Raw genomic sequence first — 56,807 nt, 5'->3', positions numbered from 1 at the left:
CTTGTTCGCCCCCAAAGAGCAACCCCCTCCATCGCGGGTCACCTCGCGCTTTCGGGTCACGCCCTTCGACGTGGGCATCCGCGTGCTCAAGAGCGATCGCTACCTGCAGCTGGCCGAAGCGGCACAGCTCGACTTCCTGGTGCGCACAGGTTGCATCGGGCCCGTGCTTCGCGCCGGCCTGGGCTTCGTCAACGCCTCGCAGCTGATCCGGTTCGCCCGACCCATCGGCCTGTTCCAGCGTGTCGAGGTGGAAACATCCATCGTGTTCGCGGACGACAAGTGCGCGTATTTTTCGCACACCTTGCTCGTGCGAGGCACGCCCCACGCCGAGGTTCTCGTCAAGATGAAGTTCAAGAAGGGCCGACTGACCATCCCACCCCGGGACGTGTTCGGCCCATGCCCGGGCGACAAAGCCGCCCACCTGGTGGCGTGGGACCTGGCGCTGGAGCGCCCCTAGTTCAGAGCACGTCGCGCCAGCGGTGCCACAGCATGCCCAGCGCCAGGCTGGGCGTGCGCAGCAGCGGCCCGCCGGGGAACCGGTGGTGCCGCAGCCGCGCGAACACATCGAAGCGCCCGGCCTGCCCGGCCACCGCGTCGGCCACCAGCTGACCCGCCAGCCCGGTGAGCGCCACGCCGTGGCCGCTGAAGCCCTGCAGGTAGTAGACGTTGTCGCCCAGCCGCCCGAAGTCGGGTGCGCGGTTCATGCTGATGTCGACAAAGCCGCCCCACACAAAGTCGATCGGCGTCTGCGCCAGCGCCGGAAACACCTCGCCCATGCGCCTGGCCATCAAGGCGGAGAGCCTGGCCGGCGTGCGCGTGGTGTAGCTCACGCGCCCGCCAAACAGCATGCGGTGATCGGCGCTGAAGCGGAAGTAGTCGAGCACGAAGTTGTTGTCGCACACCGCGGCGTTGCGCGGGATCAGGCGCGCGCAGAGCCCGGGGTCCAGCGGGGCGGTGCCCACGATGTAGGTGCCCACCGGCATGATGCGCGGCGCGATCTCGGGCGCCACTCTGGGGCCGTGTTCGGGCAGCATGCAGTTGCCGGCGAGCACCGCAAACCGCGCCGTCACCTGGCCCTGTGCGGTGCTCGCCACCAGCGTGGCACCGCGCTGCAGACCGGTCACGGGTGAGTGTTCAAAGATGCGCACGCCCGCGGCCTGCGCAGCGCGCGCCAGGCCCAGCGCGTACTTCAGCGGATGCAGGTGACCAGAGCGCTGTTCGCGCGCGGCGGCCACATAGCGCGGGCTGTTGATCAGGCGCGGCACATCAGCGCCCTCGGCCCAGTCCACCTCGATGCCGCGTTGCCGCAGGTCTTCCATCTCCTCGCGCAAGGCACGCTGCTTGCGTGCCGAGTCGGCCACGTACACATAGCCATGCACCCGGTCGCATTCGATGCTGTGTTGCGCGATGCGCGCATCGATCAGGTCGATGGCCTCCAGCGACATGTCCCACGCGCGTTGCGCATCGGCGGCGCCCAGCTGTTCTTCAAACGGCCCCTGACCGCTGGCAAAACCCACGATGGCCTGGCCACCGTTGCGCCCGCTCGCGCCACTGCCGATGCGGTCGGCCTCCAGCACCACCACACCCAAGCCGCGTTGCGCCAACTCCAGCGCCGCGCTCAGCCCGCTGAAGCCCGCACCCACCACCACCACGTCGGCCTGCAACGCCTCCTGCAGCGGCGGCAACGCCTCGGGCCGCTGCACGCTGGCTTCGTAGTAGCTCGTCTGGTTGAGCTGGGTGTCGGAGCCAACGAGCGAGGCCACGTCAGAGGCCTTTGCGCTTGGCCACTTGTCCGCTCAGGTAGGTCCACACGAAGGTGGCCGCCGCGTTGCTGGTGAGTTCGGCGTGGTCGTAGGCCGGGGCCACCTCCACACAGTCCATGCCCACCCAGTTCAGGTCGGCCAGATCTTCGAGCAGCGTCAGCACCTGCGAACTCGTCATGCCGCCGGGCTCGGGCGTGCCGGTGCCGGGGGCGAAGGCCGGGTCCAGGCAGTCGATGTCCAGCGTGAGGTAGACCGGCCGCTGGCCGATGCGCGCACGGATCGCGTCGATGGTGGGCTGCAGCCCCGCGCCGTCCAGCCCGCGCAGGGCGCGCGCGGTGAAGATCTGCCCGCCCTGATCGGCCACATACTCGCGCGCTGCGCGTTCGCCGCTGGAGCGGATGCCGATCTGCACCGTGTGGGCCGCGCTCACCAGACCTTCCTGCAGGGCTTCATAGGTCCAGGTGCCGTGGCCCGAGGGCTCGCCAAAGTGGTCGCTCCAGGTGTCGCAGTGCGCGTCGAAATGCACCAGCGCCAGCGGCTCACCGCCGTGCCGTGCTTTCGCGGCCCGCAAGAGCGACAGCGTCACCGAGTGGTCGCCACCGAGGAACACGCAGTGGTGTTTCGCCATCAGCGCCGTGGCCTGCGCCTCGATGTGCTGTCGCACCTCGGGCAGCGGCGAGGCGTTGGGCAAGCGCATGTCGAGCGCGTCGCCCAGCTGCGCCAGCGGCGACACATTGAACACGGGGTGGATGCCGTCGCACAGCATCAGGCTGGCGGCGCGGATCGCCTGTGGGCCGAAGCGCGCGCCCGGGCGGTTGGTCACCACGCCGTCAAACGGCACGCCGGCCACGGCAAACGGCTGGTCGGCCAGCGGCGCGCAGCCCAGGAAACGGTTGCTGTTGCTGGCGTAAGCGAACTGACCCATGGCCATGGTTGGTCCTCGGTGGGGTGGGCGAAGTGGAGCCAGAAGATACCCCCGAGGGGCTGGGGGCGTGGGTCCAATTCAACCCGGTGACCCGCGTCCAGTCACTTGCCGAACAGGTCCTTGAGGCCTTCGCCCACGCGGTCCCCCAGATTGGCGCCCGCGCCCGTGCCCACGCCGGGCATGAGCGCGGTGCCGATGGCCGCGCCCAGCAGGGCCGAGCGGCTCAAGCTCACCGAGGGGTCGTCCACCGTGCCACCCACCACCAGCGGCACGCCCACCACGTCGCCGCCCGCGCCGCGCGTCACGTCCACCCGCACACGGCCCGACAAGGCCTTGCTGGGTGCCACCGTCACCTCGCCCGTGGCCGCCAGCACACCCGAGCTGGCCACCAGGTTGGTGAGCTCCACCAGCTGCCCGCGTGTGCGCACCTGGCCGGCCAGTGTGTCCAGCTCGGTGCTGCCGCCGCGCGACAAACCCACCGTGGCCACCGCCTTGGCCAGGTCCACGCCGTGCAACACCGCGTTGTTCACCGTGAAGCGCGTCTGCGTGCGCATCGCGTCCGCCAACGACGCGCCGCCCGTCTTCGGGTTGATGCGCGCCGCGAGCGTGGTGCTGGCGTCCAGCCGCCCGGTGAGCGTGCGGCTGGGCGCCGTGAGGGCCGACACCTCCACACCCTGCGTTTCCAGCGTGCCTTCAAACACCAGGTCGCGCGCCTTGGCCGAGGCCTCGGGCCGTGTCACTTTCAGCGGACCCTGCACCGTGCCGCCGCCCACGTCCACCTTCAGGGTCCAGGCCGTCTGCCGTTCGTCTTCGCGCCGCAGCACCGCCTGGGTGCCCTGCAGCGCGCCAAGCGTCACCGCCACGGTGGCGTCAGCCGGCCAACCGTCGTCGTCCAGCGCCAGCTCGGCCTGCACGGTGCTGCTGCGGCCCTGCGCGCCGATCCAGGTCACATCGTCCAGCACCACGCGGCGCGGCAGCCAGCTCAGGTCTGCGGCTTCGCCATCGGGCGCGGGTGCGGCGGGCTTCCCGGCAGGGTCCTGCACACGCGCGGCCAACAACACGATGGTGGTCTGCGGCAACACCGCCTGGCGAACGATGAGCGTGGCCACCGCCAGTCGGCCTTGCAGCAGCGTCCACCACACCGGCCGCGCTTCCACGCGCTGCAGCGTGAGGGCGGGCCTGGCTTGAATGTTCAGGCCTTCCAGCGCCAAGGCGGGCAGGGGAAACACATCCACCGTCACGCGCGACAGCGTCACAGGCACCCCGAGCGCGGCCGTGGCTTCGCGCTCCACGCGCTGGCGAAAGCCGTCGCTGCCGGTCCACTGGCCCAGCGCGAACGCGGCCAGCAGCAACAGCACCATGGCCAGCGCAAGGCCACAGCCCACCCAGAAGAAACATCGACGCATGGCGGGCATTGTGCCGAGCGCGCGGCGGATCAGAGTGAGCGCTGGCGCAAGGCCAGGGCGGCACCGATCCACAGCGCCACGGCAGAAAACACCAGTCCCTCGCGCAGCCCCTGCGCACCGCTCGATCCGTCGGCAATGAGGCCCACCACCGTGGGGCCCACGATCTGCCCGGCCGCGAACACGATGGTGAACGCGCTGATGCCGGCAGCCCACTGGGCCGGTGGCAGGTTGTGCCGCACCAGCGCCGTGGTGGAGGCCACCACCGAGAGGAACACCCCGCCAAACAGCAGGCCCGAAGCGATCACCAGCGGCGGGTAGCTGGTGAGCGCCGGCACGATGGCCGCCAGCCCCAGCAAGGCGTTCAAGCGCGCCAGCGCCTGGCCGTTGCGGTGGCGGTCCAGCAACCCGGCCCAGATGCGCGACGAGGCGATCACCGCCAGGCCGAGCAGGGCGTAGAAGGTGGTGATGGCGGCGGACGAGCTGCCCTGCTCGCGCAGCAGTGCGATCACAAACGTCATGTAGCCGATGTAGCCCACGCCGAAGCCGGCGTACCCGGCAAGCGCAAACGCAAAGTCGCGCACCCGAAACACGCGGGCAGACCCAGCCGTCGCGCTGGCCGCCGGGGCAGGCTGGTTGCCCAGCACACGCGCGGGCCAGGCCATCAGCGCGGTGGCCAGGAGGCACACCGCCGCGAGTGCCCACCAGGCCCAGGCCCAGCCGTGCGGCTGCTGCGCAGCGGCGGCCAAAACCGGCGGCACCCCCAGCGCCGAGATCACGATGCCCAGGCCCGTGCCGCCGTAGTAGATGCCGAGCAGAAAGCCGCTGCGCTGCGGCTGGCGCGCACCCAGGCGTGCTGCCAGCAAGCCCCCCGCGATGAACACCAGCGCGCTGGCCACCCCGGCCAGCAGGCGCTGCGCCAGCAAGGGCGCGGCCGCCGTGAAGAAGCCGCTCAGGCCCATGAACAGCGAGGCGCCCAGTGAGCCGGCGATCAACAGACCGGTGGGCGAAAACCGCCGCATGAGCCAGGGCGTGGCCAGCGCGCCGACGAGGTAGCCCAACGCGTTGAAGGTGTTCATGGCGCCGGCCAGCGTGTAGCTCCAGCCCAGGTCTTCGCGCATGGGCGGCAGCAACAGGCCGTAGGCGAAACGCGTGATGCCCAGCGACACGGCCGCACCAAGCGACAAGGCGAGCGCCAGGCGGATGTACGGCGTGTGGTCGGGCACAGGGGCGGGTGGGTTCATGGCCGCGCCATTGTCGGTGCCAATTCGGGGAGAACCGAGCCCACCACTGCGCTGTGCGCGACAACGAACACCGCGCCCAGCTTAAGCTGATCGCCATGAACGACCTGGCCCCCGACACCCTGCGCACCCTCCAGCACACCGAGCGCGAACGCTTCATCCAGAGCCACCCGCAATCCATGGCGCTGGCGCGCTACGCGCAGCAGCACTACCTGTTTGGCGTGCCGCTGCACTGGATGCGCGACTGGCCCAGCCCCGCCACGCTGTTCGTGGCGCAGGCGCAAGGTGCCACCCTTACCTGCGCCGACGGCGTGCGCTACGCCGACTTCTGCCTGGGCGACACCGGCGCCATGTTCGGCCACAGCCCGGCGCCTCTGGCCCAGGCCATCGCCGGGCAGGCCGCCCGCGGCCTCACCTGCATGCTGCCCGCCACCAACGCGGTGGCCGTGGGTGAAGCGCTTTCGGCCACCTTCGGCCTGCCCATGTGGCAGATGGCCTTGTCGGCCAGCGACGCCAACCGCTTCGTGCTGCGCTGGGCACGCGCCATCACCGGCCGCGCCCGGTTGCTGGTGTTCGACGGTTGTTACCACGGCGCGGTGGACGACACGCTGGTGGACATGGACCCGGCCAGCGGCGCCACGCTGCCACGCGCTTCGATGCTGGGCCAGGTGCACAACCACGCAGCGTTCACCCGCGTGGTGCCGTTCAACGATCTGCACGCGCTGGAGGCTGCGCTGAAACAAGGCGACGTGGCCTGCCTGCTGGCCGAACCCGCGCTCACCAACTTCGGCCTCGTGCCACCCGCGCCCGGCTACTGGGAACAGGCCCGCGCGCTCTGCCGCACCCACGGCGCGCTCTTCGTGTGCGACGAGACCCACACCATCTCCACCGCGCTCGGTGGCTACGCGCGAGCCCACGGGCTGGAGCCGGACTTCATGGTGGTCGGCAAGGCGGTGGCCGGCGGATTGCCGTGCGCGGTGTACGGCTTCACGCAGGCTGTGGCCGATCGCATGGTGGTGGCCAAGAACGCCGCACCCGAAGGCCACAGCGGCATCGGCACCACGCTGGCCGGCAACGCGCTCACGCTGGCCGCGCTGCAGGCGTCGCTGGAACACCTGCACACCGCCACCAACTACGTCCACATGCTGGACCTGGCCTCAGTGCTGGAGCGCGGTTTGCGCGAGCGCATCAGCACCGCCGGCCGGCCCTGGACCGTGACCCGCCTGGGTGCTCGCATGGAGCTGCAGTTCATGCCGCACACCCCGCGCAACGCGCAAGACGTGCGCGACCACGCGCAAAGCGATCTGGAGGCGCTCACCCACCTCTTCATGCTCAACCGGGGGGTGCTGCTCACACCCTTTCACAGCATGATGCTGGTGTCACCGGCCACCACGCAAGACGACGTGGCGCGGCTGCTCGCGGTGTTTGACGAATTGCTGGACGCGCTCAGGGTTCACCCAGACCCACAGGGGCCGGCGCCCGCATCACGATCCGCGTGAACAGGCGGTCGAACTGCGGATCGCGCGCGCCCTTGTCGTTGAGTGGATCGCGGTGGGTGGCAAAGGCCACGTTGAGCGCGTGCCAGTCGGCGTCTTTCAGGCTCTTTTCGGCCTCGGGCAAGAGCACGGTTTCTTCCAGCCGCATGTGGTCCAGATAAAACTGCACATAGCGCGTGGCCTCGGCCTCGAAGGCGGCGCGCCGCGTCTCGCCCAGGTACTCCCAGGCCATCAGCAAGTGAACCAGTTCACGCACCCGAACCTCGCCGGTCATGTGGTCGCTCTCCAGCCGCTCGATGGTCGCCATCACGTGCGGTGCCACGCGCGCAATGCGCGGAAACAGCAGATCCGACTCCTTGGGATGGTGCAGCTTTTCGGGAAACTCGTCGATGTAGAACAGCATGGCGCGCAACACGTCGAAGTACTGCTCGGGCGCGTGTTTTCCGTCGACGTCAGGCCCACGTTTGATCATCTGCAGCATCGACTGCAGCATGGCGGCCAGGCTGGCGTGTTCGTCGCGGATCACGCGCAGGGCAGAGTGGTGCATGGGGTGTCTCCTCGGGCCTCGTTCGGGTGCTGCAAGCTTCGCTCAGGAGCGCCGGATTTGCATTGACCTGCATCAACAAGCGGCATGACGCTTTCAGCGCTGCGGTGGCTTCCAGCGCTTGAGCAACAAGGCGTTGCTCACCACGCTCACCGAGCTCAACGCCATGGCCGCACCCGCCACCACCGGGCTCAGGAAACCCAGCGCGGCCAGCGGAATGCCCGCCACGTTGTACGCGAACGCCCAGAACAGGTTCTGCCGGATCTTGCTCACCGTGCGGCGCGAGATGTCGAGTGCGGCGGCCACCATCAAGGGGTCGCCCCGCATCAGCGTGATGCCGGCGGCGTGCATGGCCACGTCCGAGCTGGCGCCCTGGCTGTGGCTCATGGCCATGCCGACGTCGGCTGCTGCCAGCGCAGGCGCGTCGTTCACACCGTCGCCCACCATCGCAACGACATGGCCTCCCTCTCGCAATCGCCGAACCACGGCTGCCTTGTCACCCGGCAGTACCTCCGCAATGACCTCGTCCTCGGTCGTGCGCAGGTCCAGCCGCGCGGCCATGGCTGTCGCAGCACCCAGGTTGTCGCCCGACACCATGAACAGCCGCATGCCGGCCGCGCGCAACTCGGCAATCGCCGCAGCCGCGCCCGCCTTGGGTTCGTCGCCGAACGCCAGCAGGGCCAGGGGCGACCACACATCGCTGCCAGCGGCCTGGCTGGCGAGCGCCGAGACGGTTGATCCCTGTTGTTGCAAGGCCTGCGCACGGTCGGCCAGCGGCCCCAGATCAACACCCAGTTCATCCATCCAGCGCAGGCTGCCCAGCGACAACACAGCACCCTGCACCGTGCCCTGGCTGCCCCGCCCCGACACCGCCTGCACATCGTGGGCCGCGTCCAGCGCCACCGTGAGAGAACGCGCCGTGGCTGCCTCCACCACCGCACGCGCCAGCGGATGCGCGCTCTGCGCCTGCAGTGCCGCAGCAGCCTGCAACACCGACAACTCGTCCACACCGGGCGCCGCTTCAATCACCAGCAGGCGCGGGTGGCCCTCGGTCAGCGTGCCTGTCTTGTCAAACGCCACGGTGTCCACCCGGTGGGCGATCTCCAGCGCCTGCGCGTCCTTGATCAAAATGCCGTGCTGAGCGGCCACGCCCGTGCCGGCCATGATGGCCGCCGGCGTCGCCAGGCCCAGGGCACACGGGCAGGCAATCACCAGCACCGCCACCGCATGGATCAGGGCCACTTCCATCGACGCTCCGGTCCACAGCCAGCCCAGCATGGTGCCCAGCGCAATGACCAGCACCACCGGCACGAACACGGCGGCCACCTGGTCCACCATGCGCTGCACGGGCGCCTTGCCGGCCTGGGCGTCCTGCACCAGGGCAATGATCTGCGCCAGCACGCTCTGTGCCCCGATGGCCCGCACCGCCACCTCGACCGCGCCTTCACCGTTGAGCGATCCACCAGTCACGCCATCACCCACCGCTTTCGCCACCGGCATGGCCTCACCGGTCAGCATGGATTCGTCGGCCTGCGTGCTGCCTTGCACCACCGTGCCGTCGGCTGCAAAACGCTCACCCGGCAACACCCGGATCACGTCACCCGGCAGGAGTTCATCCACCGCCACGTCGGTGATCTCGGTGCGACGAATGCCGTCGGGCAACAGGTGGGCACGGTCGGGCCGCAACGCGTGCAGCGCGCGAATGGCCGTGGTGGTCTGGCGCTTGGCGCGTGCTTCCAGCCATTTGCCCAGCAACACCAGCGTGATCACCACGGCCGAGGCTTCAAAGTACAGGTGCAGCATCTCGTCCGGCCCGGATCGCCACCACAACCATGTGGACAGCGCCCACGCCGCCGTGGTGCCGATGGACACCAGCAGTTCCATGTTGCCGGTGCGCGCCTTGAGCGCATGCCAGCCAGCGCGGTAGAAGCGAGCACCCAGCACGAACTGCACTGGCGTGGCCAGCGCGAATTGAATCCAGGCCGAGAGCATCCAGTGTTTGCCAAACAGGTCACCCACCATCGGTAACACCAACGGTGCCGACAACACGATGCCGATCAGCACCGGCCAGGCGTCAACCGGCACACCCATCCAGCGCGCATCGGCGGCTTCGTCCATGGCTTCCATCGTGCGGGGCTCGTAGCCCGCATCGCGCACCGCGCGCTTGATGCGCGCCAGCGCCTCGGGCGTGTCACCTCCTGCGATCAGCACCCGCGCCGATTCGGTGGCCAGGTTCACTGTGGCTTCGGCCACGCCGGGTTGCTTCTTCAAGGCTTTCTCGACCCGCAGCACGCAAGAGGCACAGGTCATGCCGCCAATGCCCAGGTCGATCTGGGCCGGCGGAAGGGGCATGGTGGCAGTGGTGTTCGTGTTCATGGGGTCAGCATAAGCTTTGCCCCAATGGGAAGGTCAAGCGAAAAAGTTCGTTGACCTTCACACCGTGTCAAGGATGACAATGGATTTTTCCAACCCCTTCAAGGAATCTCCATGAACGAAGTTTTCACCGTGCAGGGCATGACCTGCGGCCACTGCGAAAAAGCCGTGACCACCGCCATCAAGCTGGTCGACCCGCAGGCGCAAGTCAGCATCGACCGGGCGCACAACCGCGTCGAAGTGGACAGCACACAGCCCCGCGACACCCTGGCCGCGGCCATCCGTGAAGAGGGTTACCAGGTAGCGGCCTGACGCCATGTCCCACAACGACACCCCCGGCGACACCGACCTTGACCAGCTCACCCGCTGGCCGGTCAACATCGGCCGGGCCGCCAAACTCAGCGGCATCTCGCCCAAGATGCTGCGCCACTACGAAACCCTCGGTCTGCTGGGCGATGTGGTGCGCACCGACAGCAACTACCGCCAGTACAGCCTGGCCGATGTGCATTCGCTGCGCTTCATCCGCCGCGCGCGCGACATGGGCTTTGGGCTGGACGCCATCGCCGAACTGGTGAGCCTGTGGCACAACCGCAAGCGCAGCAGCGCCAGCGTCAAACGCATCACCCAGAAGCACCTGGACGAGCTGGCCCAGCGCATAGAAGCCCTGCAGTCCATGCAGCGCACGCTGGGTGGACTGATGCACCTGTGCCCGGGCGATGGCCGACCGGACTGCCCGATCCTGGACGACCTGGCCCACCCGGCTGGTCCATGCGCGAAGGCGCCAAAAAGCGGCACAAAACTTTACAAGCCCGCCACATCCGCAGCACCGCTCAGAAACACCCCCTGACCACACTGGAGGCATTCCACAGCCCACCGACCCAAGCTGTGGTGAATCTTCCTCAACGGTCACAAGGAGTGAATATGACATCGATTCCCAAACGCGCCCTGATGGCCGCCGCCCTGGCGGCCGCATTCGCCGGTCTCTCGGTCACCGCCATCGCCCAGGGCACCACGGCCGCTCCGGTGGCACCGCCCACCACGCAGCAGGCCCAGGAAGGTGCCCAGGACGGCCAGCGCGACGCCAAACGCGCCGAGCGCCTGGCCCGCATGCAGAAGCACACGGCAGAACGCCAGGCGGCCCTGAAAGCCGATCTGAAGATCACCGCCCAGCAGGAACCGGCCTGGAACGCCTTCGTGGCGCGCACCCAGCCTGATGCCCGCCCGAACCGCCAGGGTCCCCGCGAAGACTGGTCCAAGCTGACCACGCCCCAGCGTCTGGACAAGATGGCAGCCCTGAAAGCCGAACGCGACGCCCGCATGGCGCAGCGCCACGACGCGATCAAGAGCTTCTATGCCGTGCTCAACGCCGAACAGCAGAAGGTTTTCGACGCGAAACAGATGCAAGGTTTTCAGCGCGCCGGCATGAACGGCCACGGCAAACACCGGCACCACGGTGGTGACCACCACCGCATGGGCGGCACGATCTGATCGGCTCCCAAGCCGATGGACTTCTCTGCGTCTTGTTCTTATAGATTCTTTAAATACAAGATAGCAGTAGTAGTAGAGGGCGCTGTCCGCTGTGGACAAGCGCCCTTTTTCCTTCTGTATCAACAAGTTGTGGGATTCTCAAGCCTGTGTGAAGCACCCGGGTCAAGAAGGCCTCGAAAAAGGACAACTCCAGAAATTGCCCACCGTCTGTGGATAACCCATGGTTTGTTCAAAAGATATGCACAGTGTTGTGCATGATTGCCGAGTTGCCTGGCCGGCCTGGCTTCGAAACATGCCCTGACACCTGGGCACAAGCGCTTGCCAGGTGCGCGTGGCCCGGCTGTTAAACTGCGCCGCTTCACGACCGACCTCGATGCCCTGCGTCGCTGGCTTCGGCTGCTTTTTTTGTGAGCCTGTTTCGCCCATGTCTGTTGCCCTCGCAGGAAACGCGCCCACCACCTTCGAAATCAAGAGCGCGCACCTGCCCCTGGTGGCGCTCATGCTCAAGTCGTCCGATCTCGACCGTCTGGCCCGGGAACTGACCCAGCGTTTCGGCGACATACCCGATTTCTTCGACAACGACCCCCTGGTCATCGATCTGCACCCGCTCAATGTGGCCGAGGCCAACGCCTTGCCCGATTTCGGCGCCCTGCAGACTTTGCTGCGCCAGTACCGCCTGGTTCCGCTGGCGGTGCGCGGCGGCACCATCGAACAGACCCGGCTGGCCCTGGCCGCTGGCCTGACGAACGCAGCCGACGCGTCGGTGCAACGCGCGGCGCCTGCCGTCGCACCCACCGAGATGTCCGCTCCCTCGGAATCGGTGGCACCTTCGGCACCAGCGCCCGCACCCGGTGCTCTGGTCATCGACAAACCCCTGCGCTCGGGCCAGCAGGTGTATGCGCGCGGTCGCGACCTGGTTGTCATGGCCATGGTCAACCCCGGCGCCGAGGTCATTGCCGACGGGCACATCCATGTGTACGCACCGCTGCGCGGCAAGGCCATTGCCGGCGCCCGTGGCAACGCCGACGCCCGCATCTTCGCGCTGGGCATGGCGCCCGAGCTGATTTCGATTGCCGGCATTTACCGCACCAGCGAAGTCGCCCTGCCCGAATCGATTCTGGGCAAGCCGGCGCAGGTGCGCCTGGTGCCCGGCTCGGACGGCGACAAGCTGCTGATCGAGGCCATCGGCGCCTGATCAACCCCTATTTTTCGAACAGAAGGACCTTCACCATGACCAAAATTGTTGTCGTCACTTCCGGCAAGGGCGGTGTGGGCAAGACCACCACCAGCGCCAGCTTTGCCTCCGGCCTCGCCTTGCGCGGCCACAAGACCGCCGTGATCGACTTCGACGTCGGCCTGCGCAACCTCGACCTCATCATGGGTTGCGAACGCCGCGTGGTGTACGACCTGATCAACGTGATCCAGGGCGAAGCCAACCTGAACCAGGCGCTGATCAAGGACAAGCAGTGCGACAACCTGTTCGTGCTGGCCGCCAGCCAGACACGCGACAAGGATGCATTGAGCCAGGAAGGCGTGCACAAGGTGCTGACCGACCTCGCCGCCATGGGTTTCGAGTACATCGTGTGCGACTCGCCCGCAGGCATCGAAACCGGCGCGCTCATGGCCATGCACTACGCCGACGAAGCGCTGATCGTGACCAACCCCGAAGTCTCCAGCGTGCGCGACTCCGACCGCATCCTGGGCATGCTGGGCAGCAAAACCCAGCGTGCGATCGAAGGCAAGGACCCCATCAAGGAACACCTGCTGATCACGCGCTACAACCCCACGCGCGTGGCCGACGGCCAGATGCTCTCGCTCGAAGACATCCAGGACATCCTGCGCATCAAGCTCATCGGCGTGATTCCCGAGAGCGAAAACGTGCTGACCGCCTCCAACCAGGGCACGCCGGCGATCCACCTCAAGGGTACCGACGTGGCCGAGGCTTACAGCGATGTGATCGACCGTTTCCTGGGCGCCGACAAACCGTTGCGATTCATCGAGGCTGAAAAGGCCGGCTTCTTCAAACGCCTGTTCGGGGGGAAATGACGCATGTCGATCTTTTCCTTTCTGCTCGGCGAGAAGAAAAAAACCGCCAGCGTGGCCAAGGAGCGGCTGCAGATCATCCTGGCACACGAGCGCAGTGGCCGCAGCGCGTCCGAACCCGATTACTTGCCAGCCTTGCAGCGTGAGCTCGTGGCCGTGATCAGCAAGTACATCAAGATCAACCCGGACGACATCAAGGTCCAGCTCGACCGCCAGGACAACCTGGATGTGCTCGAAGTCAAGATCGAGCTGCCCGATCGCAAGTAGCCCGGCCTGCGCCGGAGCATGACGCGCACAGCGCGGCGGGGGGTCCTATCATCCCCTCATGCTGATCGAAACCTTGGGCGCTGCCCGCGACATGGGCCGACTCAACACCATCCTGGGTGTTCTGATCCGCCATGGGTTTGGTGACAGCGTTCGCCGCCTGGGACTGACCGACTCGCTGGAACGGGCCGGGCACGCGCTCAAGTGGAATCACGCAGCCGATCTCGCCCGCCTGGCGCCACCGGTGCAGGTGCGTCTGGCGCTCGAAGAGCTGGGCCCTGCGTTTGTGAAACTGGGCCAGATCTTCGCGGGCCGGGCCGACCTGTTCGGCCCCGAATGGATCGCGGAATTCGAAAAACTGCACAGCCGGGTCCCTGCGGTGCCACTGGCGCTGCTGCGCCCCCAGTTGCTCGAAGACCTCGGCGGTGAGCCCGACGTGGTGTTTGCCCGCTTCGACACCGAACCACTGGCGGCGGCGTCGATCGCGCAGGTGCACCGCGCCCAGCTGCACGACGGTACCGACGTCGTCGTCAAGATCCGCCGACCTGGCATCACCGAAACCATCGACGCCGACCTGCGCCTGCTGGCGCGCCTGGCGGCACTGGCCGAAGAGGAACTGCCTGCGCTCAAACCCTACCGGCCTCAGCAACTGGTGCGCGAGCTTGCACGCTCGCTCAAGCGCGAGCTCGACCTGGCCACCGAATGCCGCAGCGCCGAGCGCATCAGCGTCCACATGGCGGCCTTGCCGTGGATCGTGGTGCCGCGCGTGCACTGGGCCTACACCACTGCGCGCGTCAACGTGCAGGATTTCGTGGCCGGCGTGCCGGGCGACGCGCTGGACCAGCTGGAAGCGCAGGGCCTTGACCGGCGGCTGTTGGCGCGGCGCGGCGCGCAAGCCGTGCTCAAGATGATCGTGCAGGACGGGATCTTCCATGCCGATCCGCACCCGGGCAATGTGTTCTACCTGAGCGACAACCGCATCGCCTTCATCGACTTCGGCATGGTGGGACGCCTTTCACAGCGGCGCCGAGAAGAGCTGCTTCAACTGCTGCTGGGCCTGGTGGAACACAACCCCCAGGGCGTGGCCGACGTGCTGATCGACTGGACCGGTGACGAACATGGCATCAACCTTGCCATGCTGGAGACCGAGATCGAGGCCTTCGTGGACCAGTACCAGGGCGTGCCGCTGGCCCAGCTTCGCCTGGGCCAGATGCTGGCGGACGTGACGGCCATCCTGCGCGAGCATCACCTGGCGCTGCCACCCGACCTGGCCCTGCTGATCAAGGCCTTCATCACGCTGGAAGGCATGGGCCGCGGCCTGGACCCGGACTTTCACATGGCCACCGAGGCCCTGCCCCTGCTGCGCGAGGTGGTGCGCGCGCGTTACCGCCCCAAGGCCATGGGCGCGCGGGCCTGGCAGACGCTGCGCCGCACGCTGAGCCTGGCCGAGCAGCTGCCCCACGATCTTTCGCGCCTGCTGCGCAGCGCCCGACGCGGCCGGGTGCACGTGGGCATCGAGCTGGCCCACCTCAAGCGCGTGGGCGACCAGATCGACCGTGCCGCCAACCGCCTGGCCATGGCCCTGGTCATCTCGGCGCTCATCATCGGTGCGTCCATTGTCATGACGGTTCAGGGTGGGCCCACCCTGTTCGGGCTGCCCGCCTTCGGTTTCCTGGGTTTTCTGGGTGCCGTGCTCGGCGGGCTCTGGCTGGTGCGCGCGATCTGGCGCAGCAGCAAGGGGCGGGATGCCGGCGACCCGTCCTGAGGCGCTCAGCGCGTTTGGACGCGCCGTGCTATCATGCTCAGTCGCCTTGAGCGATCAGCCGCGTCCAAGCCCCAGGGCCCAAACGCACCGCCCCCGGCAGAGGGGCTGCTGGTCCAGCCCCTCCAAGGTGCGCCACCCCGCTTTCTCACAGCACCGTGGCCTTTTCCTCCCTGCTTTGCCTGAACCCCTGCCGTGGTTCGTGCGCTGGTTCCGGTCGGTTGCTTCCCGCAACGGCCCGAGACCGGGTCAAGCGGTGAGACACCCCGGCGCTGGGGCTGCCACTTGGTCTTGATTTTTGATTCGGGTCTTTCCGACGCAGCGGCGAACGCCGCGCGCCCTGGCCCACCGATGTTTTTGATGATTCACACGATTTCCACGATTCCGACAACGAATCCCGCTCCCCTCACCTTGGGCAAGTACCGCATTGCGGCAACGCCGCGCCTGTTGCCCGGCGGCCAGTTCGCCGCGCAGGTGTCCATCGCCAGCGGCTGTGGCAGTGCTTCCACCGCCCGCGTGATGCGCTTCGACAGCGCCTTCCCGACCCACGCCGCCGCCGCCGACTACGGCCTGGCTCAGGGGATCGACTGGGTGCACGACACCACGCGCCTGGCGGCCCGTCCGAACTGACCGATACACTTCAAGCAAAGGAAACACCATGGCCAAAGAAGAACTGATCGACATGATGGGCATCGTCAACGAGGTGCTGCCCGACACGCGCTTTCGCGTGACGCTGGACAACGGTCACCAGCTGATTGCCTATTCCGCCGGCAAGATGAAGAAGAACCACATCCGCATCCTCGCGGGTGACCGCGTCTCGCTCGAACTCTCGCCTTACGACCTGACCAAGGGCCGGATCAACTTCCGCCACATCGAAGGCCGCGGCCCGATGGTGCCGCGCAAGCCGCGCTGATCGTTCCGTTTCTGCCCTAGTAAAACAGGGCTCCCAGGTCGACGCTGCTGCGTCGGCCCACGTCGGCATGGTGTGCCGACAGCCACGCGCTGCCGTGCTCGCGGCCCAGCGCGAACAGCATCTCGAAGAAGCGCATGTTCGCCGCGGCCTTGCTCTCGGCGCTCAGTTCGCGCATCACTTCGCTGGCTTCGATCACATGAAAGTGCGCGCCTGCCAGGCGCCGGTCGAGTTCGCCGCGTCGCCACCAGGCGCTGCGCGCCGCGCGTTCACGCAGGTGGGCAAACATGCGCATCTCACGCAGGAACGTGGCATTGAACGCCAGTTCCATCATCCGGCTCTTGATGTCCACCGCCGACTGCGGTGTGGCGCTGTGCTTGATCGGCGCCAGCATCACCAGCATGATGTCGCGCGCACTGCACTCGTGGAACAGCGGAAACACCGCCGGGTTTGCCGAGTAGCCCCCATCCCAATAAGGCTCGCCATCGATCACCACGCTGCGGTGCATGGTGGGCAGGCAGGCCGAGGCCAGCACCGTATCGGGCGTGAGCTCGGGCGCGCGGAACAGCCGGAGTTTGCCGGTGTTGACGTTGGTCGCCGCCACGAACAGCTTGACCGGGCTGTGCGCGCGCAGGCGCTCGAAATCGACCTGGCTTGAGAGGATCGTGCGCAGCGGGTTCAGGTCGAACGGGTTGAGCTGTTCGGGAGAAAAGTAGTGCGTCCACTGCAGCATCAGCTGCATCGCCGGCGCCAGCCGCATGTCCTTGCCGTCGGCGGTCGGCGTGGCCACCTCGAAGGGCATGCTGGCGGCCACGGCGCTCCAGAACTCGCGCAAAGCAGTGCGCGCGCCATCAGACCCACCCGCCATCAGGCCTTGCGCCAGCATCACGGCGTTCATGGCGCCCGCGCTGGTGCCGCTCACGCCATCGAAACGAAGGCGCCCGTCTTCCAGCAGGGCATCAAGCACGCCCCATGTGAAGGCCCCGTGTGCGCCACCGCCTTGCAGAGCGAGGTTGATCGCCGGAGGCTGGCGCCAGTTGATGGCCATGCCGCTCAGCCCTTGGCGCGTCGGGCGCGCACCGCAGCCGCGAGGTCCTCCAGCACCGGCACGGTCTGCTCGAAGGAGATGCACGCGTCGGTCACGCTCACGCCGACTTGCAGTGGCTGACCAGGCACGATGTCCTGCCGGCCCTCGTGCAGGTGGCTCTCGATCATCACGCCCATGATGCGGCGCTCCCCCGCCGCCACCTGCGCCGCCACGTCGGCGGCCACCTCGATCTGTTTGCGGTGCTGCTTGCTGCTGTTGGCGTGCGACACATCCACCATGACCTGCTCGCGCAGGCCTGCCTTGTTGAGCAGTGCACAGGCCGCGCTCACGTCGGCCGCGCTGTAGTTGGGCTGCGCGCCGCCGCGCAGGATCACGTGGCAGTCGTCGTTGCCGCGCGTCTCGAAGATTGCGGCCTGTCCCATCTTGGTCATGCCCATGAAGGCGTGGGGTGCGCGCGCCGCCTGGATCGCGTCGGAGGCGACCTTCACTCCGCCGTCGGTACCGTTCTTGAATCCCACCGGGCAGCTCAGTCCGCTGGCGAGCTGGCGGTGGCTCTGGCTCTCGGTGGTGCGCGCGCCGATCGCGCCCCAGCTCACCAGATCGCTGATGAACTGCGGGCTGAGCAGATCCAGGAACTCGGTGCCCACCGGCAGACCGAGCGCCAGCACGTCGAGCAACAGCGCGCGCGCCATCTCCAGTCCCTCGTTGATCGCGAAGCTGCCATCGAGGTGCGGATCGTTGATGTAGCCCTTCCAGCCAACGGTGGTGCGCGGCTTCTCGAAGTACACGCGCATCACCACCATCAGATCGGCCTGCAGTGCGTCGGCCTGGTCCTTGAGCAGGCGGGCGTAGTCGATGGCTTGTGCGTGGTCGTGGATGGAGCACGGCCCCACCACCACCACCAGGCGGTCGTCCTGTCCGTGCAGCACGCGAGAGATGGCTTCACGGCTGTGCTGCACCAGGGCCTGCGCGGCATCCAGGGCGGGCTGCCATTCCTGCAGCAGCGCGGGCGTGATCAGCGGGCGAACCGCCCCGATGCGCAGGTCGTCAATGCGGGTGGTGTCCAGTGTGGTGGGCGGTGTGGTGTGCGTTTTCATGGAGGCAGGCGGATGGAAAAAAAGAACGGCGGCCAAGGCCGCCATGGGTTCGTGCCGTTCACGGCGCGCTTGAACGCAGCGCCTCGGGCGCCCGCTGAGCGGTGAAAAAGCGCGGCAGCTGGTTGCGCGCACAACGTTGCAGTGCCATCAGGACATCGTGGTCTGGCTTGGCCACGCCGTGCTGCGTGCGCAGATCGTGCTGGATGCGCGCGAGCAGCTCGGCGGCCATGTCGGCGTCGGCCATGGCCCGGTGCGCCTGGCCTGTGCGCGGCAAGTGGAAGAAGTCCACCAGCGAGCCCAGCTTGTGGCTGGGCGCCTGCGGGTACAGCCGGCGCGAGAGCAACACCGTGCAGGCAAAGGCGTGCGGCGCGGGCTCACCGGCCAGCGCCAGCTCGGCCTGCCAGTAACGGCGGTCAAACGACGCGTTGTGCGCCACCATCGGCACCCGACCCACGAACCGCGCGGCGTCGCGCATCACGGCATCGGCCCTGGGTGCGCCAGCCACCATGTCATTGGTGATGCCGGTGAGTTGTGTGATGAACGAGGGGATGCGAACACCCGCGTTCATGAGGCTCTGAAAACGGTCCACCACCCGGCCCTGTTCGGTGATGACGATGGCCACCTCGGTGGCGCGGTCGCCCAATGAAGGCGAGATGCCGGTGGTTTCGAAATCGATGACGGCGATCGGAGAGGGCATGGAAGACGCGCTGGGCGTGTGCATCAGGGGATGCAACGAGCTTAGCGCAGCGCGGTTTCCCGAGGCTCGCAGGTCTGCGCCTCGGTGGGCGCCTTGGGGGGAAGCTCCGCGACGATGTGCGTGCCTTGCCCGGGGCGGGAGTTGATGGTCAGGTGCCCGTCGTGGGACTCCACGCGCACGCGCATGCCGATCAGTCCGTGGTGGCGCGCGGGCACGGCGTGGGCATGAAAGCCGCAGCCGTCGTCCCGAACGCTCACCCGCACGCGGTCGCCATGCGGCGCCAGACTCACCCACACCTGCTTCGCCTGCGCGTACTTGCTGATGTTGGTGAGCGATTCCTGCACCAGGCGGAACACGGTGAGTTCGCACTCCTTGTCCAGGCTCACGGCCTGCAGCTCGGTGTTCACAGGAATGCCCAGGCTGCTGGCCGCGTCCTGGCAGAGCACCTCCAGGGCGGAAACCAGACCCAGCTGGTCGAGCGAAGAAGGCCGCAGGTTCTCGATGATGCGGCGCTTCACGGCAATGCCTTCGTTTAGCCGCTGCTCGATGCCGCTCATGCGCTCCAGCGCAGAGGGAGGCAGTTCGGTCACCCGGCGCAGGCGCGCGAGTTCGAGTTTCATGGCGGTGAACAGGCCGCCAAGCTCGTCGTGCAGTTCGCGCGCCAGGCGGCCGCGCTCGTCCTCGCGCGTGGTGACCAGATGGCCGGCGAGCTCGCGCAGCTCGGCCGTGCGCAGGGCCACCTGAGACGCCAGGTGGTCGCTCTCGCGCGCTTTCTGCTCGTCGCTGAAGCGCAGCTGCCGCGTGAACAGCACCAGACCCAGCACCGAGATCAGCACCAGCAGGTGCAGCGCCACACGGTTGATCATGAGGGCGTCAAACAGCGACCCGCGCGCGGAGTCCTGAAGGGCGGTGGCGCGGCTCAGCACCAGATCGAACTCGTGCCGCAGGTCGGCGTAGCTGCTGCGACCACGGTCGCTGCTGGCCATCAGGCGCGCCTGGGTGCGCTCGCCGCGCTCGGCCGCGTCCATCCACTTTTCCATGGCCGTCACACGCGCCTGGATGCGCAGGCGCACCGCCTCCACCGACACGGTGCGCTGCGGGTCCACGTCGGCGATCAGCTGGAATGCGCCGCGCTGCACCTCGGCGAGTTTGCCGATGGCATTGCGGTGTTCCACGCGGTCGGCTTCCTGGCCGTTGATGAGGTAAGCGCGAGCGGCGGTTTCCGCGTCGGTGAGGTTCTGCAGGATGAGGCCCGCCTGCACCCGCGCATCGGTCAGGGCGATGCCTTGCTTGAGCGTGTTGAGCGAATGCCGGTAGGCGCCTTCATTGACCACCACGGCCACCACCGCCAGCGCAAGCACCACCGGCATCAGATACCGCGTGCGCGCCACGCGCTCGATCGACGACTTGATCATCCCGGCTCCCGGTGGCTGCGCGTGGCGCAAGCCTTGTTGTCTTGAATCTAGTGCAGGTCGCCAGGGCGCGTGGCCGAGCCGTCCGACACGCGGGCGCAATAGGCAATCAGGTCGTCCAGCTCACACGACTTGTCGAACACCCGATCGGCCCCCAGCACGGCGCAGCGCTTGCGGATGTCGGCGGTGGCGTAGTTGGTGAGTACCACGGTCCTGGCGCTCAGGTGCGCGTCTTGCGCCGCCTTGAGCACGCCCAGACCCGAACCCGAGTACAGGAATATATCGACGATCAGAAGATCGAGCGAGAGTCCCTCGCTGCGCAGCCAATGCACGGCACTGCGCTCGTCGACGGCATGACCGACCACCTCCACCGCCGTGAGCTCCTGCAGCGTGGACACCAGGTTCTCGTAGATGACCTTGTTGTCTTCGACGATGAAGGTTTTCAGCGCAGGCATGGTGGTGTGTGGGTGTGAAAACGAAACCAGGGCGCCGAAGCATTGCTGCGTCATGCGCCCTGTCAAGCGTGGTTGAAAAAGCCCCGGGTGTCTGTAGGCGGCGTCCTACACCGCACGGGGCGCGATGGCATCAGCGCACCAGGATGTCGTTGCGAACCGCTTGCACACCGGGGGTGGACCTGGCGATGCGCTCGGCGGTCGCGCGCTCATCGGTCGACTTGGCAAAACCCGAGAGCTGCACCGTGCCTTTGAGGGTTTCAACGCTGATGGAGGTGGCGCTGACCGTCTTGTCTTCGGCCATTCGCGCCTTCACCCGGGTGGTGATGGTGGCGTCGTCGATGTAGGAGCCCACGGTCTGCTGGTCGCGGGCGACCGCGCAGCCGGTGAGTTGAACGAGGGTCAGTGTGGCGGCAGCGGCCAGCACAACGTGTGCGAGTTTCATGGTGTTCTCCAGATGTTTGGATGGGTGATGGGATCGGTGATCAGCTGTTCTTCGCCACGGTCAGGCGGTTGTCCACCGTGACCACGCCGTCAACGGCCGCTGCCAGGATGGTGGCGCGCTGGCGCGAGGCTTCATCGGGGGCGGTGCCTGTCAGTGCCACCTTGCCGGCTTCGGTGTCGACGTCGATCTTCAGCGCGCTGAGCTTGTCATCGGCGGCGAGAGCCGCGTTCACCTTGGTGGTGATGGCCATGTCGGTGGCGCTCACGGCGACACTGTCGGCGGCCTTGGATCCAGCAGCCTGGATGTCGTTGGCGGCGACCTGGGCGTCGTTCTTCAGTTCGGTGCCTGCGGATTTCGCAGCGGTGACCGAACTGTCGACCTGCTGGCCCACGGTGGTGTCGTCAACCTTGTCGCCGCAGGCGGCGATGAGCACGGTGGCCGCTGCTGCGGCGATCAGGGCGGTGTATCGGTGGTTGGTCTTCATGTGGATTCCTTTGGAAGGAGCCGGACGCATCCGGCGGTGGTCGGGGAGAGGTTTCACTGTAGGCAGGGGGCCGCGCCGCCCGTGTCGGGCAGCACGCCGTTGCCGTGTAGGACAACGCCTCTGGTCGTGGTGGGTGCCTGTAGGCGTTGTCTGACGGCGCGCGATGCCCTGGCCTGTTAGATTTCCGAAGTCCGCCCGATTGCACCAACCCCAGCGAAAGCCCCATGATCAGAATCGGCATCGTCGACGACCACGCCATCGTGCGCACCGGCCTGCGGCAGTTTCTCGCCGAGCATGTGGACCTGCGCGTCACGGGAGAGGCCAACAACGGGCGCGAGGCGCTGGAACTCGTGCGCGGTGGCGAGGTCGACGTGCTGCTGATGGACATTTCCATGCCCGAGCAAGGCGGTGTGGATGCGTTGCAGGCGATCAAGGCGCGCTTTCCCGATCTCGCGGTGCTCATCCTCAGCGGTTTCCCCGAAGCGCAGTACGCCACCACCCTGCTGCGATATGGCGCCAGCGGTTACCTCAACAAGGAATGCGCGCCCGAAGACATCGTGCAAGCCATCCGCACCGTGGCACGCGGGCGGCGTTATGTGAGCCCGGCGGTGGCCGAGCTGCTGGCCGATGGCGTGGCCGGCGCGACCGAGCAGGCGCCGCACGAACTGTTGTCGGAGCGGGAGCTGCAAGTGTTCCTGCGCCTGGCCAAGGGCGAGACCATCGGCCACATGGCCGAGCAGATGTTCCTGAGCGTCAAGACCGTGAGCACCTACCGCTCGCGCGTGCTGGAAAAGCTCAAACTCGCCAGCAACAGCGACCTCACCTACTACGCGCTCAAGAACGGCCTGATCCAGTGACGCCGGCCTGGAGGCTTCACAGGAAGCGCTCCAGCAGCCGGCCCAGTGTTTCCATCGCGCGGTCGTCCAGGCCACGACGGCGCCAGTCCTCCAGCGTGATCGGCCTGGACGCTGCGCGGTCGCGTTCGAACAGCGCCTTCATTTCGCCGCCGAAATCGTCGCCCAGCACGATCACGTTGAGCTCGTTGTTGGCCACAAAGCTGAGCCAGTCCAGGTTGCTGGAGCCCACGGTGGAGAACACGCCATCGATCACGGCGGTCTTGGCGTGCATCAGGGCGTGCTCCATCTGGTAGATGCGCACGCCCGAGGACAGCAGGTCGTCGTAATACGAGCGCCCGGCGTGAAACGCCAGCGTCGAGTCGCTGCGTCCGGGCAGCACCATCTCCACCGCCACACCGCGCTCGGCGGCCTTGCGCAGGGCGGTCACAAAGTCGGGGCCGGGCGCGAAATACGCCATCGTGAAACGCACCTCGACCTGCGCCGCGTCCACCGCCGCGAGCAAAGCGCTGTAGATGCGGTTGTCCTTGTCGCGCGGGTCGCTGGCCAGCACCTTCACCACCCGTGTGCCGGGTTCCCCCGCGCCTTTCTTCGCGGCCGGCTGGCCCAGTTCGCCCTTGCAGCCCTGCTCGCGCCACGTGGCTTCAAACACCTGGCCGATCACCGGCACCACCGGTCCGCGCAGCTCGATCTGCGTGTCGCGCCAGCCGTCGTCGAGTGCGCCCTCTCCGGTGGGTTGGCCACGGCGACCGAACGAGCTGGAACCATAGACGCGGCTGATGTTGATGCCGCCGGTGAAGGCCACGTCCTCGTCCACCACCAGCAGTTTGCGGTGGTCGCGGTGGGTGAGGCCCCAGTAGCCCGGGCGTTTGGTCGGGTTGATCGGGTTGAAGGCGCAGACCGCCACACCGCCGTCGACCAGGCGCTTGAAGAAAGCATCGGGCGTGGTGATGGAGCCCACCGCATCAAAGATCATGGCCACCTTCACGCCTTGCGCCGCGCGCGCCAGCAGCAGCTCGGCCACCTCGGCCGCCACGCCCTGGTCTTCGACGATGTAACTCTGCAGCAGCACGCGGCCCCGCGCCTGCGCAATGGCCGCCTTCATGGCGCCGAAGGTGGCGGGTCCGTCCACCAGCAGGCGCGTTCGGTTGCCCTGGTAGAGGTCGGCATCGCCGGTGGCGACCAGCGTTTTCAGGTGGTGGATCACCAGATCCTTCCGGCCTTCGTTGACCAGGCCCTGCAGCGCAGTGCGCTCGGCCGTGGCCGAGACCTGTCCTTCCGACCCGCTCACTGTGACCGTGCCAGCCTGCCGGCCGGGCAGGTCGGCGGTCTTGGGTGGCAGGCTGGTGCAGCCGGCCAGTGCCAGCAGCAGGCACGCGAGCGCCAGGCCGAGCGATTTCGGTGAACGTTGCGTGGGCATGGGCTCGAAGGATGAAGGGGTGGACCTGCGGCGAGGGGGCATCCACGCGAGTGTGCGCGCAGTCGGGCAAGCGGCGTGTCGGTGGCGACACGGCGTGCTTGTCGGACGCCGCTGACACCGGCTGGTTCAACGCCTGACGCTAGCGGCAAGTGCCGCCGCAGGTCCGTGCGCTGCCACACACAGCGCATGAAATATGACCACGCAACAGCGGGAACGCAGCGGGTGCGACCGGTTCCAACGGAGCATGAACGCCAGCCCCACCACACCCCTTGCGTCAACGCGCCTGACGCGCCATGCGCGCGCCGCGTTGGTCGTGGGCGGCGTGGTGGGTCTGCTGGTGCTGGGTGGGGTGTGGGGCGAGGCCAGTGGCTGGCCCGTGTTGCGCCCCACGCTGGAGCGCTTCATGGCGCGCGGTGCGGGCGTGCCGGTGCAGCTGGAGGGTGCGGTGAAGCTGCACCTGCTGTGGCGCCCGCGCCTGGAAGTGGCGCACCTGCGCATCGCCTCCGATGAGCGCTTCGAGGTGCCGCACCTGCTCGACGCACGGCGTGTCACGCTGGCCTGGACATGGGGCGACGTCTGGCGTTGGCGCCAGGGCGAACAGCTGCGCGTGCAAACCCTGCGTGCCGACGAGCTTGACGCACACCTCGTGCGCCTGGGCGACGGTGGTGCCAACTGGCAACTGGGCGCGCCCAATGCGCAGAACGATGCCGATGGCCTGGCCGGCCTGCCGCGGTTCGGCTCGCTGGTCATGGAGCAGGGCCGCATCACCGTGAGCGACGCGCTGCAGGACATTGCCCTGAAGGTGGCGGTGCAAGGCAGCGAGGGCGAGGCCGTGCCGGGGGAGGCATCGGGGTACGTGGCCAGCTTCAGCGGGCGCTACCAGGCCTTGCCGCTGAAGCTGGAGGTGCGGGCCGGCAGCACCTTGCCGCTGTTGCAGGACAACGGTGCCACTGCCGCTGCGCCCTGGGTGCCCATGCGTGTGGAAGGCAGCGTGGGTTCGTCGCGCCTGCTGTTCGACGGCCAGGCCGCCGCCTTGTTTGGCACGCCGCGCCTGCAGGGCCAGCTGCAGTTCAAGGGGCGGTCGCTGGCCGATGTGGGCGATCCGCTGGGCATCACACTGCCGCGCACGCCGCCCTTCGATCTGCGCGGCACACTGGCCCATGAGGCCGGTGCCTGGCGGTTGCAGGCTTCGAGTGCCGTCATCGGCAGCAGCCGGCTGGCCGGTGAGCTGCTGTTTGATCAGCGTGTGAAGCCCGCCAGGCTCTCAGGCCGGCTCACCGGCCCCAAGCTTGCGTTTGCCGACCTGGGCCCTGCCATCGGCGCTGCGGGCCCGGCCGCCGCAGCGCCTGAGGCCAAGGCGCCCGGGCGCGTGTTGCCGCAACGCCGGTTTGACCTTCCCTCGCTCAAGGCCATGGACGCCGACGTGCAGGTCAACATCGACACGGTGGACTTCGGCACACCGTCGATGGCGCCCCTGAAGGCTCTGCAAACGCGCGTGCAGCTCGACGGTGGCGTGCTGCGCCTGGGTGCACTGCAGGCCCAGGTGTCCGGGGGCGCCATCAAAGGTTCGACCCAGCTTGATGCCAACGCCAGCCCAGCCGCATGGGCAGCCCGGCTGGACTTCAGCGGCATCGACATGGCCGGCTGGTTGCGCGGCCTGAGCACATCGGGTGCGCCGACCACCGAGCCTGCGGCCAAAGGCTCGGCGACCCTCAAACGCGAACGCAACCAGGCCCGCCAGGGCGGTGACCAGACGGTGCAGTCATATCTCACCGGCCAGCTCTCCGGCCGCCTGGACGTGCGCGGAGCGGGCCGCTCCACCGGCGAGATCCTGGCCAGCCTGGACGGACCGTTCCAGTTCGCGCTGCGCGACGGCACGCTGTCCCACCTGGCCACCGAGGCCATGGGCCTGGACGTGGCCGAATCGCTGGGCGTGCTCATCCGGGGCGACCGACCCTTGCCCCTGCGCTGCGCCCGCTTTGACATGACGGCCCGTGACGGCGTGGTCACGCCGACGCTGGCGGTGATCGACAGCGCCGACAGCGTCATCCGCATCACGGGCCTGGTCAGCCTGCGCGACGAGTCGCTCGCGCTGCGCGTTGTCACCCGCTCCCACGACTGGTCTCCGCTGTCCTTGCGAACCCCGGTGACCGTGACAGGCACCCTGGGCCAGCCCAGTGTCGGCATCGAGGCGCAGGGCCTGGTGGGCCGCGTGCTTGGTGCGGTGGCGCTGGGCGCCGCGGTGGGCCCGGCGGCGGCCCTGCTGCCGCTGATCGAGCCGGGCTCCCCCAACGCGGTCGACCCCTGCATCGCGAAGGCGCCACCGGCCACGCCGAAGAAACCCTGAGCGTCGGTGTTGTCCTACAGCCGGTCAGGGCGTGGGCTTGCACAAATCCGCACCCGGCCTGCCACCATGGAATGCATCGCAACGGCCGTCGTTGCGCCCCACCTGGAGTCCGTCATGCTGCACTACGCCGTCGTCTTTTTTGTCATCGCCCTGATCTCGGCCGTGCTGGGCTTCGGGGGGCTGGCCGCCGGTGCGGCGGGCATCGGCAAACTGCTGTTCGCCATCTTCATCGTCATGGCCATCGTGACCATCGTGGCCGACCTCGTGCGCCGGCGCTGAGTGCCTCAGTGGCCGCGCGTGTTGCTGTCCACAGGCAACAGCGCCTTGGCAGCCTCGATGCGCAGCGCCAGCGGCGCTGCCGCGTCGTTCATCACCGAGAGCAGGAACTGCCTGGGCTGCATCGGCGCACTGCCGGTGGGTCCGGGCAGTCTTGTTTGCACAGCCTGGCTGGTGGGCGTTTCGGCGCGCACCTCGGCCGGCGTCAGGCGCTGCAGGGCGTGGGCCCAGGCGTCGGGCGAGACGGGTTTCAGCCGCGAGAGCAGGTCGGCTTGCTGGTCCAGGCCGGGTGCCATGTCCAGCCACGGGTCTTCCCCGAACACCGCGGGCAGGTCGGGGCTGACAAAAGCCGACCAGTTGCCGGTGGCCTCTTGGCGGGCGGGAACCGCTGGCGCAGGGCGCACCGGGCCCGCTGACGACGCGTCGGCCTGAGGCCACATGGCGATGCGCGAGGGCGCGACCTCGGGCAGGTAGCGCAAGCGCAGCTGTTCCAGAAAGTGCCGGGCCTGCGCCAGCGCCACCGCTTGCGCCAGCGAGAACCACAGCTGGTAACTGTCGGTGCCGGAGACCGCGATGGCCGGGGCGGGCAGTTCCAGGTCGGCCTGCACGCCTTGCCAGACGGCGCGCAGCGCGGGCCAGTCGGCGGGCCGGGCCAGGCCCAGCACCAGCACCCTTGTGTGGCCGTCGGTGGGGACAGGAAAGAGGCGCTCTTGCTCGGTGTCGAGCCGGCTCACAGGAAACGCTCCAGGTAGCGGCGCGAAGCCCGGTCCAGCTGGTTGCGGTCGGGGATGTCGAACACCACGCCGTGCGCGCTGGTGATCAGCAGGCGGCGCTGGCCCGGCAGGCGGCGGATGTCCTCCTCCACCTTGAGTACCAGCTCGGTCGGGCCGCGGTCGGTGTCGACCTGCCAGGTGCTGGGTGTGCCGAAGGTGCTCACCTCGCGGATGCGCAGCACCACCGGCGAGAACTCCCGCTCGGCCAGCGCCTGCGTGAGCAGGGTCCGGCTCGGCTCGTCGAGCGCATCGAGCCGGGCCACGAACACCACCTCGTGCCCGTCGGGGCCGACGATGGAGATGGACTCCATGGGCGCGCTCAGCGGGAAAGAGCGCACCACCTGCACGCCCACCTGAGGTTCACCGCTGGCCACGCGGCACACCCAGCGGCCCTGGGTGTCGCGGTGCAGGTCGAAGTTGGCCATCGAGCTGTTCGTTGTGTTCATGGCGGGAGGGTGCCGGTGTGGGCCGAGGGCTGCGGCAGGCGGTGGGCCAGGGCGTTGTCGATGTGGTCGGGGTCTTCGGCGGCGGCCTGGCGGGCCTGGGCTTCGTGCAGGCGCCAGTAGTGGCCCTGGCGCGCCATCAGCTCGTCGTGCGGGCCCACCTCCACCACCTCGCCGCGGTCCATCACCACCAGCCGGTCGGCCTTGCGCAGCGTGGACAGGCGGTGTGCGATGGCAATCGTCGTGCGGCCCTGCACCAGGTTGTCCAGCGCCTTCTGGATTTCCTTCTCGGTCTCGGTGTCCACCGCCGAAGTGGCTTCGTCCAGGATCAGGATGCGCGGGTCGATCAGCAGCGCCCGCGCGATGCTGATGCGCTGGCGCTCACCGCCCGAGAGGCCCTGGCCGCGCTCGCCCACCAGCGAGTCGTAGCCGTGCGCCAGCCGCAAGATGAAGTCGTGCGCGTGGGCCGCGCGCGCGGCGGCCACGATCTCCTCGCGCGTGGCGCCGGGTTTGCCGTAGGCGATGTTGTCGGCCACGGTACCGAAGAACAGAAAAGGCTCCTGCAACACCAGGCCGATGTGGCGGCGGTAGTCGGCCACCCGGTAGCGCCGGATGTCGGTGCCGTCGAGCTCGATGCGGCCTTCGGTCACGTCGTAGAAGCGGCAGATCAGGTTGACCAGCGTGCTCTTGCCCGACCCGCTGTGCCCGACCAGCCCGATCATCTCGCCCGGGCGGATGTCCAGGTTCAGGTCTCGGATCACGGAGCGGTTGCCGTAGCGGAACGCGATGCCGTGGATGCTCAGGCCGCCGCGCACCGGCACGTCCTGCACCGGCTCGGCCGGCTCGGGCACGTTGGACACGTGGTCCAGGATGTCGAAGATGCGCTTGGCGCCGGCGGCGGCCTTCTGCGTCACCGAGACGATGCGGCTCATGGAGTCGAGACGGCCGTAGAAGCGGCCGATGTAGGCAATGAACGCGGTGAGCACACCGACCGTGATGTCGCCCTTGGCGATCTGCCAGATGCCGAACGCCCAGACCACCAGCAGGCCCACGTCGGTGAGCAGCGTGACGGTGGGCGTGAACAGGCTCCAGGTCTTGTTGATGCGGTCGTTGACCGCGAGGTTCTGCGCGTTGGCCTCGTGAAAACGACCGGACTCGCGCCGTTCCTGCGCAAACGCCTTGACGACCCGGATGCCCGGGATGGTGTCGGCGAGCACGTTGGTCACGTCGCCCCACACGCGGTCGATCTTCTCGAAACCGGTGCGCAGGCGGTCGCGCACGCGGTGGATCATCCAGGCAATGAACGGCAGCGGCAGCAGCGTGACCAGCGCCAGCCAGGGGTTGATGGAGAACAGGATGGCCGAGGTCATGAGCAGCATCAGCACGTCGGTGGCGAAATCGAGCGCGTGCAGCGAGAGAAACACCGAGAGCCGGTCGGTCTCGGAGCCGATGCGGGCGATGAGGTCGCCGGTGCGCTTGGCGCCGAAGTAATCGAGCGAGAGGCCCAGCAGGTGGTCGAACGCGCTGGTGCGCAGATCGGCGGCGATGCGCTCGGACACCAGGGCCAGCAGCCAGGTGCGCGCCCAGCCCAGCCCCCAGGCCACCAGGCCCGCGCCCAGCAGGCCCGACAACAGCAGGGCCACATAGCCGGTGTCGATCTTCTGGCCGTTCTGGAACGGGATCAGCACGTCGTCCATGAGCGGGATGGTCAGGTAGGGTGGCACCAGCGTGGCGGCGGTGGACGCCAGCGTGAGCAGGAAGCCCGCCAGCAGCTGCCAGCGGTAGGGCCGCGCAAAGCGCCACAGCCGCAGCAGCACCCAGGTCGACGGGATCTCGGCCAGTTGTCGCGCGCAGACCTCGCACTCCTCGCTGTCGGGGCTCAAGGGCGACTGGCACGACGGGCAGCGCTGGCTCGCTTCGGGGACGGGTGCCGCGCCACTCTGCAGGCGGGCGATGGCCTGGTCGAACTGGCGCACGAGCCGCAGCGCGGCCGGGTTCTGCGCCAGGGTGAAGCGCCAGCGTGTGCGCAGGCCACTGCCGTCCAGCAGGTCCAGCGTGGCCACGCCGGCCAGGTCGGTGTGCTGCAGACGCAGCGTGCTGTCCAGAGGCCAGGCTTTGCTGCCGCCCTGGGCCGGCACCTGCAACAGTTCGTTCGGCGTGAGCAGCAGCTCGCCGCTGGCGAAATGCCCCTGCTCGTCCAGGTCGAGGGTCATGCGGGCCAGCACGTCCTGTGGGGGGGTGTCCGCCGGGGCGGGGCCGCTGGCGGCGGGACGGGTGTTCGCTGAGGTGGTTTGCATGAACCGGAAATTGTGCGCCAAGTCGCCAGCGTTGCTGGTGTGACATAGAGCCACAATTTGTCGTGCCCGGCTCAGCCGTGTGCCCCCGGGACAGCGCAGAATGCGGGTGTCGGGTGTTTGCAGCTCCCGCACCGGGCGGCGCCGCAGGCGTGCGCCCTCCGTTGACAGCCGGGCCCACTGCCCGGCTTTTGTGCGTTCAATCCCAGGTTTTATGGATTCAAACCGTTTCGCGCTGACCGTGCTCCGCCATCGTTTTCTGGGGGGCCCCAACGTCTGGACCTACCGCTCCGCGATGGAGGTCTGGCTGGATCTGGGTGAGCTGGAGCAGCACCCCTCCCACACCATCGATGGCCTGACCGACCGGCTGCTGGCCCTGTTGCCGGGTCTGGCTTCCCACCACTGCGGCGTGGGCGAGCCCGGTGGTTTTCTGCAGCGGCTGCGCGAGGGCACCTGGGCCGGCCATGTGCTCGAGCACTGCGTGATCGAGTTGCTCAACCTCGCCGGCATGCCCACCGGTTTCGGCCAGACGCGCAGCACCAGCCAACCGGGCGTCTACCGCATGGTGTTTCGCGCGCGCAACCGCGCCAGCGCCGAGGCGGCCCTGAGCCACGGCCATGCGCTGCTGCAGGCTGCCATGAACAACGAGCCTTTTGACGTGACCGCCGCCGTGAAGGCCCTGCACGACGTGGTCGATGCGACCTGGCTCGGCCCCTCCACGGCGGCCATCGTGAGCGCGGCCACCGAGCGCGGTATCCCGCACCTGCGCCTGACCGATGGCAACCTGGTGCAACTCGGCCAGGGCGCGCGCCAGCGCCGCATCTGGACAGCCGAGACCGAGCTCACCAGCGCGATCGCCGAGAACATCGCCTGCGACAAGGACCTCACCAAGTCGCTGCTGCTGAGCTGCGGCGTGCCGGTGCCCGAGGGCCACATCGTGGCCAATGCCGCCGAGGCCTGGGAGGTGGCGCAGGACATCGGGCTGCCGGTGGTGGTCAAGCCCAGCGACGCCAACCACGGGCGTGGCGTTTCGCTCGAACTCAGCGAGCAGGCCGACATCGAGCGCGCCTTCAGCATCGCCGACGCCGAGGGCAGCGACGTCATCGTCGAGCGCTACATCCTGGGCAACGAGCACCGCGTGCTGGTGGTGGGCGGTCGCGTGGTGGCGGCCAACCGGGGCGAGAGCCTGTGGGTCACGGGCGACGGTGTGACCGACGTGAAGACCCTCATCGACCTGCAGCTCAACAGCGACCCGCGCCGTGGCGAGGCCGAAGAATTTCCGCTGGAGACGATCCGGCTGGAGCGTGAACCGGCCATGACCCTGTTGCTGGAACGCCAGGGCCTGGGGGCCGATGCCGTGCCCGCCGCCGGCCAGCGCGTGCTGGTGCAGCGCAACGGCAACATGGCCTACGACTGCACCGACGAGGTCCACCCCGAGGTGGCCTACATGGCGAGTCTCGCGGCGCGCGCCGTGGGGCTGGACATTGCGGGCATCGACATGGTCACGCAGGACATTGGCCGCCCGCTGCACGAAGTGGGTGGCGCCATCGTGGAGGTCAACGCCGGCCCCGGGCTGCTCATGCACCTGCGCCCGGCCATCGGCCAGCCCCGCCCGGTGGGTGAGGCCATCGTGGCCCAGTTGTTCGACCCCGCCACGCCCATGGCCGGGCGCGTTCCCCTCATCGGCGTCAGTGGCACCCGGGGCACCGCCTTGCTGGCCCGGGCCGCGGCCTTCCTGCTCGACCTGGCCGGTGCACCGGCCGGTCTCGCGTCAAGCGAAGGCATCCACATCGGGCGCCGGCGCATCGAGCGCGCCGGTGCCGACTACTGGGAGCAGTGCCAGCGCCTTCTCATGAACCGGGAGATCCAGGGCCTGGCGGTCGAGACCACGCCCTCGCTCATCCTCGACCACGGCCTGCCCTACGACCGCTGCCTGGTGGGCGTGGTCACCGACCTCGGCGGCTGGGAAGGCCTGGCGCGCCACGACATCTTTGATGCCTCGGGCATGCCGCGCGTGCTGCGCACCCAGATCGATGTGGTGCTGGAGCAGGGAGCCTGCGTGCTCAACCTGGACGAGCCTGGCGTGGTCGAGCTGGCCGCGCATTGCGACGGCGGCTGCCTGGGGTACGGCGCCGGGCCCGTGCCGGCCGGCGTGACCATGCCGCGCACGGTGCGCTGGCAAGGCGAGGCGGTGTGCCTCATCGACAACGACGCGGTGATTGCCCGCGCGCCGCTGGCCGGGATCGCCGATCCCGCGACGGCCCACATCCTGTGTGGTGCCGCTGCAGCGGCCTGGGCCGCGGGCATGAGCCCGGCGCTGGTGGCCGCCGGCCTGCAGCGTTTTGACACCCTGCCACGCACCTGAGCCACCCGCCGCTGCCCGACCGATCTCCAACCGAATTCCGCCCTTCCCCATGGACATTTCCCGCATCCGTGCCTTGCGTGGTCCCAACCTCTGGACCCGCCAGACCGCCATCGAAGCCATCGTGCATTGCCTGCCCGACGAGCGCTCCCTGACCTCGTTGCCCGGCTTCGAGGCCGCGCTGCGCGAGCGCTTCCCGCAGCTCGACAGCTGGCCGCGCCCGGCCAGCGACCTCTCGTTGGCCAATGTGCTCAAGCTGGTGACCTTGGGCTTGCAGGCGCAGGCCGGCTGCCCGGTGAGCTTTTCGCGCTGCACCGAAACCGTGGTGCCCGGGACCTACCAGGTGGTGGTGGAGTACACCGAGGAGCCTGTGGGGCGCGAAGCCCTCAAGGCCGCCGAGCAGCTCATTGCGGTGGTGCGCGGCCAGGCCGATGTGGCCTTTGACGTGGAGGCGGTGATTGCCCGCCTGCGCGAGATCGATGAAGACGTGCGCCTGGGTCCGTCCACCGGCTCCATCGTCAACGCGGCGGTGGCCCGCGGCATCCCGTTTCGCCGCCTCACGCAGGGCTCGCTGGTGCAGTTTGGCTGGGGTGCGCGCCAGCGCCGCATCTGGGCTGCCGAAGTCGACAGCACCAGCGCGGTGTCGGAAAGCATCGCCCAGGACAAGGACCTCACCAAGAACCTGCTGCGCGCCGCCGGCGTGCCGGTGCCGCTGGGCCGTCCGGTGGACAGCGCCGACGAAGCCTGGGTCGTGGCGCAGGACATCGGCCTGCCGGTGGTGGTGAAGCCGCGCGACGGCAACCAGGGCAAGGGCGTGACGGTGAACATCATTTCGCGCGAACACCTGGAGCTGGCCTACCGCGCGGCTGTGGAGTACGGCCAACCCATGGTGGAGAAGTACCTGCCCGGCAGCGACTACCGCCTGCTCGTGGTGGGTGACCGGCTGGTGGCCGCGGCGCGGCGCGACCCGCCGCAGGTCACTGGCGACGGCGTACACACCGTCGCCCAGCTGGTGGAGGTGGTCAACGCCGACCCCCAGCGCGGCGACGGCCACGCCACCTCGCTCACGCGCATGCGCATCGACGACATCGCCCTGGCACGCCTGCAGATCCAGGGCCACACGCCCGATACCGTGCCGGCCAGGGGCGAGCGCGTGGTGCTGCGCAACAACGCCAATCTCTCCACCGGTGGTACCGCCACGGACGTGACCGACGACGTGCACCCCGAGGTGGCCGCGCGCGCCGTGGCCGCCGCCCGCATGGTGGGGCTGGACGTGTGTGGCGTGGACGTGGTGTGCGAGACCGTGCTCACACCGCTGGAAGTCCAGAGCGGTGGCGTCGTGGAGGTGAACGCCGCGCCCGGCCTGCGCATGCACCTGAGCCCCTCGTACGGCAAGGGCCGCGCCGTGGGCGAGGCCATCGTCGACCACCTCTTTCCGCCCAGCCAGAACGGCCGCATTCCGGTGGTGGCCGTCACCGGCACCAACGGCAAGACCACCACCGCGCGCCTGATCGCGCACCTGCTGCACACCCAGGGCCTGCGCGTGGGCATGACCAACACCGACGGCGTGTACGTGAACGGACGCCAGACCGACAGCGGCGACTGCGCCGGGCCGCGCAGCGCGCGCAACGTGCTCATGCACCCCGAGGTCGACGCGGCGGTGTTCGAGACCGCTCGCGGCGGCGTGCTGCGCGAAGGCCTGGGCTTCGACCGCTGCCAGGTGGCCGTGGTCACCAACATCGGCTCGGGCGACCACCTGGGCCTGAACTACATCACCACGGTGGAAGACATTGCCGTGCTCAAGCGCGTGGTCATCCAGAACGTGGCGCCTACCGGTTACGGCGTGCTCAATGCGGCCGATCCGCACTGCGTGCGCATGGCCGAGGTCTGCACCGGCAAGGTGATCTTTTTCGCGAGCGACGGCAACCACCCGGTGCTGGCCACGCACCGCGCGCAAGGACGCCGCGCTGTCTGGGTGGACGGCGCGTACATCATTGCCTGCCAGGGCGAACGACGCCACGAGGTGGCGCTGGCCGATATCCCCATGACCATGAACGGGCGCATCGGCTTCCAGGTGGAAAACGCCATGGCGGCGCTGGCCGCGGCCTGGGGCCTGGGCATTCCGTGGGCCCGCATCCGCAAGGGCCTGGCCACGTTCCAGAGCGACGCCGGCAGCGTGCCCGGACGCTTCAACCTCATGAGCCTGCGCGGCGCCACCGTGATCGCCGACTACGGCCACAACCCGGACGCGATGCGCGCACTGGTCTCGGCCGCCGAGGCCATGCCGGCCCAGCGCCGCCTGGTGGTCATCAGTGGCGCGGGCGACCGGCGCGACGAGGACATCCGCGAGCAGACGCGGATCCTGGGCGCGGCCTTTGATGAGGTCATCCTGTACGAAGACGCCTGCCAGCGCGGCCGCACCGAAGGCGAGGTCACGGGGCTGCTGCGCCAGGGGCTCGAAGGCGCCACGCGCACCCGCCGCATCGACACCATCCAGGGCGAGTTCGTGGCCATCGACACCGCACTGGAGCGTCTGCAACCCGGTGACCTGTGCCTGGTGCTGATCGATCAGGTGGAGGCCGCGCTGGGCTACCTGCGCGAGCGTTGCGACCCCGTCCCCGCTGCCTGAGCGCCGCGGAACTCAGCGGGCTGGTGCCGCGCGGCCCAGCCGGCCCAGGCGCTGCTCCACCCCGTGGTGGAAGGCCGCACCCGCCAGGTTGCAGGCCAGCCAGGCCACCCCCACCCCGAGCGTCTGCACCCAGGCATCCGGGCTGGCGTAGCGCGTGAACCAGGCGTTCACCACCAGCGCCACCGGGAAGTTCAGCAGGAACACCCCATACGAAATGCGGCCCAGGTAGCTCAGCAGGCGGCTGCGCGGCCAGGTGAACAGCCAGCCGCTGCGGTGCGCCCAGGCCAACGCCAGCGCAACCCCCAGCGCCAGCGCGATGCGGGTGCGCCAGTCCAGCGCAAGCGACAGGGCGGTGAGCAAGGCCATGCCGGCCAGCCAGGCCGATGCGCTGCGCCCCGCGTCTGCGCGGCTCAGCCAGTAGGCCAGCGCCCCCAGGCCGTAGGCACCAAAAAAGTAGACCGCCCAGTTGTCCCAGCCGCTGTCGCGGTTGAAGTGAAACAGCGATGCCAGCACCACGGCGGCCACCAGCATGGGGGCCGCAAAGCCGAACCGCCGACCCAGCCACAACAGTCCGAGCAGCAGTGCAAACAGCTGCACGTCGATGGCCACGTACCAGACGCCCGCCGACAACGAATCCACACCGAGCAGGCTGTGGATCAGCAGCGCATGTGCCACGAACTGCCACAGGGTGGGTGGGGCCGGCAGCGAGTCGTGGGTCATCCAGTACCGGGCGATTTCGGTGCACACCATGGCGAGCAAGAGCGCCGCCATCAGCGGCAGGCTCACCCGCGCGAAGCGCTGCCACAACATGGCCAGCGGGCGCTCGGTGCGCAAGCGCCCGCCAGGCGCCAGGCTGCGTGCGGCGAGGAAGCCCGCCACCACCAGAAAGATCTGCACCGCCATGCGCGCGTTCTGACTGAACCAGCCCACGAGACCCGGGGCGAGCTGGTGCGTCCAGTCCGACATGGGGCCGTAGAACGCGAGGTGGTGCAGCACGATGAGCTGCGAGCCGACAGCCTTGAGCGCGTCGATGAAGGGCATGCGCTCGGGGGAGGGCTTGGGGTGCAACGCGAACGACCCGTCGGCGTGTTTCACAGGTTCAGACGGCCGCATCTTCTCTCGCCCCTGCAAGCTTCACCTGCCGTGGTGCGCCAGCATTGTTGGTCTGGCCCATACCGAAGTTCAACAACATACGAAACCTTGCGCCACAGGCCAGTGCCTGCTGTTGGCGCAGTCTATGCGACATGCCTGGTTCGCTGCCTCGGGCGGTTTGCCGATCTGCAGGGACCGCCCAACCCATTGCGTTGACAATTCCCGTCGACGGTCCACGAGGCTGCCCAACCGCATACCCGCCGTCATGCGGAACACCATCGCGACCCTCCCTCACGCCCCATGAGCCAGCGCCACGTCCCCCTCGACAACATCCCTGCCCTGGATTCGGGCGTGGCGGGTTTGAACGCCATACAGGTCGAGAAGCAGCGTTCCTTCGGTTTCAACGACATCGTGCCGCAGGCCGCCAGCGGGTGGCGGGTCGTTGCGCGAGACACGGCGCGCGACCCGATGCTGTGGTTCCTGGTGCTCACGGCGGTTCTGTTCGGGCTGCTGGGCCAGGTCACGGAGTCGCTGACGCTGCTCGTTGCGATGGTGCCGCTGCTGGGCATGGATGCGTATCTGCATCAGCGAACGGTCGCCTCTGCGGCAGGCCTGGCCAGCCGGCTGGCCAGTTCGGCACGGGTGCTGCGAGACGGGCAATGGCAGGCCATCGCCTCGCGGGAGCTGGTTCCCGGTGACCTGGTCGAGGTGACGCCGGGCGAATACTTTCCGGCCGACGGCTTGCTGGTGTCTGGCACGGGCCTTCAGGTGGATGAGTCGACCTTGACCGGCGAGGCCCTGCCGGTGGCCAAGCGCACCCTGGAGCCCACCGCGCCTTTGCCGGCCCGCACATCCGAGGAACACTGGGGTACCGCAGGGACACGCCTGCTGACCGGCACTGCCTGGCTGCGTATCGTCTGCACCGGCGGCCAGACGCGCTATGGCGAGATCGTGCGTTCCGCCGCCGAAGGGAGCCATGCAGCGACTCCGCTGCAGAAGGCCATCGGGGAACTGGTGGCCGTGCTGCTCGGCGGGGCGGTCGTGATGTGCGTTGTCCTCGCCGCGGTCAGGCTGTGGCACGGCCACGGGTGGATCGATGCGCTCCTGAGCGCGGTGACGCTGGCCGTGGCCGCGCTGCCCGAAGAGTTCCCCGTTGTCTACACGTTCTTTCTCGGGGTCGGGGTCTTGCGGCTGGCGCGCAAGAAGGCGCTGGTGCGGCGTGCGGTCGCGGTCGAGAACATCGGCCGCATCACCTGCATCGTGTCCGACAAGACCGGAACCATCACGGCGGGTTCGTTGGTGCTCGCCCATCGGGCGCCGGCTGACGGCCTGGACGAAGCCTCGGTGTTGCAGGTCGCCACGTTGGCCGCGCGGCCGGACAGCGGTGACCCGCTGGACCAGGCCCTGCACGGCGCGGCTGGGCCATTGCCGCAAGCAACCCGGCTGGCCGACTTTCCATTCACGGAGGCCCGGCGTCGCGAGACGGTTGTCTGGTCCCGGGCTGCTGGCGAAACAACGGCCTTCACGAAGGGAGCCCCGGAAACCGTGCTGGCGATGTGTGCGTTGTCCGACCATGAACGGGACGGCTGGATCGCACGGGTGGAGGCGTACGCCCGGTCCGGCCACAAGGTCATCGCCTGTGCCCGGCGCGGGTTGCCCGCAGGGGCACAGATCAGCGTCGAACCCGAGGAAGGTTTCCAGTTCGCGGGCTTGCTGGCCTTCGAGGACCCGGTTCGCGATGGGGTGCGGGAGGCGATCGCGGACTGCATGGCCGCGAGCATGCGCGTGATCATGGTCACCGGTGACCACCCGGCCACGGCCACGGCGATCGCCCGCGAGATCGGGCTCGGCGGATCAAGTCCGCAGGTCGTGGTGCTGGCCCCCGAGGACGACGCTGGGGCCGTGCTCGGCGGCCATCCCGGGCTGCACGTTGTGGCGCGTGCCACACCCGCCCAGAAGCTCGCACTGGTGAAAGCCTTGCAGGCCGAAGGCGAACTTGTCGCCGTCACGGGTGATGGCGTCAACGATGTGCCGGCGCTGCGCCAGGCCGACGTCGGCGTGGCCATGGGCGAACGCGGCACGCGCAGCGCGCGCGAGGTGGCACCGGTGGTTCTGCTCGATGACAACTTCAGGACCATCGTTGACGCCGTGGCGGAAGGCCGTCAGCTGTTTCAGAACCTGCGCATCGCCTTTGCATACCTGCTGCTGGTGCACCTGCCGATCGTGTTGGGCGCTGCGGCGATCCCGCTGATGGGCCTGCCCTTGCTCTTCCTGCCGATCCACATCGTGTGGCTCGAACTGGTCATTCATCCGACCGCCATGATGGCCTTTCAGGATCTGCCCTTGCTCGGGCCGCTCGCGCCGGTACAGCGCCATCGACGGGCACGCTTCTTCTCGGCGCAAACATGGCTGGGCATTGGCCTGATCGGGGGCCTGGTGAGCGTTGCCGTGGTCTGGAGCTACCTTCACGCGCTCGGCACCGATCGGGACGTCGAGCATGCGCGGGCGATGGCGCTGGCCGTGCTGCTGGTGGCCAGCGCCGGCATCACGACGGGCCTGACCCGACTGCGCCAGGCCACCTCGCGCGGACTCGTTGTCGCCAAGCTCGTATCGCTTGGGGTGATCGTCCAGACGCCGGCGATCAGCCAGCTGTTGAATCTCAGGCCCCTGCACGGCGCCGACTGGGCGCTGGTCTGCCTGGCGTTTGTCGTGATCGGCCTGATGACCCTGGGCTTGGCCTCGCGAATGAGGCAACACCCGGACTGAGCCCGAGGTCATTCCTCATGAATGAAGCGTCTGCTGCTCGTCACCCACCTTGTCTGGAGCGCTTTGCCCGGGCGCCGAACCCACCCGCGACAGTGCCGCCACAACGTCGGACTGCGTGACGATGCCCACCAGTCGGTCGCTGCCATCAATGATGGGAATGTGGTGGTGCCCGGTGCTGCCGAACAAGGGAATGAGTTCCGCGAGGTGCCGGCTCACGCTGGCCACACGGACCTTGCGCGTCATGATGTCGCCGACGAGGCCGGGCCTGGCGGACGCCGTGCCGTCTGTCCAGCCCCGGAGTTGGCGAAGTCGGGTCTCGAAGGCCTCGCCGCTGACGCCTTCGGCTTCCCGCATGAAATCGGCCGGCGTGACGATACCCACGATAGCGCCAGAGGCGTTGACCACCGGCAGGGCCTTGATGCGATGTTCGCGGAACAGCGCCCAGGCTTGTTGCAAGGGCATCTGGTAGCCCACCGTGACGAGGTTGCGCGACATGATGTCGCCGCACCTCAGATGGGCCAGTTTGCGCTGATAGGCACTGAGTTGCGTGTCTTGCAGAAGTGCCTTGAGGTCGTCCCGGCTGACGTCAAGCACCTGGTTGTAACGAGCGAGCACGGCGTCCAGGTCCGCGTCCACAGCGTCGGCCTCATCGTCGCGAGCCTGACGGCTGGCGGCGACCGTCGGTCTGTGGGGGTAGGGTCTTCGGGTGGCGCCGTTGTAGATCATGCCGATGGCCACCAGGAGTACCGAGTTCACCAGCACCGGCGTGAGCGCAAACTGCGGATCGCTGATGCCGTTGAGCGCCACCAGCAAGGCCGACGCGCCACCGGGCGGATGCAGGCATCGCAGGGCGAACATCAGGGTGATGGCAAGGCCCACGGCGAGCGCCGCAGCGATCTCCGGGTTGCCGACCCAGCGCACGCAGGCAATGCCGATCAGTGCAGACAGGGTGTTGCCGGCCACGATGGACCAAGGCTGCGCGAGGGGGCTGGCGGGCACCGCGAACACCAGCACCGCGCTGGCGCCCAACGGAGCGATCAGCCAGGGCCACGAGGTGCCCGAACCAGAAAGTGCCCTGCACACCAGCGCAGTTGCCAGGATGCCCAGTGCCGCACCCACCACGACACGCAATCGCTCGCGCCAGTCAGCGCCCACGGAAGCGGGTTGCAAGGCGCGCAACCACGCCTTCGCGGAATCAAGGCGCGCAGGCCCGGGCTGGTTGCGTGGTGTTGGGGGGCGCAAAGCGAAAGTGCCTCGATCAAAGTGAAGCAGTCTAGCGAATGGTGCCTCGCGAGAAGGAGGTCTTGCGGGCTGTCGAGCCGCTGGCACGTGCCGGGGTGGTGCGTGGCACTGCCATCTTTCTGTCATACCCAGCCCCTAGACTTCGTGTGCACCCGCGGGTCCTGACGGGTGGGAAGTATCGGGACACCACATTCAACAGATCGGCAGGCGGCCTGGGTGAGCCCAGGCCTGTCAGCGCCGAACCGGCGCTTGATCGCCATGCCATTGGCGGTGAGCGGGTCAAACCAGGCTGCTTGCGGGTCGCCGCTGAGCACACCATCCCCCGGATTCAAGAACAGCGTTGTTCACGCCCAGCGCATCACCGCGGTGCGACCACAGCGGCTGAAACAGCGCGTGTAGGTATCTTGTTTGTAGTGGAAGTCCCTAGGGAAGTCCGCCGTTCCTCCTGCGTACCGAACCGCTGTTATGAGACATTGACGTCTTGAAACACATGCAGCGCTTTGCGCACGGAGGTGAGCGACCCCATTTGGCAATTCACTGCATGCCGTTGATGTATGGGCTGCTCTTGAGGAGTTGACGGTGGAAATGCAGTTGATGGCGTGGATTGCGTCGAGCCTGGTGTTCGTATCGTTCTTTATGAAGACCATCATGCCGCTGCGCGCGGTGGCGATTGGCAGCAATGTGTTGTTCATCAGCTATGCCCTCATGGGACTCCATTTCGGCGTGTTCGACAAGGTCTTGCCTATCCTGATCCTCCACATGGCCCTGCTGCCGTTGAACATCGTGCGCTTGCGCCAGATCCGGGCAACGATTCGGGGGGTGAAAAATGCAACCAGCCGGGAGAAATCGCTGGAGAGCCTGATTCCCTACATGAGCCAGGAGCGGTGCGGCAAAGGAGAGGTCATTTTCAAGAAAGGTGATGCCGCCAACCGCCTGTACCTGATCCGCAAAGGTCGTGTGTCGCTCGTCGAGATCGGTAAATACCTTGTGCCCGGAGACATGTTTGGCGAGATCGGTGTCTTTTCCGATCATGCGCAACGAACCCTCACGGCCGTGTGCGACGAGGATTGCGAGCTGTTTGCCATCACCAAGGAAAAGGTGGTGGAACTCTTCTATCTCGATCCTGGATTTGGATTTTTCATTGCCCGCGCACTGACGCGTTACGCAAAAGAGCGCAATCCGGTGGATGATCCGCAGGCGCCGGCGACGGCGTCAATCATGGGGTGACAGGTTGGCTGCACGGCATTGGAGATGCCGTCTTTGGCCGGCGTACGTGCGAAATGAGAGAGATGGGATACATCGTGATGACGGTTCTTTGGGTGCAACCACCAGCAACGCTTCAGTTTGAGTCCAGCCCGTGCAGTTCATGAAGCCCGTGCTTGCACGGGTGGGGCGAGACCTCACCGCCGCCGTCATTGTCAGCCTTGCCTCTGTTTCTTTTTACGTTTCAGCGGCCTCCCTGCTGTTCCAGGGGACACTCGCGCCGCATCTTCCCGTTGCCATCGGTTCGGTTCTGCTGGGCGCCGCCGTGCTGGCCGTGTTCGGTGGCGTGTGGGGATCGCTTCCATTGGCCTCTGTGGGCCCTGTTCCCAGCACCGTCTCGGTGCAGGCTGCCATTGCGGCAGCGGTGGTGGCCCAAACCTCAGCGCCAGCGGCATTGCCGACCGTGATCGCCTCGATGGTGATCACTGGTCTGGCCATTGGTGGCTCGTGGTGGGCCATGGGCCGGTTCCGCGCGGGCGACCTCATCCGCTACATCCCCTATCCGGTCATCGGTGGATTTCTCGGCGCGGTGGGCTGGATGATGCTGGCGGGTGGCATGGGCGTGGCCATTGGCCGGCCTTTCGGCCTGGCAGAGGCCTGGGGCTGGATGTCCAGGCAACCCGACGCGCGCCTCGCGAGCGGCATCGCCTTGGGTGTGCTCATCTGGTGGATCACCCAACGCTTCAAGCATGTGCTCGCCTTGCCCGGAGTCATCGTTCTGGCGGGCCTGGCCCTCCACGCCGGCTTCTGGCAGGCCGGCATGGACCTGGCTTCCGCCAGAGACCAGGGATGGCTGCTGGCGCAGTTCAGCCAGACGCTGCCGGTGTGGCCGTGGTCGCTGGAACTGCTGGGAACCGTGGACTGGCGCGTGGTCGCCCAGCAATCGGGATTGATGCTGTCAGCGGTGATTGCAGCCACCGTGTCCTTGTTGTTGTCCGACACCAGTCTGGAGGTGGCCTGGGAAGAGCGTGTCGACATCAATCGGGATCTGCGGGCGCTCGGTCAGGGCAACCTGCTGGCGGCTTTTGCAGGTGGCCTGACCGGCGGGGTTTCGATCAACCAGTCGGTCCTGAACCGGGACGCGGGCGCCGCCAGCAGAGGCAGCGGTCTGGCCAAGGCGGCCATTTGCCTGCTGGCCATGGGCTGGGGCGGCCCGGTCATCGCGCTGGTGCCGCGGCCCCTTCTGGGCGCACTGCTGATCTATCTGGGCCTGGGCATGATGAAGGGCTGGATCATCGACAGCCGCCACCGTTTGCCGATGCGCGACTACCTCACCGTGCTGGCGATCGTGGGCACCACGATCATGGTCGGCCTCCTGCCTGCGGTGTGTGTGGGGGTGCTGGCCTGCTGCCTTGAGTTTGCCGTGTCGTCGGCGCGGCAAACGCCTTTGCGACGAATACTCACGCGCAGCGCCTGGCCTACCAAGGTGGAGCGCAGCGCAGCCCACGCAGAGTTTCTGCAGGCGGCCGGCAAGCGCCTGTGCATTGTGGAACTTCAAGGCGTGCTGTTCTTTGGCTCGGTGACGCTGCTGACCCGGGACGTGGAGGCGCTGCTGGAACATCCGCTCCCACCCGAGCGCCTGCTTTTTGACTTCCAGCGCGTTTCCTGGGTCGACACTTCAGCGGGCCAGGCCCTGGCCCGGTTGTTCAAGCAGGCGCAGAGCCACGGCGTGCGGGTTGACATCAGCCATCCACCCGCATCCGTGCAGCTTGCGCTGGAAGCCGCCGGCTGCCTGCCTGCCGACGGGCCCAGGGTCTACGCCGACATCGACGCCGCAGTCAGCGACTGGGACGAGGGGGCGCTGGCCGCGGCAAGCGTGCCCGACCGTCCATTCCTGGCGGTCCTGACCGAATCGCTGCCACCGGGCACCACCGCCGAGCAGGTGATGTCGTATTTCGAGTCGGTCAACCTCGTCCCCGGGAACGTGCTGTTCGCCCAGGGCGAAGCTTCCGACGCGCTGTACCTCGTTCAATCCGGGCGGCTGTCGGCCCATGTCCTGGCAGGGGGACGGGAGCTGGCCGTGCGGTCCATTCTTGCCGGCAGCGTCATCGGCGAGATGGGGCTGATCCGGCACATGCCGCGCAGCGCCACCATCCGCGCCGACCTGCCCAGCAGGGTTCTGCGGCTGCCCACAACGAAACTGGAAACGATGGAGTCTCTGCATCCCGAACTGGCCGCGGCTCTGTACCGGTTGTTTCTGCGACAAATGGCGGACCGCATCGATCAACTGACGGCCCAGGCGAACGCGCAATCGCATTGAGGCGCCATGCCTCTGCCGTCCATTTCGCAATCAGCAGCGACGGGAGTTGGAGTTGACCCGGTCCGGTGGATGGTTTCCGGTTTGATTCTCAAACCATCTGGGCTGCTCTGCATCTGCGGACCTTGATGTACGGCAGGTGTTGAACATCAGATCAATCCGTCGAGCATCCGTCTCCTGCGACTTGCGTTCGATCTGCCGGGGCCTCGTTTCGAGGGAAAACCACGAGTGGATTTTTCGCTTGAATTTGTATGATGACCATATAAATTGACACAAAGAATCCCATTCAACAGCCATGAGCGACGCCCTTCAAGCGCCCGAACGCCTCACCGACAAACTGGCCGGTTTGCTTCTGCAGCGCATCGAGTCGGGCGAGTTGGCGCCTGACGAACGCCTGCCCACCGAACAACGTCTCGCCGAACAATTCGGGGTGTCACGCACGGTGGTGCGAGAAGCCGTCAGCCGACTCAAGTCCATCGGCTTGCTGACCTCGCGCCAGGGCTCCGGGGTGTTCGTGGCGCCACGCCACCAGGCACGCGCCCTGGCCTTTGACCCCATGGTGGTGACCTCCATGGAGAGCGTGCTCCAGGTCGTGGAGGTGCGCCGCGGGCTCGAAGCCGATGTGGCCGCCCTGGCCGCTCAGCGCATGACACCCGAGAAGGCCCGCGTGATTGCGGATGCACTGGAGCAGCTGGAGGCCTGCCCGCCCCAAGGTGCTCAGGGCGTGGAGGCAGACCTGGCCTTTCACCGCAGCATTGCCAGAGCCACCGAGAACCCGCAGTACGAACGGCTGCTGGGCTTCCTTGAACAGTACCAGCGCGAAGCCATGAGCGTGACGCGCACCAACGAAGCGCTGGACAGCGGCTACATGGTGCAGGTGCGCGAAGAACACCGCGCCATCGCTGAAGCCGTGATGCGCGGCGACGCCACGGCCGCGCGCCAGGCCGCCATGCTCCACATGAACAACGCGGCAGTGCGCCTGCACAACGCCGCTCCCTCGATCCGCCGCGCCCTCGGGGCGCTGCTTGCCCAATCCCCATCTGGTTCTTCCTCATGAGCAACGCATCCACACTCACACTCGGCGTCGTCGGCCTGGGCTCCATGGGCATGGGCGCCGCGCTCTCGGCCCTGCGCCAGGGCGTGCCCACCTGGGGCTGCGACCCGCGCGCCGAAGCCCGTGCGGCCTTCGAACAAGCGGGTGGTCGCGCCACCGCCAGCGTCGCCGAACTGGCCAGCCACTGCGACGTGGTGCTGGTGCTGGTGGTCAACGCTGCGCAGACCGAAGACGTGCTGTTTGGCGCGACAGGCCTGGCAACCTCGTTGAAGCGCGGCGGCGTGGTGGTGTGCTCCGCCACGGTGGACCCGGCTCTGCCTCCAGTGTGGGAACAGCGCCTCGCCGACAGCGGCCATTGGCTGATCGATGGCCCGGTCTCGGGTGGCGCCAAAAAAGCAGCCGCGGGGCAGATGACGGTCATGGCCTCGGGCAAGCCCGACGCCTTTGCGGCCGCCGGCCAAGTGCTCGACGCGTTCGCCGGCAAGGTCTACCGCTTGGGCGACCAGGCGGGCATCGGCTCCACCGTGAAGATGGTCAACCAGCATTTGGCGGGCGTGCACATTGCCACCGCCTGTGAAGCCATGGCGCTGGGCATTCGGGCCGGTGCGGAGCCGCGCCAGCTGTACGAGGTGATCTGCAACTCCGCCGGCATGAGCTGGATGTTCGAGAACCGCGTGCCCCACATCCTGGACGGCGACTACACACCGCTGTCGGCGGTGAACATCTTCGTGAAGGACCTGGGCATCGTGCTCGACGCAGCGCGCCAGCTCAAGTTTCCATTGCCGCTGGCCGCCGCCGCGCACCAGCTCTACCTCGCCACCGCGGCCATGGGCCTGGGCGGTGAAGACGATTCGGCGGTGGTGAAGTTTTACGCGCAAATGGCGGGTCTGGAACTGCCGCAGCCGCAGAAGGTCGCCGCATGATTCTGGGCGTTATCGCGGACGACTTCACCGGCGCCACCGACGTGGCCAGCATGCTGGTGCGCGCCGGCATGCACACGGTGCAGGTGCTGGGCGTGCCCGACGGCGGTCTGCCCCAGGCCGACGCGGTGGTGATCGCGCTCAAGACCCGCACTGTCGCACCGGACGAAGCGGTGGCGCAAAGCCTGGAGGCACTGGCCGCTTTGCGAACTGCAGGTGCCAAGCAGGTCTATTTCAAGTACTGCTCCACCTTCGATTCCACCCCGAAGGGCAACATCGGCCCGGTCACCGACGCGCTGATGGCCGCGCTCGGCACCGACTTCACGATCGCTTGCCCCGCCTTCCCAGAGAACGGCCGCACCGTGTTCCGCGGCCACCTGTTTGTAGGTGATGCACTGCTGAGCGACTCGGGCATGCGCCACCACCCGCTCACCCCCATGACAGACGCCAACCTGGTGCGTGTGCTGCAGGCGCAGACGGCTCACGCGGTGGGCCTGCTGCGCCACGACGCGCTTGACGGCGGCGTGCCGGCGGTGCGCGAGCGCATCACGCAACTGCGCGCCGAGGGCGTGAAGATCGCCGTGGCCGATGCGGTGAGCAACGCCCACCTGCTGACGCTCGCCGACGCCTGCGCCGACCTGCCGCTGCTGACCGCCGGATCGGGCGTGGCCCTGGGCCTGCCGCCGGCCTACGCGCAGCGTGGCTGGTTCACCCCCAATGCCAACGCCGCCACGCTGGAGCGCCTGAACGGACCCTCGGCCGTGGTGTCGGGCTCGTGCTCCGAGGCCACCAACGCGCAGGTGGCGCAATGGCAGACCGCCGGGCGCACTGCCTTGCTGATCGACCCGCTGGCCCTGCACGAAGGGCGGCAGACCGCCAGCACGGTGCTGGCCCAGGCCACCGCCGCGCTGGCCCAAGGCCCGGTGCTGGTGTACGCCACCGCCGCGCCCGAGAGCGTGCGCGCCGTGCAGGCTGCGCTGGGTGTGCAGGCCGCGGGTGCGCTGGTGGAACACGCGTTGGCCCACATCGCGCACGGCCTGGTGGCGTGCGGCGTGCGCCGGCTGGTGGTGGCCGGCGGCGAGACCTCGGGCGCCGTGGTGCAGGCGCTCGGTGTGCAGCAACTGCGCATCGGTGCGCCCATCTGTCCCGGCGTGCCTTGGACGCAGGCCCACCTTCCCGGCCAGGGCGGCACCGTGCAACTGGCGCTCAAGTCGGGCAACTTCGGTGGCGTTGATTTCTTCGCCCAGGCTTTGCGGCAGGCGGGGGTAGATCTGTGAGCACCCGCTGGCCCGCCGCCCAGGACGCCGTGCGCGCCGACATCGTGCGCGTGGGCACCAGCCTGTTCCAGCGCGGGCTCGTGCATTCCACCGCTGGGAACATCAGCGTGCGGCTCACCGCCGAGCAGGGCGGCGGTTTTCTCATCACGCCCACCGACGCCTGCCTGGGCTTTCTCGACGCCGGGCAACTGGCCTGGGTGGCGGAAGACGGCACCGCGCTGGTCGGTGCTCGCGCGAGCAAGACGCTCGCCCTGCACCGCCGTATCTATGCTGCAGCCTCCGACGCGCATTGCGTCCTGCACACACACTCCACACACCTCGTGGCGCTCACGCTGCACGGCGTCTGGCGCAGCGATGACATCCTCCCTCCGCTCACGCCTTACCAGGTGATGAAGGTGGGCCACGTGCCGCTGGTGCCCTACCGCGTGCCCGGCGATGCCACAGTGGCCGATGACGTGGCCGCACTCATGGCGGCATCGAACACTCCGCTGCGCGCGGTGATGCTCGAGCGCCTGGGCCCCACCGTGTGGCACGACAGCCCGGGCAGTGCCATGGCGCTGCTCGAAGAACTCGAAGAAACCGCGCGCCTGTGGCTGCTCACCGAGCGCCGCCCGACGCCACTGACCGATGCACAGATCGACGACCTGCGCGCCCGATTCAACGCCCCCTGGTAGAACCATGAACCCCCACGCTCATCACTTCGTGTATTCGCTGCCCCCCGAGGGGGCGCAAGCCTGCCTTGGGGCGGCCCGGCGGGAGGCTTGAACAGATGCCCCGCTTCGCCGCCAACCTGTCCATGATGTACACCGAGGTGCCGTTCCTCGACCGCTTCGCCGCCGCCGCGCGCGATGGCTTCGATGCGGTGGAGTACCTCTTTCCTTACGAGCACGCGCCGGGCGACATCGGCGCGCGCCTGAAGGACCACGGCCTCACGCAGGCCCTGTTCAACCTGCCTCCGGGCGACTGGGCCGCTGGCGAACGTGGCATGGCCTGCCACCCCGGGCGCGAGGCCGAGTTCGCTGCGGCGCTTGAGCAGGCGCTGCCCTACATTGAAGCGACGGGTTGTCAGCGCGTGCATGCCATGGCGGGCCTGATCCCCGCCGGCAGCGATACCGCCGCGCGCAACGCCACCTATGTTGCCAATCTCCGCCAAGCCGCAGCACGCCTCGCCCCGCTGGGCGTGAGCCTGCTGATCGAACCCATCAACAGCCGCGACATGCCAGGGTACTTCCTCAGCCTGCAGCAGCAGGCGCACGATGTGCTGACGGCAGTGGGTGCGCCCTACCTGAAGGTGCAGATGGACTTCTACCACTGCCAGATCATGGAAGGCGATCTGAGCCGGCGGCTGCAAAAGCACTTCGCTGGTGTGGGGCACATCCAGATCGCGGGCGTGCCCGACCGCCACGAACCCGATGGCGGCGAAGTGAATTTCCCGCACCTCTTCGACCTGCTCGACCAGCTGGGCTACGCCGGTTTCGTGGGCTGCGAATACCGCCCCAAGGCCGGCACCAGCGAAGGCCTGGGCTGGTTGCGCCGGTACCAGTCCTCACAGAAAGCACTTGCATGAAAGTCCTCATCACCGGCGGCGCCGGCTTCCTGGGCACGCGCCTGGCCCACACCCTGCTGCAGGCTGGCACGCTGCGCGGCGAGACCATCACACAACTGATGCTGGCCGACCTGGTGGCACCGCGCGACACGGTGCTCACCGGCGACGCACGCGTTCGGCACCACGCGGGCGACCTGCTGGCGAACATCCCCACCCTGATGGCCGAGCCGTGGGACGCGGTGTTCCACCTGGCCTCGGCCGTGTCGGGCGAATGCGAGGCCAACTTCGACCTGGGCCTGCACGCCAACCTGGACACCACACGCTGCCTGCTGGACGCCTGCCGCGCGCAGACCCTGGGTGGCCACCGACCACCGCTGTTCTTCTTCTCCAGCTCGGTGGCGGTGTTCGGCAGCGACGCCGCCGTGCCCCTGCCCGCCGTGGTGCGCGACGACACCCTGCCCACGCCGCAATCGAGCTACGGCATCCACAAGTTCGTGTGTGAACAGCTGGTGGCCGACTACACCCGCAAGGACTTCATCGACGGCCGCGCGGCGCGCCTCATGACCGTCTCGGTGCGCCCCGGTCGGCCCAACGGCGCGGCCTCGGGCTTCCTCTCGGGCCTGTTCCGCGAACCGCTGGCAGGTCTGCCCAGCACTTGCCCGGTGGACCTGGACACGCGCGTGGCGCTGTCGTCACCGGCCAACACGGTGGCGGGCATTGTGGCCGTGGCCAACGCCAGCCGCGAGGACTTCGGTGGCCGCACCGCCCTCAACCTGCCGGCGCTCACTGTGAGCGTGCGCGACATGCTCGCCGCGCTTGGAGATCTGGCCGGCCCCGAGGTGATGGGCCTCATCACCCACGTGCCCGACGCCGCGATTGCCGGCATCGTGGCCGGCTGGCCATCGCGCTTTGAGAGCGTGCGCGCGCCGCGCCTGGGTCTGGTGGCCGACACCAGCTTCACCGCCGTGCTGCAGCAGTACGTGCGAGACCAACCCGATGCGGTGGGCCTTCCCCAAGCCCGCGCGCGCCTGGGTCTGCCGCCGCGGGCCTGATCGCCTTTTTTTGTTTGCGTTCCCTGTTCCCTTCCCCCAACCACAACGGAGACACCGTCCATGAAACAACTCATCAAACCCATCGCTCTCGCCGCCATCCTGGCCGCCTCTGGCGCCGTTCAGGCCCAGACCGTATTGAAGATCGGCTACGCCACCTCGGCCGCGTCGCACTACGGTGTGGGCTCCACGGTGTTCTGCGAGGAAATGGAAAAGGGCACACAGGGCCGCTACAAGTGCCAGCAGTTCCCCAACTCGTCCCTGGGCGGTGAGCGCGAGCAGATCGAAGCGGTGCAACTGGGCACGCAAGACCTCGTCAACACCTCCACCGGCCCGCTGGGCAACTTCGTGCCGGAGGTCAAGATCGTCGACATCCCCTTCCTGTTCCGCGACTACGACCACGCGCGCAAGGTGATGGACGGCCCGATCGGTCAGGACCTGCAGAAGAAGATGGAAGCCAAGGGCCTGATCAACCTGGCCTGGACCGAAAACGGCTTTCGCCACATGACCAACAGCAAGCGCCCCATCAACCAGGCCACCGATGCCAGCGGCCTGAAGATGCGCACCATGGAGAACAAGGTGCACATGGACGGCTACAAGACCTTCGGCATCCTGCCCACGCCCATGGCCTTCCCGGAGCTGTTCACCGCGCTGCAGCAGGGCACGGTCGATGGTCAGGAAAACCCGATTCCAGTGATCCTGGCGTCCAAGTTTTCGCAAGTGCAGAAGCACCTGTCGCTGACCGGCCACGTGTACTCGCCCGCTGCGCTGATCCTCTCGCCCGCGGTGTGGAGCAAGCTGTCCGCCGCCGACAAGGCGGTGTTCACCGAGGCGGCCAAAAAGGGCGCCGCAGCCCAGCGCAAAAAGGTCAACGACGACGAGAACACCGGCATTGCCCAGCTCAAGAGCGAAGGCATGCAGGTGGTCGAGAAGGTCAATGGCGAGAGCTTCCGCAAGGCCGTGGCACCCGCCTACGCGGGCTTCGCGAAAGAGTTCGGCGCCGACAAGATCGCTGCAATCCAAGCCGTCAAATAACGCGCCCCCTGCGCCGGGCCTTCGGGCCCGTCTTCCCCCCTGAGGGGGGACAACACCTTGGGCCGGCGAAGCCGGACCCTGGGTGTTTCTGGGTTTGCTCCCCCTCGCTTGTTGCGGGGTCATTTCTTTCGTTGCGCCACCTGTCGCGTGTTGACCGGAACCTGCCCATGAAATCCTTCATCCTCGCCATCGACCGCCGCATCACCGGCCTGTGCATGACCGTGGCCTGCGCCATCCTGGCCGTGATCTCGTGCCTGGGCATGTGGCAGGTCATTACCCGTTTCATCTTCTCTCAACCATCGACCTGGACCGAAGAAATCATGCGCCGCCTGCTGATCTGGATGGTCATGCTGGGCACGGTGGTGGCGCTGCGCCAGGGCGCGCTGATTTCGGTGGATCTGATGCTGCGCGTCTCGCGCGGTGCGTGGCGCAGCACGGTGCGCTGGGTCATCACCTTGGTCAACCTGACTTTCTTCTCGGTGGTGCTGTGGTTTGGCGTGGATCTGGTCTGGCGCGTGCGCTTCCAGACCTTTGCCAGCCTGGACCTGTCCATGTCTTGGGCCTACGCGGCCATTCCGGTGGGCGCCCTTCTGGGCCTGCTGGCCACCGTGGCCCACCACGCCGACCCCCACCACGACGAACTCACCACCGCACAGTGACACGGCCACTCCCATGAGCTCGCATTCCTTCACCCCTCTTGCTGGACATCAACCATGTCATTGACCCTGCTTGTCACCATGCTGGTGTGTTTTGCCTTCAGCATTTCCATTGCCGTGGCCATCGGCGGCTCGGCCATTCTTGGCCTGGCGTTCTTCGACAACAACCAGCTCATCCTGGTGCCGAAGGAAATGTTCTCGGCCATCGACAAGTTTCCACTCGCCGCCATCCCCTTCTTCATCCTGGCCGGCAACCTGATGGAAACCGGAGGCATCTCGCGCCGGCTGGTCAACTTCGCCAAGTCGCTGGTGGGCGGTGTACAGGGTGGCCTGCCCATGACCTGCGTGCTCACCTGCATGATCTTCGCGGCCGTCTCCGGCTCGTCGGTGGCGACCACGTTTGCCATCGGCTCCATCCTCATTCCCGCGCTGGTCAAGCACGGCTACCCGGTGGGCTACGCGGCCGCGCTGCAGGCCACGTCGGCCGAGCTGGGCGTGATCATCCCGCCGTCGATCCCGCTGATTCTGTTTGGCGTGGCCGCCGAGGTGTCCATCGGCGAGCTGTTCATCGCCGGTGTGGTGCCCGGGCTGCTGGTGGGCGCGGCCCTGATGCTGTTCGTGCACCTGTGGTGCCGTTTCAAGGGCCTGGGCAAGAACGACGGCGATGACCGCCTGGGCGTGGGCTCCGCCACCCGCGACGCCGGCTGGGCGCTGCTGATGCCGGTGGTGATCCTGGGTGGCATCTACGGGGGCATCTTCACGCCCACCGAAGCGTCGGTGGTGGCCGTGTTCTACGCACTGATCGTGGGCATGTTGATCCACCGCGAGCTCAAGCTGGACGACATCGCGCGGGTGCTGCGCAAGTCGGTGCTCTCCAGCGCGGTGATCATGTTCATCATCGCCAACGCGGGCCTGTTTGCCTTCCTGATCACACGCGCAGGCATCCCCGACGCCATCGGCCTGTGGCTCACCGCCGTGTTGCAGTCGCCGGGCTGGTTTCTGCTGGGTGTGAATGCCGCGCTGTTCGTGATCGGCATGTTCATCGAGACCTCGGCCGCCATCATCGTGCTCGCGCCCATCCTGGTGCCGGTGGCGATCCACTTCGGCATCGACCCGGTGCACTTCGGCATCATCATGGTGGTCAACCTCGCCATGGGCATGATCACCCCGCCCTTCGGCGTGAACCTCTTCGCCGCCTGTACGGTGGCCAAAATCTCGCTCGACCGCATCATCGGCCACCTGCTGCCTTTCGTGCTGGTCATCATGGGTTGCCTGGCGCTGATCACCTACCTGCCCTCGATCTCGCTGGCCCTGCGTGACGCGGTGTTTGCCAAGCCCCCGGTGGTGGAGCCCGCCATCGGGCCCAGCATCGGCCCCCAATAGGCGCAAGGAGCCTTCAACCATGGCCCTGAACCACATCGCCAACACCGCCGTGCGCTCGGCCTCGGGCCAGACGCTGCCGGTCATCGACCCGGCCGATGGCCAGACCTTTGACACCATCGAGCGCAGCAACGCCGAGGACATCGACGCCGCCGTGCGCGCCGCGCGCGACTGTTTCGAGCGCACCTGGTCGCGCACCACCGCCGCCGAGCGCGGGCGACTGCTGATGAAGCTGAGCCAGAAGGTGGCCGAACACGCCGACGAACTCGCGGCAATAGAGCAACGCGACTGCGGTAAGCCGGTGGCACAGGCCAGAGCAGACGCGCTCGCATTGGTGCGCTACTTCGAGTTTTATGCCGGCGCCGGCGACAAGCTGCATGGCGACACCATTCCCTACCTCGACGGCTACAGCGTGCTCACCTGGCGCGAGCCGCACGGTGTGACCGGCCACGTGGTGCCCTGGAACTACCCCATGCAGATCTTCGGGCGCTGCGTGGGTGGCGCGCTGGCCGCCGGCAACGTGTGCGTGGTCAAACCGTCGGAAGATGCCTGTCTGTCGCTGCTGCGCGTGGCCGAACTCGCGGTGGAGGCCGGCTTTCCAGCCGGCTGCATCAACATCGTCACCGGCTACGGCCACGAGGTGGGCGACGCTCTGGCGCGCCACCCCGGGATCGACCACATCAGCTTCACTGGCAGCCCGCGCGTGGGCACGCTGATCCAGCAGGCCGCCGCCGAGCGCCACTGTCCGGTCACGCTGGAGCTGGGAGGCAAGGGCCCGCAGATCGTGTTCGACGACGCCGACATCGACGCCGCCCTGCCGTTCATCGTCAATGCCATCGTGCAGAACAGCGGCCAGACCTGCAGCGCGGGTTCGCGCCTGCTGGTCCAGCGCGGGCTCTACGAACCGCTGCTGGAGCGCCTGGGCCAGCGCTTCGCCACGCTGCGCGCCGGCCCACCCGCGATGGACCTGGACCTGGGCCCGCTGATCCGCCAGAGCCAGCAGGAGCGCGTGCGCGGCTTCCTCGACCAGGCCCGGGCCGACGGCATCGCCACCGTGGCGCAAGGGCGCGTGGTGGACGAAGCCGCCGTCACCGGCTTTTACGCCGCCCCCACCCTGCTGCGCGACGTGCCGGTGCACCACCGCCTGGCGCAGGAGGAGGTGTTTGGACCCGTGCTGTCCGCCATGGCCTTTGACGACGAAGACCACGCCACGTACATCGCCAACGCCACCCCCTTCGGCCTCGTGGCCGGCGTGTGGACACGCGACGGCGCGCGCCAGTTCCGCATGGCGCGGCGCGTGAAAGCGGGCCAGGTGTTCATCAACAACTACGGCGCAGGCGGTGGCGTGGAGCTGCCGTTTGGCGGCGTCAAGTCATCGGGCCACGGGCGCGAAAAAGGCTTCGAAGCCCTGTATGGCTTCACCACCCTCAAGACCGTGGCCATCCGCCACGGCTGAACACCAGAAGGACACAACACCATGCGAGTGCAGGATCTCTCCATCATCGTCACCGGCGCAGGCAGCGGCTTCGGCGAAGGCATCGCCCAGCGCCTGGCCGAAGAGGGTGCGAAGGTCATCGTGAACGACATCGACGTCACCAACGGCGAACGCGTGGCCGCAGCCATCGTGGCGGCGGGCGGGCGCGCATCGTTCGTGGCCGGTGACGTGACGAAATCGGCCGACGTGAAAGCACTGGTGCAGGCCGCGCTGGAGCGCCACGGCAAGCTTGATGTGATGGTCAACAACGCCGGCTGGACGCACCGCAACCAGCCTGCGCTGGACGTGAGCGAGGACGACTTCGACCGCTGCTACGCCGTCAACGTGAAGAGCATCTATCTGGCTGCGGTGCACGCCGTGCCTGCCCTGCGCCTCAACGGCGGCGGCAGCTTCATCAACATCGCGTCCACCGCCGGCGTGCGCCCCCGTCCGGGGCTCACCTGGTACAACGGATCAAAGGGCGCGGTCATCACCACCAGCAAGTCGCTGGCGGCCGAGCTGGGCCCTGACAACATCCGGGTGAACTGCATCAACCCGGTGATGAATCCGTTCACCACGCTGGGCCCGTCGTTCGCCGGCGGCGAGCTCACCGAGGAGCGCTTGAACAAGTTCCGCTCCACGATTCCGCTGGGTCGCTTCTCAACCTCGCTGGATGTGGCCAACGCCGTGCTGTACCTGGCCAGCAGCGAAGCTGCTTTCATTTCGGGCGTCTGCCTGGAAGTGGACGGCGCGCGCTGTGTATGAGGTTCTTGTGGCCGAACGGAAGTCATGCTTTTACTTTGAATCTTGCATGGCAAGCGACCGCTTGAGGCGACGGATTCAACCGGTGGACGGACACGTGGACCTTAGGGCGCCAGAGTAGTTGCTCCGGCGAGGCACCTGAGCCGGATTCCAAGCGGGACACGCTCACCATCTGTATCCAGCCTGTGATGCAGCAATGAGGCGGTCCTGCGGGCTGTGCAGGCGCTGACACGATCAGCGCCTGGCAGGCATGGCCATCCCTGCTCAGTCGGCGGCCTCGCGCGATGCGGTTGCCGCGATGCTGTCAAATGTGCCCAGTCTGGTTGCCCTGCCTGTGGACGACCGCGACACCCAATGCGAGAGCTCCCCGGTCAGCGCACGAACCCGATTGGCAAGGTGGAGCACGATGTTGTTCAGGATCTTCGCTGCAAGGACAGGCTGCTCCAGCTTCATGCGGTCAAACGCCTCGACAGACAATCGCAATGCCACCACATCTGACTCGGCAACGGCCTCGGCCGAACGCACACCATGTGCCAGCACGGCCATCTCGCCGACGCTCACACCCGGCGCAAACGAGGCAAGGCGGCGCCGACTGCCCGGCATCTGCAGTCCGATCTCGCCTTTGACGCTGACATACAGCGCGTCTCCCGGATCGCCCTGTTGAAATATCACCTGCCCGGCATCGAAACGCACTTGCTTCATGACCGACTCCAGCAGAGCCAACTCCGAGGCATCGAGGCCGTAGCCTACCGTCGTCTGCAAAAGGTCGAGCGTTCTCTCTTCGTCCTTTGCAAGCGCAAGCCGAGCGATCAGCGCGTCCTCGACCTGCTCCATCGCCAGGTCGGTGGTGTCGACGAAGTGCAGGGAAGGTGCCGCTGCCTGGCCGGCCACGGCCTCAACAGCACGTCGTCGCTGATCGCTGGCGGTCCACTCGGCAAGCACCAGCCGCCGGCCCGAGAGGCGCCAGTCTTCGGCGATCTCGAACAAGATGCGCGCGCCGGTTATGTCGATCTCGTGCACTTGGTGAAGGTCGAGGATGGCGGTCTCGACCTGTGGTGGTAGTGCCTGCAAGTGCATCCGCAGGTCGTCGGCGGTTCCGAAGAACAGCGCCCCTTCCAGTTCGACCACTGCAATGCGGTTGCCTTCTCGCAGCAGCCGCTCGGCCACAGCCGGCGGGCGCATCTTCAGCGACCTCCGCTGCAGCCCGCTGACGCTGCGCCGCACCACGTCTCGCATGTTCGCGCGCACAAAAAGGATGACCGCGAACCCCGCACCCAGCAGCACCGCTGGCCCGAGACCCAGCAGCACGGCACCCAACGCCACCGCGCTGCTGATCGCCCAATTGGCAGCCAGCAAGTTTCGCTGGCTCACGTCCCATGCGCTGGATTGGCCGTCCTGCGAACGGTGACTCAACAGCTCTCTAGGGGTGCGCCAATGGACTGGGGCCAACATGGGCAGCGCCTGCGCGACAAGGACACCAGCGACGGCACTTGATGGCAGCCAGCCGATCAATTCGGGAGTCAGGCCGATCAACAGCGCGAGCACCGTTGCGTAACCGAGCACCGTCTGCCGGTGCACGGAATGTCCCCCTTGAATCAGCGTCATCGTGCGGGGCACGGATGGTGATGTTGCCTGCCCCCCCACCAGAGCCGAAGCGATGTTGGAAAGCCCTTGCGCGACCAATTCCCGGTCCGCGTCGCGGGTCGTGCGCAGACGACCATCCACAATTGATGTCGCGAGCAGCGAGTCCAGGCTGCACAACACCGCCACCGTCAAGGCGTAAGACGCT

The 56,807-nt window shown here is 67.6% G+C and carries 50 protein-coding genes (2 of these 50 only partly in view); 30 read left to right on the top strand and 20 right to left on the bottom strand.

Translation table 11 applies throughout. The features are described from left to right. Positions 1 to 457, top strand: the 3' portion of a protein-coding gene (locus F9Z44_RS00515) for a thioesterase family protein (protein ID WP_159602608.1). The gene continues 41 nt to the left of window position 1, outside the view; only the last 457 of its 498 coding nucleotides appear in the window; its start codon lies off the left edge, out of view; the stop codon is at positions 455 to 457. A 1-nt stretch (position 458) separates the two neighbouring features. Here the strand turns inward: F9Z44_RS00515 and F9Z44_RS00510 are convergent, their stop codons facing one another. From F9Z44_RS00510 to F9Z44_RS00495, 4 genes are all read right to left on the bottom strand, one after another. Next, positions 459 to 1,763 (bottom strand): NAD(P)/FAD-dependent oxidoreductase, encoded by a 1,305-nt coding sequence (locus F9Z44_RS00510; RefSeq protein ID WP_159602605.1) that lies wholly within the window; start codon positions 1,761 to 1,763, stop codon positions 459 to 461. Position 1,764: 1 nt separating this feature from the next. Then, on the bottom strand, positions 1,765 to 2,694 hold the full coding sequence (gene speB, locus F9Z44_RS00505) for an agmatinase (RefSeq protein WP_159602602.1): 930 nt from the start codon (positions 2,692 to 2,694) through the stop codon (positions 1,765 to 1,767). A 95-nt stretch (positions 2,695 to 2,789) separates the two neighbouring features. Then, positions 2,790 to 4,094 (bottom strand): hypothetical protein, encoded by a 1,305-nt coding sequence (locus F9Z44_RS00500; protein ID WP_159602599.1) that lies wholly within the window; start codon positions 4,092 to 4,094, stop codon positions 2,790 to 2,792. Between the two features lie 29 nt (positions 4,095 to 4,123). Further along, positions 4,124 to 5,335, bottom strand: coding sequence for a YbfB/YjiJ family MFS transporter (locus F9Z44_RS00495; protein ID WP_159602596.1), 1,212 nt, complete (start codon positions 5,333 to 5,335; stop codon positions 4,124 to 4,126). A 95-nt stretch (positions 5,336 to 5,430) separates the two neighbouring features. Here F9Z44_RS00495 and F9Z44_RS00490 point away from each other — a divergent pair, with 95 nt between their 5' ends. Then, positions 5,431 to 6,831, top strand: coding sequence for an aspartate aminotransferase family protein (locus F9Z44_RS00490; RefSeq protein ID WP_159602593.1), 1,401 nt, complete (start codon positions 5,431 to 5,433; stop codon positions 6,829 to 6,831). Here F9Z44_RS00490 and F9Z44_RS00485 read toward each other — a convergent pair. Together F9Z44_RS00485 and F9Z44_RS00480 are read right to left on the bottom strand one after the other, a co-directional pair. Beyond that, on the bottom strand, positions 6,779 to 7,375 hold the full coding sequence (locus F9Z44_RS00485; RefSeq protein ID WP_159602590.1) for a hemerythrin domain-containing protein: 597 nt from the start codon (positions 7,373 to 7,375) through the stop codon (positions 6,779 to 6,781). The genes F9Z44_RS00490 and F9Z44_RS00485 overlap by 53 nt on opposite strands. 93 nt (positions 7,376 to 7,468) lie before the next feature. After that, positions 7,469 to 9,748 (bottom strand): heavy metal translocating P-type ATPase, encoded by a 2,280-nt coding sequence (locus tag F9Z44_RS00480; protein WP_159602587.1) that lies wholly within the window; start codon positions 9,746 to 9,748, stop codon positions 7,469 to 7,471. A gap of 111 nt (positions 9,749 to 9,859) precedes the next feature. Here F9Z44_RS00480 and F9Z44_RS00475 point away from each other — a divergent pair, with 111 nt between their 5' ends. From F9Z44_RS00475 to infA, 9 genes are all read left to right on the top strand, one after another. Continuing rightward, positions 9,860 to 10,057: a heavy-metal-associated domain-containing protein gene (locus tag F9Z44_RS00475; RefSeq protein ID WP_159602584.1), complete on the top strand. Its 198-nt coding sequence runs from the start codon at positions 9,860 to 9,862 to the stop codon at positions 10,055 to 10,057. Between the two features lie 4 nt (positions 10,058 to 10,061). Further along, entirely contained in the window at positions 10,062 to 10,592 is a 531-nt protein-coding gene (cueR, locus tag F9Z44_RS00470; protein WP_159602581.1) for a Cu(I)-responsive transcriptional regulator, read from the top strand. Between the two features lie 74 nt (positions 10,593 to 10,666). Continuing rightward, positions 10,667 to 11,233, top strand: coding sequence for a Spy/CpxP family protein refolding chaperone (locus F9Z44_RS00465; protein ID WP_159602578.1), 567 nt, complete (start codon positions 10,667 to 10,669; stop codon positions 11,231 to 11,233). A gap of 424 nt (positions 11,234 to 11,657) precedes the next feature. Beyond that, positions 11,658 to 12,428 carry a septum site-determining protein MinC gene (gene minC, locus F9Z44_RS00460; protein ID WP_159602575.1) on the top strand — a complete coding sequence of 257 codons (771 nt, stop codon included), beginning with the start codon at positions 11,658 to 11,660 and terminating at the stop codon, positions 12,426 to 12,428. A 35-nt stretch (positions 12,429 to 12,463) separates the two neighbouring features. Next, complete coding sequence (gene minD / locus F9Z44_RS00455; protein WP_159602572.1) at positions 12,464 to 13,279, top strand: septum site-determining protein MinD; 816 nt, start codon at positions 12,464 to 12,466, stop codon at positions 13,277 to 13,279. 3 nt (positions 13,280 to 13,282) lie between these two features. Next, on the top strand, positions 13,283 to 13,543 hold the full coding sequence (minE, locus tag F9Z44_RS00450) for a cell division topological specificity factor MinE (protein ID WP_069048370.1): 261 nt from the start codon (positions 13,283 to 13,285) through the stop codon (positions 13,541 to 13,543). Positions 13,544 to 13,601: 58 nt separating this feature from the next. Further along, positions 13,602 to 15,305, top strand: a complete 1,704-nt coding sequence (locus F9Z44_RS00445) for an ABC1 kinase family protein (RefSeq protein ID WP_159602569.1) — start codon at positions 13,602 to 13,604, stop codon at positions 15,303 to 15,305. A gap of 357 nt (positions 15,306 to 15,662) precedes the next feature. Continuing rightward, positions 15,663 to 15,932 carry a hypothetical protein gene (locus tag F9Z44_RS00440; RefSeq protein WP_236574216.1) on the top strand — a complete coding sequence of 90 codons (270 nt, stop codon included), beginning with the start codon at positions 15,663 to 15,665 and terminating at the stop codon, positions 15,930 to 15,932. Positions 15,933 to 15,960: 28 nt separating this feature from the next. Beyond that, positions 15,961 to 16,215 (top strand): translation initiation factor IF-1, encoded by a 255-nt coding sequence (gene infA / locus F9Z44_RS00435; RefSeq protein WP_056265133.1) that lies wholly within the window; start codon positions 15,961 to 15,963, stop codon positions 16,213 to 16,215. A 16-nt stretch (positions 16,216 to 16,231) separates the two neighbouring features. On the opposite strand, the gene F9Z44_RS00430 is transcribed toward infA, so the two are convergent. The 7 genes from F9Z44_RS00430 to F9Z44_RS00400 form a co-directional block, all read right to left on the bottom strand. Further along, positions 16,232 to 17,260, bottom strand: coding sequence for a patatin-like phospholipase family protein (locus F9Z44_RS00430; RefSeq protein ID WP_159602566.1), 1,029 nt, complete (start codon positions 17,258 to 17,260; stop codon positions 16,232 to 16,234). A 5-nt stretch (positions 17,261 to 17,265) separates the two neighbouring features. After that, positions 17,266 to 18,357 carry a 3-deoxy-7-phosphoheptulonate synthase gene (locus F9Z44_RS00425; RefSeq protein WP_159602563.1) on the bottom strand — a complete coding sequence of 364 codons (1,092 nt, stop codon included), beginning with the start codon at positions 18,355 to 18,357 and terminating at the stop codon, positions 17,266 to 17,268. Positions 18,358 to 18,415: 58 nt separating this feature from the next. Then, positions 18,416 to 19,054, bottom strand: a complete 639-nt coding sequence (locus F9Z44_RS00420; protein ID WP_159602560.1) for a 3'-5' exonuclease — start codon at positions 19,052 to 19,054, stop codon at positions 18,416 to 18,418. 41 nt (positions 19,055 to 19,095) lie between these two features. Next, the gene (locus F9Z44_RS00415; RefSeq protein WP_159602557.1) at positions 19,096 to 20,469 is read right to left on the bottom strand and encodes a sensor histidine kinase; all 1,374 of its coding nucleotides are present in this window, start codon (positions 20,467 to 20,469) and stop codon (positions 19,096 to 19,098) included. 47 nt (positions 20,470 to 20,516) lie between these two features. After that, entirely contained in the window at positions 20,517 to 20,921 is a 405-nt protein-coding gene (locus F9Z44_RS00410) for a response regulator transcription factor (protein ID WP_159602554.1), read from the bottom strand. Positions 20,922 to 21,051: 130 nt separating this feature from the next. Beyond that, a complete protein-coding gene (locus F9Z44_RS00405) occupies positions 21,052 to 21,363 on the bottom strand; it encodes a BON domain-containing protein (protein WP_159602551.1) in 312 nt (103 codons plus the stop codon). A gap of 40 nt (positions 21,364 to 21,403) precedes the next feature. Beyond that, on the bottom strand, positions 21,404 to 21,847 hold the full coding sequence (locus tag F9Z44_RS00400) for a BON domain-containing protein (RefSeq protein WP_159602548.1): 444 nt from the start codon (positions 21,845 to 21,847) through the stop codon (positions 21,404 to 21,406). A 224-nt stretch (positions 21,848 to 22,071) separates the two neighbouring features. On the opposite strand from F9Z44_RS00400, the gene F9Z44_RS00395 reads away from it, so the two are divergent. Further along, the gene (locus tag F9Z44_RS00395; RefSeq protein ID WP_159602545.1) at positions 22,072 to 22,704 is read left to right on the top strand and encodes a response regulator; all 633 of its coding nucleotides are present in this window, start codon (positions 22,072 to 22,074) and stop codon (positions 22,702 to 22,704) included. A gap of 16 nt (positions 22,705 to 22,720) precedes the next feature. Here F9Z44_RS00395 and F9Z44_RS00390 read toward each other — a convergent pair whose 3' ends face one another. Next, on the bottom strand, positions 22,721 to 24,121 hold the full coding sequence (locus F9Z44_RS00390) for a phospholipase D-like domain-containing protein (RefSeq protein ID WP_159602542.1): 1,401 nt from the start codon (positions 24,119 to 24,121) through the stop codon (positions 22,721 to 22,723). 244 nt (positions 24,122 to 24,365) lie between these two features. On the opposite strand from F9Z44_RS00390, the gene F9Z44_RS00385 reads away from it, so the two are divergent. Further along, the gene (locus F9Z44_RS00385; protein ID WP_159602539.1) at positions 24,366 to 26,468 is read left to right on the top strand and encodes an AsmA family protein; all 2,103 of its coding nucleotides are present in this window, start codon (positions 24,366 to 24,368) and stop codon (positions 26,466 to 26,468) included. A gap of 114 nt (positions 26,469 to 26,582) precedes the next feature. After that, a complete protein-coding gene (locus tag F9Z44_RS00380) occupies positions 26,583 to 26,747 on the top strand; it encodes a DUF1328 domain-containing protein (protein ID WP_159608530.1) in 165 nt (54 codons plus the stop codon). A gap of 5 nt (positions 26,748 to 26,752) precedes the next feature. On the opposite strand, the gene F9Z44_RS00375 is transcribed toward F9Z44_RS00380, so the two are convergent. The 3 genes from F9Z44_RS00375 to F9Z44_RS00365 are packed head-to-tail and all read right to left on the bottom strand — an operon-like array spanning position 26,753 to position 30,257. Further along, positions 26,753 to 27,478 (bottom strand): hypothetical protein, encoded by a 726-nt coding sequence (locus F9Z44_RS00375; RefSeq protein ID WP_159602536.1) that lies wholly within the window; start codon positions 27,476 to 27,478, stop codon positions 26,753 to 26,755. Beyond that, positions 27,475 to 27,963, bottom strand: coding sequence for a cyanophycin metabolism-associated DUF1854 family protein (locus F9Z44_RS00370; protein WP_159602533.1), 489 nt, complete (start codon positions 27,961 to 27,963; stop codon positions 27,475 to 27,477). The genes F9Z44_RS00375 and F9Z44_RS00370 overlap by 4 nt, the downstream gene beginning before the upstream one ends. Then, complete coding sequence (locus F9Z44_RS00365; protein WP_159602530.1) at positions 27,960 to 30,257, bottom strand: cyanophycin metabolism-associated ABC transporter; 2,298 nt, start codon at positions 30,255 to 30,257, stop codon at positions 27,960 to 27,962. Before F9Z44_RS00365 ends, F9Z44_RS00370 begins: the two co-directional genes overlap by 4 nt. Positions 30,258 to 30,468: 211 nt before the next feature. On the opposite strand from F9Z44_RS00365, the gene F9Z44_RS00360 reads away from it, so the two are divergent. Together F9Z44_RS00360 and cphA are read left to right on the top strand one after the other, a co-directional pair. After that, on the top strand, positions 30,469 to 32,619 hold the full coding sequence (locus F9Z44_RS00360) for a cyanophycin synthetase family protein (protein WP_159602527.1): 2,151 nt from the start codon (positions 30,469 to 30,471) through the stop codon (positions 32,617 to 32,619). A 49-nt stretch (positions 32,620 to 32,668) separates the two neighbouring features. Next, the gene (gene cphA, locus F9Z44_RS00355; protein WP_159602524.1) at positions 32,669 to 35,245 is read left to right on the top strand and encodes a cyanophycin synthetase; all 2,577 of its coding nucleotides are present in this window, start codon (positions 32,669 to 32,671) and stop codon (positions 35,243 to 35,245) included. A gap of 12 nt (positions 35,246 to 35,257) precedes the next feature. On the opposite strand, the gene F9Z44_RS00350 is transcribed toward cphA, so the two are convergent. Next, positions 35,258 to 36,340 carry an acyltransferase family protein gene (locus F9Z44_RS00350; protein ID WP_236574215.1) on the bottom strand — a complete coding sequence of 361 codons (1,083 nt, stop codon included), beginning with the start codon at positions 36,338 to 36,340 and terminating at the stop codon, positions 35,258 to 35,260. A 297-nt stretch (positions 36,341 to 36,637) separates the two neighbouring features. On the opposite strand from F9Z44_RS00350, the gene F9Z44_RS00345 reads away from it, so the two are divergent. Beyond that, entirely contained in the window at positions 36,638 to 39,103 is a 2,466-nt protein-coding gene (locus F9Z44_RS00345) for a cation-translocating P-type ATPase (RefSeq protein WP_159602518.1), read from the top strand. A gap of 15 nt (positions 39,104 to 39,118) precedes the next feature. Here the strand turns inward: F9Z44_RS00345 and F9Z44_RS00340 are convergent, their stop codons facing one another. Next, on the bottom strand, positions 39,119 to 40,273 hold the full coding sequence (locus F9Z44_RS00340) for an HPP family protein (RefSeq protein ID WP_236574214.1): 1,155 nt from the start codon (positions 40,271 to 40,273) through the stop codon (positions 39,119 to 39,121). A gap of 657 nt (positions 40,274 to 40,930) precedes the next feature. Here F9Z44_RS00340 and F9Z44_RS00335 point away from each other — a divergent pair. The 13 genes from F9Z44_RS00335 to F9Z44_RS00275 all read left to right on the top strand — a co-directional run bounded on the left by F9Z44_RS00335 (position 40,931) and on the right by F9Z44_RS00275 (position 55,021). Beyond that, positions 40,931 to 41,572: a Crp/Fnr family transcriptional regulator gene (locus tag F9Z44_RS00335; protein WP_236574404.1), complete on the top strand. Its 642-nt coding sequence runs from the start codon at positions 40,931 to 40,933 to the stop codon at positions 41,570 to 41,572. A 139-nt stretch (positions 41,573 to 41,711) separates the two neighbouring features. Further along, on the top strand, positions 41,712 to 43,868 hold the full coding sequence (locus F9Z44_RS00330; protein ID WP_159602509.1) for a SulP family inorganic anion transporter: 2,157 nt from the start codon (positions 41,712 to 41,714) through the stop codon (positions 43,866 to 43,868). Positions 43,869 to 44,160: 292 nt separating this feature from the next. Further along, positions 44,161 to 44,922 (top strand): FadR/GntR family transcriptional regulator, encoded by a 762-nt coding sequence (locus F9Z44_RS00325; RefSeq protein WP_159602506.1) that lies wholly within the window; start codon positions 44,161 to 44,163, stop codon positions 44,920 to 44,922. After that, positions 44,919 to 45,842, top strand: coding sequence for an L-threonate dehydrogenase (gene ltnD, locus F9Z44_RS00320; RefSeq protein WP_159602503.1), 924 nt, complete (start codon positions 44,919 to 44,921; stop codon positions 45,840 to 45,842). The genes F9Z44_RS00325 and ltnD overlap by 4 nt, the downstream gene beginning before the upstream one ends. Further along, on the top strand, positions 45,839 to 47,116 hold the full coding sequence (gene otnK / locus F9Z44_RS00315; protein WP_159602500.1) for a 3-oxo-tetronate kinase: 1,278 nt from the start codon (positions 45,839 to 45,841) through the stop codon (positions 47,114 to 47,116). The genes ltnD and otnK overlap by 4 nt, the downstream gene beginning before the upstream one ends. Then, the gene (locus F9Z44_RS00310; protein WP_159602497.1) at positions 47,113 to 47,790 is read left to right on the top strand and encodes a class II aldolase/adducin family protein; all 678 of its coding nucleotides are present in this window, start codon (positions 47,113 to 47,115) and stop codon (positions 47,788 to 47,790) included. The genes otnK and F9Z44_RS00310 overlap by 4 nt, the downstream gene beginning before the upstream one ends. 95 nt (positions 47,791 to 47,885) lie before the next feature. Next, positions 47,886 to 48,683, top strand: a complete 798-nt coding sequence (gene otnI / locus F9Z44_RS00305) for a 2-oxo-tetronate isomerase (RefSeq protein WP_159602494.1) — start codon at positions 47,886 to 47,888, stop codon at positions 48,681 to 48,683. After that, a complete protein-coding gene (denD, locus tag F9Z44_RS00300; protein ID WP_159602491.1) occupies positions 48,680 to 49,714 on the top strand; it encodes a D-erythronate dehydrogenase in 1,035 nt (344 codons plus the stop codon). Before otnI ends, denD begins: the two co-directional genes overlap by 4 nt. Before the next feature lie 60 nt (positions 49,715 to 49,774). Then, entirely contained in the window at positions 49,775 to 50,746 is a 972-nt protein-coding gene (locus F9Z44_RS00295) for a TRAP transporter substrate-binding protein (protein WP_159602488.1), read from the top strand. A gap of 167 nt (positions 50,747 to 50,913) precedes the next feature. Further along, positions 50,914 to 51,405, top strand: coding sequence for a TRAP transporter small permease (locus F9Z44_RS00290; protein WP_159602485.1), 492 nt, complete (start codon positions 50,914 to 50,916; stop codon positions 51,403 to 51,405). A 54-nt stretch (positions 51,406 to 51,459) separates the two neighbouring features. After that, positions 51,460 to 52,785, top strand: a complete 1,326-nt coding sequence (locus F9Z44_RS00285; protein WP_159602482.1) for a TRAP transporter large permease — start codon at positions 51,460 to 51,462, stop codon at positions 52,783 to 52,785. Positions 52,786 to 52,804: 19 nt separating this feature from the next. After that, on the top strand, positions 52,805 to 54,238 hold the full coding sequence (locus F9Z44_RS00280) for an aldehyde dehydrogenase family protein (protein ID WP_159602479.1): 1,434 nt from the start codon (positions 52,805 to 52,807) through the stop codon (positions 54,236 to 54,238). Between the two features lie 21 nt (positions 54,239 to 54,259). Beyond that, positions 54,260 to 55,021, top strand: a complete 762-nt coding sequence (locus F9Z44_RS00275) for an SDR family oxidoreductase (protein ID WP_159602476.1) — start codon at positions 54,260 to 54,262, stop codon at positions 55,019 to 55,021. Positions 55,022 to 55,282: 261 nt separating this feature from the next. Here the strand turns inward: F9Z44_RS00275 and F9Z44_RS00270 are convergent, their stop codons facing one another. Beyond that, positions 55,283 to 56,807, bottom strand: partial view of an SLC26A/SulP transporter family protein gene (locus F9Z44_RS00270; RefSeq protein ID WP_159602473.1) — the 3' portion only. The gene runs 812 nt beyond the window's last position; 1,525 of the gene's 2,337 nt are visible here — the last part of the coding sequence; the start codon falls outside the window, past its right edge — the gene reads right to left on this strand; it ends in the stop codon at positions 55,283 to 55,285.

This window comes from Hydrogenophaga sp. PBL-H3, assembly GCF_010104355.1.
GTDB lineage: Bacteria > Pseudomonadota > Gammaproteobacteria > Burkholderiales > Burkholderiaceae_C > Hydrogenophaga.
The sequence above is the reverse complement of the archived record's forward strand: the minus strand, read 5'-3'. Positions and strand labels throughout refer to the sequence as shown.

Excerpts from the sequence above, each read along its gene's own strand:
- F9Z44_RS00290 (WP_159602485.1), top strand. The coding sequence starts at position 50,914 with ATGAAATCCTTCATCCTCGCCATCGACCGCCGCATCACCGGCCTGTGC.
- F9Z44_RS00490 (WP_159602593.1), top strand. The coding sequence starts at position 5,431 with ATGAACGACCTGGCCCCCGACACCCTGCGCACCCTCCAGCACACCGAG.
- F9Z44_RS00325 (WP_159602506.1), top strand. The coding sequence starts at position 44,161 with ATGAGCGACGCCCTTCAAGCGCCCGAACGCCTCACCGACAAACTGGCC.
- F9Z44_RS00485 (WP_159602590.1), bottom strand. The coding sequence starts at position 7,375 with ATGCACCACTCTGCCCTGCGCGTGATCCGCGACGAACACGCCAGCCTG.
- F9Z44_RS00390 (WP_159602542.1), bottom strand. The coding sequence starts at position 24,121 with ATGCCCACGCAACGTTCACCGAAATCGCTCGGCCTGGCGCTCGCGTGC.
- minE (WP_069048370.1), top strand. The coding sequence starts at position 13,283 with ATGTCGATCTTTTCCTTTCTGCTCGGCGAGAAGAAAAAAACCGCCAGC.
- F9Z44_RS00285 (WP_159602482.1), top strand. The coding sequence starts at position 51,460 with ATGTCATTGACCCTGCTTGTCACCATGCTGGTGTGTTTTGCCTTCAGC.
- F9Z44_RS00475 (WP_159602584.1), top strand. The coding sequence starts at position 9,860 with ATGAACGAAGTTTTCACCGTGCAGGGCATGACCTGCGGCCACTGCGAA.
- F9Z44_RS00365 (WP_159602530.1), bottom strand. The coding sequence starts at position 30,257 with ATGCAAACCACCTCAGCGAACACCCGTCCCGCCGCCAGCGGCCCCGCC.
- minD (WP_159602572.1), top strand. The coding sequence starts at position 12,464 with ATGACCAAAATTGTTGTCGTCACTTCCGGCAAGGGCGGTGTGGGCAAG.
- F9Z44_RS00295 (WP_159602488.1), top strand. The coding sequence starts at position 49,775 with ATGAAACAACTCATCAAACCCATCGCTCTCGCCGCCATCCTGGCCGCC.
- F9Z44_RS00440 (WP_236574216.1), top strand. The coding sequence starts at position 15,663 with ATGATTCACACGATTTCCACGATTCCGACAACGAATCCCGCTCCCCTC.
- F9Z44_RS00385 (WP_159602539.1), top strand. The coding sequence starts at position 24,366 with ATGAACGCCAGCCCCACCACACCCCTTGCGTCAACGCGCCTGACGCGC.
- F9Z44_RS00415 (WP_159602557.1), bottom strand. The coding sequence starts at position 20,469 with ATGATCAAGTCGTCGATCGAGCGCGTGGCGCGCACGCGGTATCTGATG.
- F9Z44_RS00370 (WP_159602533.1), bottom strand. The coding sequence starts at position 27,963 with ATGAACACAACGAACAGCTCGATGGCCAACTTCGACCTGCACCGCGAC.
- otnK (WP_159602500.1), top strand. The coding sequence starts at position 45,839 with ATGATTCTGGGCGTTATCGCGGACGACTTCACCGGCGCCACCGACGTG.
- F9Z44_RS00425 (WP_159602563.1), bottom strand. The coding sequence starts at position 18,357 with ATGAAAACGCACACCACACCGCCCACCACACTGGACACCACCCGCATT.
- denD (WP_159602491.1), top strand. The coding sequence starts at position 48,680 with ATGAAAGTCCTCATCACCGGCGGCGCCGGCTTCCTGGGCACGCGCCTG.
- F9Z44_RS00275 (WP_159602476.1), top strand. The coding sequence starts at position 54,260 with ATGCGAGTGCAGGATCTCTCCATCATCGTCACCGGCGCAGGCAGCGGC.
- F9Z44_RS00405 (WP_159602551.1), bottom strand. The coding sequence starts at position 21,363 with ATGAAACTCGCACACGTTGTGCTGGCCGCTGCCGCCACACTGACCCTC.
- minC (WP_159602575.1), top strand. The coding sequence starts at position 11,658 with ATGTCTGTTGCCCTCGCAGGAAACGCGCCCACCACCTTCGAAATCAAG.
- F9Z44_RS00495 (WP_159602596.1), bottom strand. The coding sequence starts at position 5,335 with ATGAACCCACCCGCCCCTGTGCCCGACCACACGCCGTACATCCGCCTG.
- F9Z44_RS00345 (WP_159602518.1), top strand. The coding sequence starts at position 36,638 with ATGAGCCAGCGCCACGTCCCCCTCGACAACATCCCTGCCCTGGATTCG.
- F9Z44_RS00400 (WP_159602548.1), bottom strand. The coding sequence starts at position 21,847 with ATGAAGACCAACCACCGATACACCGCCCTGATCGCCGCAGCAGCGGCC.
- cphA (WP_159602524.1), top strand. The coding sequence starts at position 32,669 with ATGGACATTTCCCGCATCCGTGCCTTGCGTGGTCCCAACCTCTGGACC.
- infA (WP_056265133.1), top strand. The coding sequence starts at position 15,961 with ATGGCCAAAGAAGAACTGATCGACATGATGGGCATCGTCAACGAGGTG.
- F9Z44_RS00420 (WP_159602560.1), bottom strand. The coding sequence starts at position 19,054 with ATGCCCTCTCCGATCGCCGTCATCGATTTCGAAACCACCGGCATCTCG.
- ltnD (WP_159602503.1), top strand. The coding sequence starts at position 44,919 with ATGAGCAACGCATCCACACTCACACTCGGCGTCGTCGGCCTGGGCTCC.
- speB (WP_159602602.1), bottom strand. The coding sequence starts at position 2,694 with ATGGCCATGGGTCAGTTCGCTTACGCCAGCAACAGCAACCGTTTCCTG.
- F9Z44_RS00335 (WP_236574404.1), top strand. The coding sequence starts at position 40,931 with ATGCAGTTGATGGCGTGGATTGCGTCGAGCCTGGTGTTCGTATCGTTC.
- F9Z44_RS00380 (WP_159608530.1), top strand. The coding sequence starts at position 26,583 with ATGCTGCACTACGCCGTCGTCTTTTTTGTCATCGCCCTGATCTCGGCC.
- F9Z44_RS00395 (WP_159602545.1), top strand. The coding sequence starts at position 22,072 with ATGATCAGAATCGGCATCGTCGACGACCACGCCATCGTGCGCACCGGC.
- F9Z44_RS00280 (WP_159602479.1), top strand. The coding sequence starts at position 52,805 with ATGGCCCTGAACCACATCGCCAACACCGCCGTGCGCTCGGCCTCGGGC.
- otnI (WP_159602494.1), top strand. The coding sequence starts at position 47,886 with ATGCCCCGCTTCGCCGCCAACCTGTCCATGATGTACACCGAGGTGCCG.
- F9Z44_RS00465 (WP_159602578.1), top strand. The coding sequence starts at position 10,667 with ATGACATCGATTCCCAAACGCGCCCTGATGGCCGCCGCCCTGGCGGCC.
- F9Z44_RS00445 (WP_159602569.1), top strand. The coding sequence starts at position 13,602 with ATGCTGATCGAAACCTTGGGCGCTGCCCGCGACATGGGCCGACTCAAC.
- F9Z44_RS00500 (WP_159602599.1), bottom strand. The coding sequence starts at position 4,094 with ATGCGTCGATGTTTCTTCTGGGTGGGCTGTGGCCTTGCGCTGGCCATG.
- F9Z44_RS00360 (WP_159602527.1), top strand. The coding sequence starts at position 30,469 with ATGGATTCAAACCGTTTCGCGCTGACCGTGCTCCGCCATCGTTTTCTG.
- cueR (WP_159602581.1), top strand. The coding sequence starts at position 10,062 with ATGTCCCACAACGACACCCCCGGCGACACCGACCTTGACCAGCTCACC.
- F9Z44_RS00480 (WP_159602587.1), bottom strand. The coding sequence starts at position 9,748 with ATGAACACGAACACCACTGCCACCATGCCCCTTCCGCCGGCCCAGATC.
- F9Z44_RS00410 (WP_159602554.1), bottom strand. The coding sequence starts at position 20,921 with ATGCCTGCGCTGAAAACCTTCATCGTCGAAGACAACAAGGTCATCTAC.
- F9Z44_RS00430 (WP_159602566.1), bottom strand. The coding sequence starts at position 17,260 with ATGGCCATCAACTGGCGCCAGCCTCCGGCGATCAACCTCGCTCTGCAA.
- F9Z44_RS00330 (WP_159602509.1), top strand. The coding sequence starts at position 41,712 with ATGAAGCCCGTGCTTGCACGGGTGGGGCGAGACCTCACCGCCGCCGTC.